Here is a 57,671-nt window from a genome sequence, read left to right as displayed (position 1 = left end):
ATCCATCTCAAGTATTATTTCAAGACCAGCTGACTCCGGTTATGTTACCGGTATGCGATCATTATGCTGGCTCTGAAAAACTGATGCGCAAGTCGATGCAGCTACAGTCAGAACTGGGCCCCTGTTTCGATATCACGTTTGACTGCGAAGATGGTGCCGCCGCCGGCAATGAAGCCGCGCACGCCAGCCTGGTCGCACAACTGATCAACAGTGAAGACAACCGGTTTCAGCGCATAGGCGTCCGCGTTCACGACTTAGATCATACTGCCTTCAGCCAGGACTTACGACTGATACTGCCAGCAGCCGCGAAAAAACTCGCGTATCTGGTCTTACCAAAAGTCAGCTCAGCACGTCAGCTTGCAGAAGCAATCGCTGAAATCAATGATTACGCTGCACAGTCCGGTCGTACTGAATTACTCCCTGTCCATGCATTAATCGAAACGCATGATGCACTGGCGGATGTGATGGCGATTGCCGCCCTGCCGCAAGTGGAGTGTCTGTCTTTCGGCATCATGGATTTTGTATCTTCACACTACGGCGCAATACCGGGTGATGCCATGCGCAGCCCGCTACAGTTCAGCCACCCGCTGATCGTACGCGCCAAGCTGGAAATTGCCGCTGCCTGCCACCGTTATGGCAAGGTCGCTTCCCACAACGTCTGCACTTCGATTTCCGAACCTGCAGCCGCTGGTCAGGATGCAGCACAAGCATTTAACCAGCTGGGCTATACCAGAATGTGGAGCATCCACCCAAGCCAGATTACGCATATTGTCAACGCGATGTCCCCCACCGACACGGAAACGGAACTGGCTTGCGCCATCCTGCTGCAAGCCCGTGCCGCATCCTGGGGGCCGATACAATATGCAGGCCGCTTACATGACCGCGCCAGTTATCGTTACTACTGGACGGTGTTAAAACGGGCACAACTGAGTGCCAAAGAATTGCCTGCTCAGGCACACGTATTACTTGAAGGAGACTCTCAATGAAAGACTTAATGATTCGCGTAGCAGGATTGATGCTCGCAAGCGGACTTGCATGTGCGCCAATCGCTCACGCGACGACAGCTCCTGCAAAAAGCAAAGTGGCAGCAAAACCGGCAAAAGCAGCCAAGGAACCTGCTGCACCGGAAGTCAAAGATGAAGACGATATCGTGCCCGATATTACTGCGCATCGCAGCCTGGAATACAAATGCGAACTGGGTAACAGCCTGACGATGTACACCAACGCTGAAGATCCCGATCACGTTGCCCTGCGCTGGAAAAAGCAACTGTACCGCATGAAGCGCATAGAAACTTCTACCGGCGCCAACCGTTTTGAAAACCGTAAAGCTGGCTTTGTATTTATCGGCATCCCATCCAAAGGTTTGTTGCTGGATTCACGTAAAGGCCAACAACTCGCCAATGAATGCAAAACGACGGATCCGGAACTGGCAGAAACTGCTGCCGCGACACCTGCGGCCGGTGAAATGCAATCCCAGGTGAAATAAGCTGTACCGATTTTGTTTTAAGCCCTGATCAATGGACACTTCAACATCAGCATGATTCAGGGCCTTTCTGTAGTTAGCATGTTTTGATCGTTGATATTTGTAAAAATAAGGAACAGCCATGAGCCAAAATGCGTACCAAGATGCATTCAAAACCCTGAAAGATTTTAAGATTTCAGACACGAAGAAAGGCAAGTTCTTCTCTTTGCCAGCACTGGAAAAATCCCTGGGCGTTAAAATCTCCCGTTTACCAGTTTCTATCCGCGTGGTTCTGGAATCTGTTCTGCGTAACTGCGACGGCAAGAAAGTCACTGAAGAACACGTCAAGCAATTAGCCAACTGGGGTGCAACTGCAGCCCGCGTTGACGAAATTCCTTTCGTTGTTTCCCGCGTTGTTCTGCAGGATTTCACCGGCGTTCCTCTGCTGGCAGATCTGGCAGCGATGCGTAATGTCGCAGCAAAGCAAGGTAAAAACCCAAAAAACATCGAACCACTGGTTCCAGTTGATCTGGTCGTTGACCACTCCGTACAGATCGATCATTTCCGCGAAAAGAAAGCGCTGGATCTGAACATGAAACTGGAATTCTCCCGTAACAATGAACGTTATCAGTTCATGAAATGGGGTATGCAGGCATTCGACACATTCGGCGTGGTTCCTCCAGGCTTCGGTATCGTTCACCAGGTCAATCTGGAATACCTGGCACGTGGCGTACACAAGGTCAAAGACGCGAAGAAAAACGACGTTTACTATCCTGACACACTGGTCGGCACTGACTCCCACACCACCATGATCAACGGTATCGGCGTAGTCGGCTGGGGCGTTGGTGGTATCGAAGCAGAAGCCGGTATGTTGGGGCAGCCGGTGTATTTCCTGACACCTGACGTGGTTGGTGTCAACCTGACCGGCGCACTGCGTGAAGGCGTAACCGCAACCGATCTGGTACTGACTATCACTGAATTGCTGCGTAAAGCAAAAGTCGTTGGTAAGTTCGTTGAATTCTTCGGCGAAGGCACACGCTCCCTGTCCCTGACCGACCGCGCAACCATCGCTAACATGGCACCGGAATACGGCGCGACCATGGGCTTCTTCCCGGTTGACGAAGCAACTATCGATTACTTCAAAGGTACAGGCCGCACCAAGGCAGAAATCGACGCATTCGAAGGCTATTTCAAAGCCCAGAAAATGTTCGGCATCCCGAAAAAAGGCGACATCGACTACACCACAGAACTGTCCTTGGATCTGGCTACAGTAGCACCGTCCCTGGCAGGCCCGAAACGTCCTCAGGACCGTATCGAAATCGGCAATGTGAAATCCACTTTCGCTGATCTGTTCTCTAAACCAGTTGCAGAAAATGGCTTCAACAAAAACGCTGACGATCTGGCTAAAGAGTACACCAATGCAGATGGCATCAAAGTCAAAAACGGCGACGTACTGATTGCTGCGATCACTTCCTGCACCAACACCTCCAATCCTAGCGTCTTGCTGGCAGCGGGTCTGGTCGCGAAGAAGGCAGTGGAAGCTGGCTTGAAAGTACCTACTCATATCAAAACATCGCTGGCTCCTGGCTCCCGCGTGGTAACCAAGTACCTGGAAGCAGCTGGCCTGTTGCCATACCTGGAAAAACTGGGCTTCGGCGTGACCGCTTACGGTTGCACCACCTGTATCGGTAACGCGGGCGATCTGACTCCTGCGATGAACGAAGCGATCGTTGCTAACGATATCGTGGCAGCAGCAGTATTGTCTGGTAACCGCAACTTTGAAGCGCGTATTCACCCGAATATCCGCTCCAACTTCCTGGCATCGCCACCACTGGTTGTTGCTTACGCGATCGCCGGTAATGTCACCAAAGATCTGATGACAGAGCCAGTTGGCCGTGTCAAAGGCAAAGATATCTTCCTGGGCGACATCTGGCCTAGCAGTGAAGAAATCAACAAGCTGATGAAATTCGCGATGAACTCCAAAACGTTCAAAGAGAACTATGCGGATGTCAAAGGCGCACCAGGAAAGCTGTGGGAAAACATCAAAGGCGTGGCAGAAGGCGAAGTCTACAACTGGCCAACATCCACTTACATTGCTGAACCACCATTCTTTGCTGACTTCACGATGGAGCCAAAAGCAGCAGCAAATGGCATTTCCGGCGCGCGTGCACTGGGCGTATTCGGCGACTCCATCACCACTGACCATATTTCCCCAGCTGGCTCAATCAAAGAATCCAGCCCTGCAGGTAAATGGCTCAAAGAAAATGGCGTCCTGAAAGCGGACTTCAACTCCTACGGCTCCCGTCGTGGCAACCATGAGATCATGATGCGTGGCACCTTCGCCAACGTACGTATCAAAAACCTCATGATACCTGCACGTGAAGATGGTTCCCGCGTCGAAGGCGGCGAAACACTGTTCCAGCCAACTGGCGAACAGATGTCGATCTACGACGCAGCGATGAAATACATTGCTGAAGGCACACCAACCATGATCTTCGGCGGCGAAGAATATGGTACTGGCTCTTCCCGTGACTGGGCGGCAAAAGGTACGCAATTGCTGGGCGTGAAAGCAGTTATCGCCAAGTCGTTCGAGCGTATCCACCGCTCTAACCTGGTTGGTATGGGTGTATTGCCTCTGCAATTCCTGGGCAGCGACAGCGTTGACTCCCTGGGCATCACTGGCAATGAAACTTTCGACCTGAAAGGTATAGAAAGCGACATCAAACCACAACAGGAAGTCACACTGGTGATCACCCGTGCTAACGGTGACACGCAGGAAGTGAAAGTCCTGCTGCGCATCGATACACCGATCGAAGTGGACTACTACAAACATGGCGGTATCCTGCCATTCGTCCTGCGTCAATTGCTGTCTGCCTGATCGGCCTCAGCCATCAGTTAAAAAACCTCCGCGCTGCGGAGGTTTTTTTTCGCCACTACCATCAATGCAGCGCAAGGCTCTGACTAAGATGCAACTTAAGTCAGCACTCTAAAGATAAAAAATACGCCCATCAACATGCGCACAAAACGCATGTTTTCAAGATAACTACGCCAAATCCGACAAGCGCATGATCTCTGATAAATATGCTTTTTCAAGTTGCAAGGAAGCTGTAAGGAACTAAGGATAGTCTGGACTCATACGCTTGCAACACGGGTCGTTGCGAGTTAGAGCAATTGACAAACATCCTGATACGGAGACTATTATGTGGAAAATTCTTGTTGGTTTTATCGTTTTTGCAGCTGCTGCTTTGTTTTTGATTTTCAAAGCGGGTGATAAAGTCGATATGCAAGGCGAAGCAGGAGCCCACAATCCTACTGAAGTCCATTCGGCTTCAGCCAGCGCCAGTGCTGAAGCACCAGCGGTAACGGCACCAGCTGCTGCCGCATCCGATGCAACAGCGGCCAGCAAGTAAACGCCTATAACTGCGCCAGGGCCTGCTCCACGTCAGCGATCAGGTCCTGAGTATCTTCCAGCCCGACATAAAAGCGGACTAAATTACCCTTCTCTTTCCAACGATCCCGCATCTGCTCTATGCGATATGGAATACACAGGCTATGCGCGCCACCCCAGCTAAAGCCAATACCAAACAACTTCAGACTGTCGACAAAGCGGTCGGTCTGATCCTCACTGTAACGTGTATCAAACAGCACTGAAAACAAGCCTGCAGCACCATGGAAATCCCGTTTCCAAATATCGTGACCGGGACAAGAAGGTAAGGCGGGATGTAATACTTTGCGAATTTCCGGTCGTGTTTGCAACCAATTGGCCAACTCACGCGCACTGCGGTCATGCGCATCAAAACGTAATTTCATACTGGGTAAATTGCGTAACACCAAATAGACATCATCCATACCGACACCAAAACCCAGCCGCATATGTGTGGTCTGTAGTTTTTGGTACAAGGCATCATCACGCGTCAATACTGCGCCCATCAATACATCTGAACCGCCACTCTGGAATTTGGTCAGCGCCTGCATCACAATATCGACCCCGCGTTCAAACGCAGGAAAAACCAGACCAGCCGACCAGGTGTTATCGAGTGCAACCAGCACGCCACGCGCATGTGCAGCAGCGCAAATCGCTGGCACATCAGGCACCTCCATAGACACAGAACCTGGCGCCTCTACCCAGATCAGGCGCGTGTTATCGCGTATTAAATCTGAAATACCGGCACCGATTAGCGGATCGTAAAATCTGGCCATCACGCCATATTGCTTATGCATCCAGATCCCAAGATCACGATTCGGCCCATAAACATTGTCTGGCATCAGCACGTCATCACCCTGCTTCAGGAAACTGAAATTGACCAGACTGATCGCGGCCAGACCGCTGGGTACCAGGATGCAATGCTTGGCATTTTCAATTTCGGCGAGCTTAGCCTCCAGTGTAAAACTGGTCGGGGTACCATGCAGGCCATAGGTGTACGAATTTTTTTCCTGCCAGCTGCGCGCCCGCATCGCTGCTACGTCTTTAAACAACACCGTGGACGCATGGTGTATGCCGCAGGAAAATGCAGAAAATCCCTGTGGTGCCTGGTAGTCACTATGTAACAGCCGGGTATGGATTCCCAGATGATTTTGATCAAGCATATTAAGCCCCTTGTTTTCATCATTTGTTCGCCGGAGAAGTCCGGACATCCCTGCACCTTACCAGATTAGCAATGACCAACGCCCGTAATTGGACATCAATCTGTCTGATTGCAAAATGGCCTTACTTTTTTAAACCTAGTGTAGGTGATTTCCGCTTAAAATAAGTAAAACTTCGGCTCAAATTCTGGCTCATAGCCTTAGCACTTCTGAGAAAGATAATATTTACATCCTTCGTCCTTAAGCTATTCCCTGATTGACAGCACATTTCATCCCAGCCTTCGTGTATGCATCTTTTTCTTCTGCGAACCTGCACCACCATCTTGCTTGGCATCTGGTTCGCAACCTGCACTGAGAGCGCCTCAGCCATCACGAGAGTGACCTACCCGGCTGGAGAAACTGCAAATGATCCGCGCTATAACGACGTCATCGAAATTTTAATAACAGCGCTGGAAAAAACCCGCAACCGCAATGGTGATTACATTTGTCAGCCCAGTGCCATTGCGATGCCTAAAAAGAGATATCTGATGGAGCTGGCGCAAAACGAAAGAAGAATTAATATCGCATGGAGTCCCAGCACTGAGGCACTGGAACAGGAGTTTTCCCCTATTCGCATACCTTTACGTAAAGGCTTACTCGGTTACCGCATACTCATGATACGCAAAGATCAGCAGGCAAAATTTGATCGCGTACAGAATCTGGCAGACCTGACCGGTTTGAAGTTTGGCCAGGGCGTGGGCTGGGTGGATAATCAAATTTATGATTTCCATCATATACCCGTAGTCCAGGCACAGTATGGGCAATTGTTTAAAATGCTGGAAGCACAGCGCTTTGACGCATTTCCTCGTGGAGTTGGTGAGATCCTTGGGGAGATGGAGCTCAACCGGCATGAGCATCCCAATTTGACAATAGAAAAGAATTTGCTGCTGTATTATCCCTTTCCCTATTATTTTTTCTTTAATCATCAGGATAAAGAACTCAGGGAGCGGATTACTACGGGTTTGAATATCATGCAAAAAGATGGCAGCCTGGACGCCATCTTTCTCAAATATCATAAAGCGGCAATTGACAGTCTGAATCTGAAGAACCGGCGTCTGATCCGCCTAGGTAATCCCACATTGCCGAAAAGTGCCCCATTGAACGACGCCATGCTTTGGTATGTACCTGGCAAATGAGCTGGTCAGTCCCGGTGTAGTATTTGCCAGGGATCTGCGATGCCGCGCGGCGCCTAACGCGCTGCAGACCAACCCGGCATCACACCAGTAAATCGATATGCTGCATACTGCCAAGCTGACCATGCTCTCCCAGCCACAGGCCAGAAGCGCCTAACTTGCCCGCCAGCTTTTGGTCCGGCGTCGTCAGCAGTTTTTCAGTTGCGACCTGACCGAGGTATAAAGCCCCTACTCCTGCCTCCCGCAAACTCGTAAATTGCGACTTTCCTTGCGGACTGGAAGACAGTAAGCCCAACTCAGCAAACGCCGGATCAGCGGCATCTATCCATTGATTATGATCCGCATCAAGCTTAGCCAGTTCCGCGAAGCCATCGCCAGTCGCCGGGCCAAATAACTGCGAGCCCTGACTGATCTCGTCCGAGGGATGCTGACGACGTGCCAAATATGCGCCGTTATTCAGCATAGGTATCGCTCTTTGCTGACCATCATTGAATAAATCCAGATTTAATTTTTGCCCATTCAGGCTGACCGAATTTCCGGAAAAATTCAGCACCAGCGGATCTCGCATACCAGCTTCAGCACGTGTCCGGACTGTTCTGACCAACTCGGTTTCAGTCTGCAAGGCGAAAGAAAACTGGAATTGTATCGTCTGGTGATCTGCGGTCTGCACCTGACCGCTGGCTTCAAATTGCAAACTTGTAGTCTCCCGGATGGCAACCGTTTCTATCCGCTGACGAACACCCGGGGATGCCTGCGAGCCTTGACTGGAGCCGGAGTGTTGCTCCCCTGCCGCCTGCATGGGCTGGAGCAAATTCACTTCTTGCCCAAACATTTCACGCAACAACGCAATCATGGTCTGCAAATGCGGGTCAAGTGCAGAACTGCTCAACGCTGCCGCGCCTGCCTCAGCTTGCGCAAGTTGTTGCGCTGATTCGGAAATCTGAACCGTGGATGCAGCAAAAGTCTGTTGACTTTGCGTAGCCTGTGCACTGAAGCTGGCACCGTTGCGCCCTACCACTACTTCTGTGCGGCTGGAAGACTGGGTGGTGGCGAGCGCCACCTGCGAGGTAAGAATGTGCATCATAAGCTCCAGATGACCACCATGATCTGGAGTTACGGCAATATTGGCGAAAACTGTAAGGAAAACGAGGATATTTTAAAGAAACAGGATTATTGCAAAACAAAATCAGCAATAAAATCAAGCTAAAACTATTTAGCTATCGCTTGCCGAAGCATCCGCGGACTGCGTAGCTTGAGTACAAACTCCATACTTGTATTGCCATCGGCGGACAGCCAGCTTCCTGTCAACTGCCCCCCTTTGAGCTCAGCATCCCATTGCCCGGACACTTCCGTGCCGTCTTGCGATTCTTCCAGACTGATGCGATCACCAGCAAGCTCACCAGCCAGCAGTATGCGTTTAGCTGGCGTCTTACCGCTGGTATTCAGGGTGTAATATCCTTCCAGCCCATCAATTTCATCCTTTTTGGGACGAAGAAAGACATGCACGGCTTGCTTGCCCAGCATGCCGCTAAATTCCACGGCATGCTTGAGTACCGGATGCTGTACGGTAGCGGTGGCCGGAACAGATTCAGCCGCAGCGGCCTGCACTTGCGTCGCGTTTGCAGCAAGGTTGAGGCTTAAACTCAGCGATGCGCAGAAACGGCATACAGACGCCGCTGATACGACATGCTTCATCAAACCGCTTCACCCCATAAATCATGCGCATCTGCAGCAGTAATGCGAACATCGACAAATTCGCCAACCTTCAACTTACGATGTGGTTCAAATGGTGGCTTCACATAGACCACGCCATCAATTTCCGGCGCATCGGCTGCGCTACGACCAATACCGCCGCTACGATCCAGCGCATCGATCAGTACCCGCACGGTCTTACCAACTTTAGCCTGCAAGCGTTGTTTAGAGATTTCTTCCTGCAATTCCATCACGCGACGGCGACGGTCTTCACGTACATCATCTGGCAACTGATCAGCGATTTCATTCGCTGTCGCACCTTCTACAGGGGAGTAAGCAAAACAGCCGAGGCGGTCGATTTGCGCTTCTTTCAGGAAATCCAACAGATATTCAAACTCTTCTTCTGTTTCACCTGGGAAACCGGCGATGAAGGTCGAGCGTATGGTAATTTCAGGACACATCTCACGCCAGGCTTTGATGCGTTCGATATTTTTTTCACCACTGGCCGGACGTTTCATGCGCTTGAGCACATCGGGATGCGCATGTTGCAAAGGGACGTCCAGGTAAGGCAATACATGACCATTATTCATGAATGGAATGATCTGATCCACATGTGGGTAAGGATAAACATAATGCAGGCGCACCCAGGCGTCATATTGTTTAGCCAGTTCACCCAATGCCTCTACCAGTTGGGTCATATGGGTTTTAACCGGCTTGCCATTCCAGAAGCCAGTACGGAATTTCACATCCACGCCATATGCGCTGGTGTCCTGAGAAATTACCAACAGCTCTTTCACGCCCGCCTTGAACAGGTTTTCCGCCTCCAGCATCACGTCAGCAATAGGTCGCGAAACCAGATCGCCACGCATAGAAGGGATAATGCAGAAACTGCAACGGTGGTTACAGCCTTCAGAAATTTTGAGGTATGCAAAATGCTTAGGCGTGAGCTTTACGCCCTGAGCCGGTACCAGATCGATAAAAGGCTCATGCGGTTTAGGCAAATGCTTGTGGACGGCAGCCATCACTTCACCCACAGCGTGAGGACCAGTGACTTCTAACACCTTAGGATGGATAGACTGAATCATGTCCTTGCCATCAGCGTCCTTTTTAGCACCCAGACACCCGGTAACGATGACTTTGCCATTCTCGGCCAGTGCCTCACCGATAGCGTCCAGAGACTCCTGAACCGCAGCATCGATAAAGCCGCAGGTATTCACAATCACGAGATCAGCACCGTCATAGGACTTTGCGGTATCGTAGCCCTCAGCACGTAATTGAGTGAGGATTTGCTCAGAATCGACTAAGGCTTTCGGACAACCCAGACTAACAAAGCCCACTTTAGGGCTGGACGCGGCGTCCTGACGACGGATTTCAGTGATAGACATAAATGCTTTAAAAACAAAAAAGGTACAAGAGCGAATCCGCTATTGTACCTGTTACCGCATTTTTTTACCCGTTCAGACGCTGTTTTTCCTGAAAAATCAGCAGCTTAACCACTGACTCAGGTGTATTATTTTTTATTCTGATCTTCAGGATTAAAAGGAAATGCATTAAACATATTCTTGGCCTGACTCTGCATCTGCTCCTGCATTTGGATGAACAGGTGTTTGCTTTGTTCAATATAGTTACCCATCATGCCCTGCATCATCGGACCCTGAACATTCATGAACTGAGTCCACATTTCCGGGCTAAAAGGCTTACCTTCGTAAATACCTTTGGAATTTTCCGCCAGCTTATTCTGAATATCGATAAAAGCCTGCACGTTCTTTTCCAGATACGATCCCATCATGCCCTGCATAGCATGACCGTAATAACGGATAATCTGCGACAGCACGGCACTGGAGAACATAGGCTGACCACCGGCCTCCTCTTCCAGAATAATCTGCAAGAGTATGCTGCGGGTTAAATCCTCACCGGTTTTTGCATCGACCACTGCAAAATCATCGTTTTCCAATACAAACTGCTTTACATCCACCAAGGTAATGTAGCTACTGGTTTGCGTGTCATACAAACGACGGTTAGGGTATTTCTTGATCAGGTGCTGCGTGGTTTTTTTTGCGCTGTTCATTGAAATCTCAAGTAATAAAACGATTTCCGGACATCTGTTACGAGACCGGATTTGACTCAGCAAGCAGAGTAGTCGCCACATCGCAGCTCACTCTGTTTGTCCCCTAAAATTATGATTCTTATAAAAAATGAATTTTTTAATCAGGCTTATCCTACACCAAAGCGCCGGATCAGCCTGCATGACATATTTTACCGCATTGCAACAATTTACCCGCAAAAATATAGCAGATACTGCGGTGTCACCACAACAACTTAAATGGTGACACCACAAACCGCTTAGCCCATATGCAAGCCACCATTGATGGAGAAGTCTGAGCCGGTCGCATAACCACCTTCGTCAGACGCAATCCAGGCCACGATAGAAGCAATTTCTTCTGGTTCAGCCAGACGTTTAACCGGAATACCGTTAACGATTTTTTCCAGTACGTCCGGGCGAATTGCACGCACCATATCGGTACCAACATAGCCTGGCGATACCGTGTTGACTGTCACTCCTTTGGTTGCCACTTCCTGCGCCAGCGCCATTGAGAAGCCATGAATACCTGCTTTTGCTGTCGAGTAATTGGTTTGACCAAACTGCCCTTTTTGACCATTGACCGAAGAAATATTGATGATACGACCCCAACCGCGATCGACCATGCCCTCGATCACTTGTTTGGTGACATTGAACAGAGAGTTCAGGTTGGTGTCCATCACGGCATCCCAATCCGCTTTACTCATCTTGCGGAACTGACCATCGCGGGTGATACCGGCGTTATTGACCAAAACATCAATCTCACCGATTTCCGCTTTCACCAAATCAAACGCTGCCTTAGTGGAGTCCCAGTCAGATACGTTACCTTCTGACGCATGAATATCAAGGCCTTCAGCACGCATATCAGCCAGCCATTTTTCACGGCGCTGAGAATTCGGTCCGCATCCTGCTACCACAGTAAAACCTTCGCGGCACAGACGACGGCAAATTGAGGTACCGATTCCACCCATACCACCAGTTACATACGCAACACGTTTTGTCATTTTTGTTCTCCTGAATAAATGTAATTCTCAAACAACCACTTAACTAAGCTGCCCTGACTTTGACATAACGTCCCGGCGCTGCCTCAACTGCTTTAAACTGCGTACTGCCGGGCTGAGCCGGAGCTTTGACCATCTTGCCGCCATGTTCAGACAGGAATTCAGACCAGACTGGCCACCAACTTCCGGCATGTTCGGTCGCACCGGCTAACCATGCATCCGAGGCTGTTTGCTGACGATCCTCATTCAGCCAATAGCTGCGTTTCTTTTTAGCAGGAGGATTCACCACACCTGCGATATGACCCGAGGCCCCCAGCACAAACAGGTTGCGCTCGCGGTGTGCCGGATTGAGTAAGGCCAAAGAGGCGAAGGCTGCCTGCCATGGCACGATATGATCGTCCCGCGAACCATAAATAAAGCAAGGTGCATCGATCAGACCCAAATCCACGTGCTCACCAGCGACCTGTAAAGCATTTGGCACTTTCAGCTTATTTTCGAGGTAGGTATTGCGCAGATACCAGCAGAACATCGGGCCTGGCAAGTTGGTACTGTCAGAATTCCAGTACAGCAAATCAAATGGTGGTGGAGCCTCACCTTTCAGGTAATTCGACTGCACATAATTCCAGACCAGATCATTCGCGCGCAGGCTGGAGAAGGTGCTGGCGAGATCACGCCCAGGCAACAGCCCTTTCTTGCCTATAGTCTGCTCACGCATCGCGACCTGCATTTCGTCAACGAAAACATCCAGCACGCCGGTATCTGAAAAGTCCAGCAAGGTAGTCAACAAAGTCAGGCTGCTGGCCGGATGCTCGCCCCGAGCTGCCAAAACGGCAAGCGCAGTCGAGACTATCGTTCCGCCAACGCAAAAACCGAAAGCATTGACCTGAGGCTGCTTGCTGATCGCACACGCGACTTCCAAGGCCTTGATAGCACCCTCTTCGATATAGTCATCCCAAGTGACCTGATCCAGATGTTCATCCGGATTCGCCCAGGACACCAGGAACACGGTATGCCCTTGCTCAACGGCGTAGCGCACCACTGAGTTCTCAGGTTGAAGATCGAGGATGTAAAACTTATTGATGCATGGCGGCACCATCAGCAAAGGACGCTGATGCACAGTCTTGGTCAGCGGGGTGTACTGTATCAACTGAAACAGACGATTCTCAAAGACGACAGTACCTTCCGTGGTCGCCACATTTTTACCCACTTCAAATGCCGACTCATCGGTCTGTGAGATACGCCCTTTCTGCATATCCGCTAACATCTGGCTGATTCCTTTAGCCAGACTCTCGCCTTTGCTTTCTATCAGTTTGGTTTGCGCTTCCGGATTCGTCACCAGGAAATTGGCGGGTGACATGGCATCAATCATTTGCTGCACAGCAAAATTGATTTTCTGTTTAGTCTTAGGATTGGCATCTACGGCCTCGGATAAGGCCAGCAGAAAGCGCGCATTGAGTAAGTAACTGGCCGCACTATAGGAATGCATCGCATGGTTTTGCCAGTCCGCAGCCGAAAAACGCCGGTCGTTTAATGCAGGAAGCTTAGACAGCGTAAAATCTTGCCATAGCTGTCCGAATTCTTGCATATACTGGGTTTGCAACTTGGTGAATAACGCAGGATCTATCTTTGCGCCGGCTTCTTTCAGAACATCCATGACAGGCAGATCTGTCAATGAATTCGCAGGTTTCACCCACTCCTGCCAAGGTTTTTGGTTCGCTAGCTGTGACATCCATTCGGAGTACATAGCTTGAGGATCAAAGGTCTTCATGCGTGACTCCTGATTTTCGGGTAATGTTCGACAAAAAAATTTTTAGCTTCCGGATACAACACAGTGCTCAACATCATTTCTATTGCCTGGATTTACGTCGTTCTTCTGATGGCGATGACGGAGACATCTGTCGTCGCCGGCATCATGACCTTCGTCATGTACTGCGTTGTCCCCCTTTCTATCCTTTTATACCTGATGCGCTCATCACAACGCAAGCACACTAAGGCGCAAAGAATAGCTGCAATGCAGCAAAGAATTTCTGCAGAGCACAAAAAAGATACCGAATTCCATTCTGAGTAACAACACCCCCTTGAGCACTTAAACGATAGAAATAAAACTCCCCATACGTCCAGTGACACCATCGCGCCGGTAAGAATAAAAATGACCGACATCCTCAACCGTGCACCATTGTCCACCAACAACCTGGACAACTCCACATCGGCCTAACTCCAGACGAGCAAGCGCGTAGATGTCTGCCAGATACTTGCGCCCGGCAGCGCCGGAAGAAATTTCAATAAAGCAATGTATAGCATGATCATTTTTAAAAGTAAATGTATCAACTACCTCTTGACCCACCTCAAACATACGTGGACCAATTGCCGGCCCCAACCAGGCTGAAATATCACCCGCCCCTTTCTGCCGCATCGCAGCAACGGTTCTTTCCAATATGCCACTTGCCAGGCCACGCCATCCCGCGTGAGCCGCTGCAACAACCCTACCTGCGCTGTCGCAAAATAAGACTGGCAGGCAGTCTGCAGTCAATACAGCGCAGACTTTCCCCTTAGTCGTTGCAATGACTGCATCAGCCTCCATACCGGGCTGCAATAATTCCGCCTCAGCAACAATAATGCCATGAACTTGTGATAGAAATATGACATCAGATGAAAAATGACCAGAAATACGTTTTCTGTTCTCAAACACATCGTGGAGCTGATCACCAACATGGTCGCCCAGATTGAGCCCATCCCGACCAGCAGAGTCACCATAAACACCCTGACTGACGCCACCATGCCGGGTCGTACTGAATGCCTTGATATGAGCAGGCAATCCTGCCCAGTCAGGAATAATCTGATGATTGCGCAGGATATCCATACTTTTTTACTCCGGCACCGAGATACCAGCCTGCGTCAGCAATGCGGAGAAATCTTCAGCAACTTTGACTTGCCATTCACAGTTTTCTCCCGTAACTGGATGAATCAGGCCCAGTCGGCGTGCCTGCAATGCCTGTCTGGAAAAGAATCTGGCCAGATGCTGCTTTCCATACAAGGGATCACCAACCAGCGCGAAGCCCAGAGACTGCATATGTACCCGAATCTGATGCGTACGACCGGTCTCGAGCTGACATGCAACCAGACTGACTGGAAACTTTTCCAGCATGCCAACGCCTATGCGCTGATAGTGGGTAATCGCTGGTTTGGCGACTATGCTTTTTGAAACCGCCATCTTGATACGGTCACGCGGATGCCTCGCCATCGCGGCATCGACGGTACCTGAAAGATTCGGCGTCCCCCATACCAGCGCGTAGTATTCGCGCTTCACAGTGCGCTCTTGCAATTGACGCACCAGATCAGTATGCGCGATGAGTGTTTTTGCGACCACCATCAAGCCTGAGGTATCTTTATCAAGTCTGTGTACGATACCGGCACGTGGCACGCCCGCCAGTTGCGGCCAGCGATACAGCAAAGCATTGAGCAAAGTACCTGACCAATTCCCGGCGGCAGGATGCACTACCATTCCAGCCGGTTTGTTAATCACGATCAGCGCATCGTCTTCGTACACTACATCCAGATCAATCGCTTCAGGTGTGTATGCGTGCTCATCAGGAGCCGCTTGTGGCTGAATCAGGATTTTTTCGTCGCCCAACATCGTCATCTTGGTTTTACCAGGCTGCCCATCAACACTGACAAAACCGGACTCTATCCACTGCTGGATGCGACTTCTGGAATATTCAGGAACCAGTTTGGAAATGGTCTTGTCCAAGCGTTCGCCACATGCATCTGAAGTCAGCCTGAGTTCTATCGTTTCAGCGACCGCATCCGGCTCAGCAGACAGTTCATCATCATTTTCGAGCTCAATCGCCTCAATAAAAGAGGAATTAAGCGAAGAATCTGTCAAAATGACTGTCGTAGTTTGTTTCACATTTTTTGCCATCGGCTATAATCCGTAAATTGTTTTCCTGCTCATGCACAAATTTATGCACATAAAATCTTTGAAAATGCTGGTTCTGGCGCTCGCCACATCGTTGGCTGTCAGTGGATGTGGTACCTTGGGTGATAAGAGTGACGAGACCAAAACCTGGTCAGCAGCAAAATTATACGCTGAAGCCAAAGATGAAATGGCAAGTGGCTCGTATGAAAAAGCAATTCAGTACTTTGAAAAGCTGGAATCGCGCTTCCCTTTCGGTACTTACGCGCAGCAGGCACAGATGGATACTGCCTACGCTTATTACAAACAAGGCGATCAGGCTCAGGCATTAGCTGCCGTAGAGCGCTTTATCAAACTGCATCCGAATCATGCCAATCTCGATTACATGTACTACCTGCGTGGATTAATTACCTTCAACGATCAGTTAGGCTTACTGAACTTCCTGGCCAATCAGGACATTACAGAACGCGATCCAAAAGCTTCACGCGATTCGTTTGATGCATTTAAACAGTTAGTGACGCAATTCCCGGACAGTAAATACACGCCAGATGCCTTGTCACGCATGAAGTATCTGGTCAATGCCCTCGCACAGTATGATGTGCACGTTGCGCGCTACTACCACCGTCGTGGTGCCTATCTGGCAGCAGCAAACCGCGCTCAATCAGCCATTACAGAGTATCCGGACGCGCCCGCCATCGAGGAAGCGATGTTTATTCTGGTGAAATCCTACGATTCCTTAGGCATGACGGACCTGCGTGACGATGCCAATCGTGTCTTCCTGAAGAACTTTCCACAAAGTGCCTACCTGACCGGGAATGCAAAAAACCGTTCTGCATGGTGGAAATTCTGGTAATTCAACGTCAGGAAATCAAAATAGAAACGGCCAGCAATACAGCTGGCCGTTTTTGTTTCAGCGCCGGACCAAGTAAACGGACCGGCCTGACAGCTTACTCATCACGCTTACGCCGGAACAACATGCGCGATGGGGTAGACTCTTCCTCAATAAAACGATAACCGTCCAGATCAAAGCCGCGTAAAGCGACAGGATCCTGAATACCATGTTCTATGCAATAGCGTGCCATCAAACCACGGGCGCGCTTGGCGAAGAAAGAAATCACTTTATACCGCCCCGACTTCCAGTCCTGAAACACTGGCGTCAGCACTTCTGCCTGCAAAGCCTTATTTTTGATCACTTTAAAATACTCTTCAGACGCGAGATTAAGCACCGTCTTTAGCTTGAGTTGCGAAAGCTGAAGATTGATCTGCTGACTGACACGATCACCCCAGAACGCATACAGATTCCGGCCGCGCAGATTCTGCAGAACAGTCCCCATTTCCAGGCGATAAGGCTGCAATGCATCGAAAGGCCTTAGTACGCCATACAAGCCGGATAAGATTCGAACATGCGATTGCAGATAATCCATGCTCTTTAAAGGCAAGGTGGAGGCAGATAAACCATCATACACATCGCCATTAAATGCAAACGCAGCCTGCTTGATACACTCCCGATCTGGCTGCGCCTGCCAGTCACGGAAGCGTTGCACATTCAACTCTGCGAGTGCAGGAGAAATTGCCATCAACTGCTGCAACTCCAAAGCAGACACTTCACGCATACGCTCAATCAATAATCCGGCCTGATCCAGCAATACCGGCTCTGTCATCGTCGCGACAGGTGCTTTTTTTTCGAAGTCCAGACTCTTTGCAGGCGATAATACGATCAACATAAATTTTATTGAATTAAGAAAATGAGCGACATGATACCTAAGCGCATCGTAATTGACACCAACGTCTGTCTGGACCTGTTTGTATTCCGCGATCCACGCTGGCAGGATTTACTGGATGATTTGGCGTCACGCAGGGTACAGGCAATTGCAAAGCAAGAATGCAAGGATGAATGGCTGGCTGTGTTGCGCTACCCCCACTTACCGATCACTGATGACACGCGTGCATCCGTCCATGCAGCATTTGACCAACACATCCACATCATTGAAGCAGATAACGCACCCCTGATCACACTGCCGGTCTGCAAGGATAAAGATGACCAGAAATTTCTCGAATCTGCACGCGATGGTGCTGCCGGAATCCTGATTACCAAAGACAAAGCCCTACTCAAATTAGCCAAACGCATACGCAAAATGGGGCTGTTTTCTATCGAAACTCCCGAGCAGTATTTGCAAAGCCGGTTGGAAAATCTCAACTGAACTGTATTTATTCAACAAAAGCACGATAATTTTTGTTGCTGTAGGTTACTCTGTCATAAACTCCTGCTACTATGATGTGGAGATTATTTTGCTTGAACGCCATGCTTGTTGAATTCGATAAGGACTAAGAATGACTCCAACCCAATACAAGATCATGGCTACCTCAATTTGCTTTCCTTTTGCCAGAAATTAATACCAGCCCATGATATTTGTGGAAAAATTGCACAAAAGTCACAGCGATTATGGAGAATAAATAAATGACCGACTCAGCAGACGATCTGGAAGCCTTATTTGAAGAAATGGCGAACCAGCGCCAGGACAGCGACGCCGCTCCGGTTACACCAGCTGCCCCGCAGGAAGAAGAAACCGCCGCACCAGCCACACTGCAAGTCAGCGATCAGCCTGCCAAGTTAAATTTGCGCAGTTCTGAAGAAGATGCCAGCCGCCCCATGTTCGACCGCCTGGGCAATGTTGTCAGGATGCTACATGACTCCATGCGTCAGCTTGGCTATGATCGCTCACTGTCTGACGTAGCCATTCAGGTTGCCGATGCCCAGGATCGTCTCGAATATGTAGCAACACTAACCGAGCAGGCGGCTAACAAAGTACTCAATGCGACCGACCTCGGCATGCCAGAACAGGATGAGCTGGCAAAGAAGGCCAAATCCATGGACAAGCGTTGGACCGATCTGTTCGAAGGAAAAATGAGTGTAGAAGAGTTCAAGAGTCTGGCATCCGACTCCAAGGAATTCGCCAACACCGTCCTTGCTTCAACTGACGCAGAAAAAGCGCGCCTGCTCGATATCATGATGGCGCAGGACTTCCAGGATCTGACTGGTCAGCTGATCAAAAAAGTTGTTGCGATTAACAAAGCGGTCGAACGTGAACTGGCGCAGATTCTGCTCGACAACGCACCTTCTGATCTGAAAGAGAAAGCCGTTGAATTGATGGAGGGACCATCTGTTCCTAACGCAGCACTGGAACAGGATGACGTCGACAATCTTCTTGATAGCCTGGGATTCTAATGGATGACATGCTCAAAGAATTTGTTGTTGAGGCGCTCGACCTCGCAACAAATGTAGAAGAACATCTGCTTTCACTCGAGCGCAATCCCGGCGACATGAACACACTGAATGCAGTGTTCCGTTCATTCCACACCATCAAAGGTGGCGCCGGATTCATGAATCTGACCGCAATGGTATCCGCCTGCCATCTGACTGAAAATCTGTTCGATGCTTTGCGCACCGGACAGGCAGCGGTTACACCGGAAGCGATAGAAGCTGCGCTGGAAGCCAGCGGCTTTGTGGCAGATCAGCTCACCGCACTGAATAACGGCACCCCACCGGAACAGCTGTCCACCATGCCCAAAGCCTTGGAGAAAATGCTGACCGATGCCATCGAAGGTGGTGCGAGCAGCAAAAAGGCCGAGCCTGCCAAGCCAGCTCCTGCGGCGCCAGTTGCAGCGGCCGCCCCGGCGGCAGTGGCAGCAACGCCAGCAAGCTCTGCAGTGCCTGCCAGTGCGAATGGTGAACCTGACTGGGAATCTTACTTCCGCGCCGTGACGCCGCCTGGCACCCTGCCTGAAGCAGCAGTCGCCACGCCAGTTGTAGCAAGCGAGACAGTTGCGCCACCCGCTTCCATCAAAGAAGAAGCCGAGGCAATCAAAACGTCGCTGTCGGCAGCAGACATCAAGCAAAACGCACCTGCAAAAGAAGAAAGCATACGTATTGATGCGGTTAAGCTCAACGTTTTGCTCGAAGTCGCAGGCGAATCAGTACAGGCTGCCAATCAGGCTGCCGTCCTGCTGGAAAAATTAGCGCAGTTTAAATTTGATGGTCAGGCAGCGCCTATCATGTCGGCACTGACCGAAACACTGACACGCGCTTCGCGCTACTCAACCGAGTTACAACGCGCAACACTGGCAACACGCATGCAGCCAGTTGGCCGTCTGTTCCAGAAGTTCCCACGTTTGGTGCGCGAACTGGCACGTGACTTAGGCAAAGATGTAGACCTGAACATCACGGGTGCAGAAACCGAAGTTGATCGTGTGGTGGTCGACAGCCTGTATGATCCCCTGGTGCATATGCTGCGTAATGCACTGGATCACGGCATAGAAACATCGGAAGAACGCCTGCGTGCCAACAAGTCGCCACGTGCCACTATCTCCCTGAAAGCCTGGCAAGAAGCCAGCAGCGTCATGATAGAAGTATCGGACGATGGCAAAGGGATGGATGCACAACGCTTGCGTGAAAAAGCGATTTCTAAAGGCCTCATCAACTCTCACGATGCGCGCACTGACGATGAAGCCTTCCAGTTGGTTTTCCTGCCAGGTTTCTCCACCAAGGAAGTCGCTTCCAGCGTTTCCGGGCGCGGCGTGGGCATGGACGTGGTCAAGACTGCGGTTGAACGACATCGTGGTGCAATCCGGATTTCTTCCGAGCTGGGTAAAGGCACCACCTTCCTGATCCGCCTGCCAATTGAATTGTCTATCGTTCCTACCATGCTGGTCAGAACAGACGGTGCATCGCTGGCCTTGCCGATGGCGACGGTACAGCGCGTGGTTGAACTGCCTGAGACTTTTGAAAGTGTGGGTGGGCAACCGGTATTGCGCGACTTGGGACGTCCATTGCCAGTGAAATCGCTGGGACGGATATTGGGCTACACCCCATCGTCTGAGCGGGTAGGTATCGTCATCGCGGCGCCGAATCCTTATATTCTGAGTGTCGATGCGGTGGATGGCACAGCGGATCTGGTGATTAAACCTTTGACCTGTATTTCCACACCAGGCATTACCGGAACTGCACGCTCAGCGGAAGGCGAACTGGTACTCGTGATCAGCCTGTCCTTCCTGATCGATGGTTGCAAAGTGCGCGAAATGATGACCGCCTGATTTATCTGTCAGCGACATCAGCCTGCTCCAGCCCCCTGCTCAGCCAGGGGGCTGTTCATTTCAGGTGAACGCCAGCCAGTTTTTTCTGAGTCTGTCACAATACGCGCTTCACCTCTGCACCAGCCACTATGAGCGCACTCTACCCAAATCAAATGACACGACTCAGCGAACGTTTACAGGACAGTCAGTTCTCGCAACTGGGCGATGCTTTTTTCACGCGACTACAGGCAACGCCACTATCCCAACCCCACTACATCGCGCATAGCAGCCGACTGGCGCAGGAATTGGGTATCGCAGAAGATCTGATGCGAACCGAAGACAGCCTCACCCTGCTCTCCGGTAATCAGACGCCAGCACAGGCACAGCCACTGGCCGCCGTGTATTCCGGACATCAGTTCGGGGTCTGGGCCGGACAACTGGGTGATGGCCGCGCCATCCTGCTGGGAGCGCTATGCGACAGTGCAGGACAAGAAACCGAAATTCAGCTGAAAGGGGCTGGACTGACACCCTACTCGCGCTCAGGCGATGGACGCGCCGTGTTACGGTCTTCGATACGTGAGTTTTTATGTTCAGAAGCGATGGCAGCATTAGGCATACCGACTTCACGCGCACTCTGCCTCACAGGTTCAGCGCAAATGGTCTATCGCGAAACACCAGAAACCAGCGCCGTCGTGACGCGCACTGCAAGCAGCTTTATACGGTTTGGCTCATTTGAACATTTTTATTACCAACGCAAATTTGAAGAGCTGCGACAACTGGCCGACTTCGTCATTCAGCGCTATTTCCCAGCTTGCCTGCAGCATGAGAATCCGTATCAGGCATTATTAATACAAGTGTGTGAGCGTACTGCTGAAATGATCGCCCACTGGCAGGCAGTCGGCTTTATGCATGGCGTCATGAATACCGACAATATGTCGATACTCGGCCTGACACTCGATTACGGGCCCTTCGGATTCATGGAGGCATTCGATGAAAACCATATCTGTAACCATACCGACCAGCAGGGCCGCTACTCCTATCGAAATCAGCCCAGCATAGGTAATTGGAATGTGTACGCGCTGGGGCAGGCTTTACTGCCACTGATAGGCTCGGTTGAACAGACCGAGCAGGCACTCAGTAGTTATCGCCAAAGCTTTGAGCAACACTGGGCCAGACTGAGCAGCGCCAAGTTCGGCCTCGCATCCAGCCAGCCTGAGGATAAAGTCCTGATTGACGACTTCTTCCAGTTATTGCAGGCCAACCATGCCGATATGACCAATAGCTTCAGGGCGCTGAGCCACCTAGATCAGCAGGCCAGCGACGCCGACCACAGCTTGAGCAATCTGTTCATAGACCGCACCGGACTGGCACTTTGGTTGCAGCGCTATCGCCAGCGCCTGGCTGCAGAAACACGGCCAGACACTGCAAGGAAAACTGCTATGCTCGCGACTAATCCTAAGTATGTGCTACGCAATTACCTGGCTCAACAATCAATAGAACGGGCACAACAAGGGGATTTCTCAGAAATCCAGCGCCTGCTGCAGGTATTGCAAACGCCATTTGAAGAACAACCAGCATTTGAGCACTATGCCGCCCTGCCACCCGACTGGGCGGCAGACCTGGAAGTCAGCTGTTCATCCTGAATCGAATGCCTGAACCAAATAACAAGGAGGACTACGATGAAAATCAAAAAAACTGAAGCCGAATGGAAGGCCTTACTCGACCCCATGCAATTTGAGGTCACCCGGCATGCAGCGACGGAACGTGCGTTTACCGGCAAATACTGGGATCACCATGAGGCTGGCATCTATACCTGCGTTTGCTGTCAGACGCCCTTATTCGCATCCGATGCCAAATTTGATTCGGGATGCGGCTGGCCCAGCTATTTCCGCGCTTTGAACCCAGCCAATGTGAGAGAAGAGAAAGACCACTCTTTTGGCATGACGCGCACTGAGATTTTGTGTAACATCTGCGACGCCCATCTGGGTCACGTTTTTCCGGATGGTCCGCCACCGACAGGTTTGCGCTATTGCATTAACTCTGCTTCTTTAACTTTTGATCCGTTACCCTGAGCATTGCATGAAATTTCTTTTTGACGTATTTCCGGTTCTACTTTTTTTTATCGCGTTTAAATGGGGCGAAAGCAACCCGGCCTTGGCGCAGGAATGGGTACAGCATTTCCTGTCTGGCTTTATCGCTGATGGCAAGGCACCAGCAGAAGTTGCTGCAGTCATCTTTGCCACCGCCATCACCTTACTGGCATCCGTTTTGCAAATCAGTTACTTGCTGCTGAAGCGAGTGAAAGTCGATGCGATGCTGTGGGTGTCATTCATCACCATCATGGTGTTCGGCGGTGCGACTATCTACTTTCACAGCGAAACCTTTATCAAGCTCAAACCCACCGTGCTGTACTGGTGTTATGGCGGTGCATTGCTGCTGTCCCAGCTCATTTTCAAAAAGAATCTGATTAAAGCGGCGATGTCTGCGCAGGTGCAGTTACCTGAAACCGTCTGGAGCAGACTGGGTCTGGTCTGGATCGCCTATTTCACGCTGATGGGCTTAGCAAATCTGTTCGTCGCCCAACAATTCAGCACCTCTGCCTGGGCCACATTTAAGCTGGTTTCGCTGGTCGGCATCATGCCTGCCTTTATCATAGGCCAAAGCCTGTTTTTGTCTAAATACATCGAGGATACCGAGGCATGACACGTTTTGAAAAACTCCGTTGCAAACTGACCGAAGCTTTGCAGCCTCTGGAATGTCACTTGCAGGATGATTCTGCTGCCCACGCTGGCCATGCCGGTGCCGCCAGTGGTGGAAGTCATTACAGTGTCAAAATAATTTGTCAGCAATTTGAGGGTTTAAACCGCGTATCCCGTCATCGTCTGGTGTATGATGCCGTTGGCGATATGATGCATACGGAAGTTCACGCGCTGGCGATAGTCGCGCTTGCTCCGTCAGAGATACCGACCTAAGCAGTTCATTTATCAATCCAATTCAATATTTGTTATTTTAGGAACAGACAATGACTTTTAAACCTGCTCATTTGCTGGTAGTACTTCTCGCAACAGCTGTGCCAGCGATGGCTCAAACCCTTGCCACAGTCAATGGCAAAGCAATCCCGGCAGCACGCATCGAAACGGTTGTAAAACAACTTACAGCACAAGGTCAACAGGATTCGCCACAATTGCGCGCAGCCGTCAAAGAACAATTGATCGCACGTGAAGTGTTCCTGCAAGAAGCGGATAAGTCTGGCATCACCAAAAATGCGGATGTCGTGGCGCAGTTAGAAATGTCCCGTCAGGATCTCATCATCCGTGCTCTGATGATAGAGCAACTGAAAAAGAGCCCTATCACTGATGCCGATATCCAGGCCGAATACGACAAAGCAAAAACCCAGGCTGGTGACAAGGAATACCATGTCTATCACATCCTGCTTGACAAAGAAGATGATGCGAAAGCACTCATCTCCAAACTGAAAGCTGGCGCTAAATTTGAAGAACTGGCAAAACAGTCTAAGGATACTGGCTCTGCATCCCGCGGTGGCGATCTGGACTGGGCAGTACCAGCTGGCTTCCCACCTGCTTTCGCACAGGCTCTGAGCGCCATGCAAAAAGGGCAGTTCACAGAAGCACCGGTTAAGACAGATGCTGGCTTCCACATCATCAAAGTTGACGACGTACGCCCAATCAAATTCCCATCCCTGGAAGAATTAAAACAGCAAATCGTCAGCGGTCTGCAACAGCAAAAAGTACAGACTTACCAGCAATCCCTGCTGAAAAAAGCGGTTGTGAAGTAATCTCAGATTATTCAGCAATAAAAAAAGAGGCAGTGATGCCTCTTTTTTTGCTTTCAAAATTGCTTAATCACCGATCAGGGCAAGCATTCAATGCTAGCGCCAATGAACAATGGGCTTAGGTGCAATCCGCTATTAGGGTAGATCTTGACAAACTCTGTTCATGTGATTTACCGCCTTGTATCTCCCTATCATTTCTGCTTTTTTGTTGGGTACCCAAACACCTATTTCTTCAACAAAATCCACCCGACCCAACATGGCTGGCAGTAAGCTCAACACCTGGCGCCAATTGCGTTTGATCGATATTCAAGACCCAGCCATAGTCAGCGCGACGGAGTCGGTACATTGCCATCAAGCTCAATTCTTCTGAGCCAGGCAGACGACGCTCGCCCGGCTGCAAACTGGCGGCCATGAAATCTCCATCATCGCCGCTGAGGCCTATGCCTAAAGCATCACCATATTCATGCAAGAGCGCAGAGAGCAACTCCGTCTTACCATCCGACGCGGCACCGAAATTGGCGAGTAAATCCATCCAATCCGTTTGATAGCTGGTCTCACCGACGGCTAGCTGCTGAGGAACATCTACGCCATCTTTCGAAGAAACTCTAATTATCTTCGGCGAACACAAGCGATCATATTCGCGCTGGGTAGTTTCATCATTTGTGTCATGATCTGGAGCAACATGGAATTTCTCAATCACTTTCACATGCTTCCCAGCGTATTCCACATCAAATATCGCCTTATCCATGCCCGAATAACTTGGGTTGGTAACGTAATATTTGAACCAGTGCCCTGACTCGGTTAAGTGGGAAGCTTTCATCACACCGTATGTGGGCTGTTGCAATATCACTACTTTTCCAACATCATCTATTTTGAATGTTTTTTGCTTTGAAGTTTGGCTGAAATAATGATTTAAGGTGAAGTCTGGCGAAGTAACTCCACCACCATCACCATACGTCCAGTCAGTGCTTATATACCCACATCTACTTAAAACCATCGCGTACTTGCCAGGCGAGGTATTCGCCATCTGGGGAGATGCTCTCTCGTTCAAATTCGCATCCCCCGCGACCTGTAATTGTTGACGATTCCCAGATTCGGAAACAATATCCTGCCGCGTCGGCGGCTTGAGATACATGTGAATATGGTTATCGTGAAATGGGTGCGTGACACTCGTAATACCTAAAGCACGTAAAACAGCACGCATATAGGGGTAGGTGTTCTTCCCGTCCGTACCATTATTCACATAGGAGTCAACAATGCCACCAAATAATGCATCACTAATGATGCTTTTATTCTGATTTGAAATGTGCGATGCCACTTCATCAAGTGAACCATTGCTCTTTTTGGTGACGGCATACATGGATAAATAATCGCGAATCGCAGCACGTTGATTGTTCTCAAGACCTAATTGGGCGCCATCCTCAACGAGACCCAACATCTGCGATAGTGCAAGCGCTTTATCATTATCCCAACCACTTGCAAATGCTGCTGCAACAGATGAAATTTGAGCCTCCAAACCCGCAATCGAGTCGTTATTAGCCATATGCTTCGAGTTAATATATACGTCCGGTCCAATTCCAAGATCCATAGCCATCCCCAAATCACGTGTTTGATGCATAGCAGGCGTTTTGCCTAAATTCGCATCGACTGCGCCACTAAATTTACTACCCGCCGTAGGTATTTCTCCCAAAAAGCGCGCATCCACAAAATCGCGGGCATCAGTTCACCATTCATGCTTGGGCAGTATTACCACCCCCCTCCATTATGAGATCAAATTACTTCAAGAGGACCGCAATTTTTCGACAACGGTGCGCTTGATCAAAAGTAGATTTTCAAAAAGTATCCCTTTAACAGAAACGCTATCTGCAGTCCGCTTACACCATTATCGGGAACATCTGATACGCGATAAGCATGATTTTGCGGCGCATCTCGATGCGTCCTACTTTTGCGGGTTACGGCCTTGCATCAACAAACAAAAAAACCGGGCGTTAACCCGGTTTTTTTTGCTGATTCGACGCGAACATCGAAGTGAACAACAGATCAGCCCACCCACTTACGCGCATTGCGGAACATGCGCATCCATGGTGTGTCCTCGCCCCAGGACTCTGGTGCCCAGGATTGAACTACTGAGCGGAATACGCGCTCAGGATGGGGCATCATCACTGTGAAGCGCCCGTCCAGATTGGTCACCGCAGTAATGCCGGCTGGCGAGCCATTTGGATTGAAAGGATAAGCCTCAGTGGCCTGACCCGCATTATTCACAAAACGCAGAGCGGCGCTTGCCTCGCTCTGCTTGCCTGTCTGTGAAAAGTCAGCAAAGCCCTCACCATGCGCGACTGCGATTGGCGTCTGTGTACCGGCCATACCGGCAAACAGAATCGATTGCGACTCCAGCACTTCCACCATCGCAAAACGGGCTTCAAACTGCTCCGATTTATTACGCGTGAATTTAGGCCATGCCTGCGCACCAGGGATGATGGATTTCAGATTACTCATCATCTGACAGCCATTACAAATACCCAGGCCGAAGGTGTCATTACGGTGGAAGAAGCCGGAGAATTGCTCGGCCATCATTTGGTTAAACAGGATGGTTTTCGCCCAGCCCTCACCCGCACCCAATACGTCACCGTAGGAGAAACCACCGACAGCGATCAGGCCTTTAAAGTCTTGCAGATTGGCGCGACCAGCGATCAGATCACTCATGTGAACGTCGACTGCTTCAAATCCAGCCTTGTGCATCACATAGGCCGTTTCGATGTGCGAATTCACACCCTGCTCGCGCAGGATAGCGACCTTAGGGCGGACACCGGTTGCGATAAACGGAGCAGCAATATCTTCCTGCATATCAAAGCTGATACGTGGCTGCATACCCGGATCATTGACATCCAGAATTCGCGCATATTCAGCGTCAGCACAAGCCGGATTGTCACGCAAACGGGCGATCTGCCAGCTGGTTTTGCTCCAGATCTGATGCAGGCTGCTGCGCTTCGCCGCGTAGATCTGCTTCACATCACGGGTGAATTCTATGCTGTCTCCGGCATTCACTTTGCCGATGATATGGCTGCAGGCACCCAGTTGATGCGCACGCAGCACATCCATTACTTCTGAACGCTGCTCAGTACGAACTTGTATCACTGCACCCAGCTCTTCATTGAACAAAGCGCGCAGGGTCAGTTCATTTCTGCGCTCAGGAATCTGACCGGCCCAGTTTTTCGCATCACCCTGGTCGGCCGCATGGCCGCCGTCCATCGCCAGAATATCCAGATTCACCGACAAACCAGCACGACCCGCGAATGCCATTTCGCACAAGGTGGCATACAAACCACCGTCAGAGCGGTCATGGTAGGCCAGTAATTTTTCTTCACGATTCAGCGTCTGAATCGCCGCAAAGAAAGCTTTCAGATCTTCTGGCTGGTCCAGATCCGGCACTTCATCACCGATGCGTTGCATGACTTGCGCAAAGGCAGACGCGCCCAGACGATTTTTACCACGGCCCAGATCGATCAGAATCAGGCTGGTATCACCTTTATCGAGCTGCAATTGTGGGGTCAGTGAACGACGTACATCGTAGACAGGAGCAAAAGCAGAAATAATCAGCGACACTGGCGAGGTGACTGACTTGGCCACACCGTCATCACTCCAGGTGGTACGCATAGACAGGGAATCTTTACCGACCGGGATGCTGATGCCCAGTGCAGGACAGACATCCATACCTACCGCTTTCACCGTATCAAACAGCGCAGCATCCTGACCTGGCTGACCACAGGCAGCCATCCAGTTAGCCGACAATTTGATATCCGAGATAGCCTGAATCGGTGCAGCAGCGATATTAGTAATCGCCTCACCGACCGCCATACGGCCTGATGCCGGAGCATTGATGACGGCCAGCGGGGTGCGCTCACCCATAGACATTGCTTCGCCCAGATAACCGTCAAAACTCATGGTGGTCACTGCACAGTCAGCCACCGGTACCTGCCAGGGACCGACCATCTGGTCACGCACCGTGGTTGCACCGACGGTACGGTCACCAATGGTAATCAGGAAGGATTTATCGGCCACAGTAGGCAGGCTCAGCACGCGTTCTGCAGCAGTTGCCAACTCGATACCGGTCAGATCTATCGCTTGCAAGGTCTGGGTCTGACGCTCTACCTGACGATGCATCTTAGGCGGTTTGCCGAGCAATACATTCATCGGCATATCGACCGGTGCATTGTCATGCAAAGGATCGATTACCTTTAACTGACGTTCTTCGGTCGCCGTACCAACTACCGCAAACGGGCAGCGCTCACGTTCGCAGAAAGCCTGGAACACAGCCAGCGATTCAGGCGAAATCGCGAGTACATAGCGTTCCTGAGATTCATTACTCCAGATTTCCTTCGGTGCCAGGCCACTCTCTTCCAGCGGCACTTTACGCAAATCAAACAGTGCACCGCGCTTGGCGTCATTGGTGATTTCCGGGAAGGCGTTAGACAAACCACCGGCGCCGACGTCATGGATAGACAGGATAGGATTCTCATCGCCGAGTTGCCAGCAAGAGTTAATCACTTCCTGAGCACGACGCTCCATTTCCGGATTGCCGCGCTGTACCGAGTCAAAATCCAGATCGGCGGTGTTGGTACCGGTTGCCATCGAGGATGCAGCACTGCCACCCATGCCGATACGCATACCTGGGCCACCCAGCTGTATCAGTAAGCTGCCGACTGGCAAATCATTTTTGTGGGTGTGTTTGGCAGAGATATTGCCGATACCACCCGCAATCATGATGGGCTTATGGTAGCCATACACAGTACCCGCAACATTCTGCTCATAGGTACGGAAATAGCCGCCCAGATTCGGGCGTCCAAATTCATTATTGAATGCTGCACCGCCAATAGGGCCGTCTATCATGATCTGCAAAGGTGAAGCAATGCGATCTGGCTTACCATAGAACTCCGTGCTGGCTGTACCGGTATTGCAATCACCTGCGTTTTCCCATGGCTGTACGGAACCGGGGATCGCAAGATTGGATACCGTAAAGCCGCACAAACCTGCTTTAGGCTTAGCACCACGCCCAGTCGCACCTTCATCACGGATTTCACCACCGGCACCGGTGGAGGCACCTGGGAAAGGAGAAATGGCGGTCGGGTGATTGTGGGTTTCCACCTTCATCAGGATATGCGTGAGTTCTTCACTGGCCTGGTAGGTATTATTCTTAGGATAGAAACGGGTGACAGATGCACCCTCGATGATGGAGGAGTTATCGCTGTACGCAACAACGGTGCCTTGCGGGTGTAATTCGTGGGTATTTTTGATCATCTGGAACAAAGACTTGTCTTGCTTTTCGCCGTCTATGGTCCAGTCTGCATTGAAGATTTTGTGGCGGCAATGTTCGCTATTAGCCTGGGCAAACATCATTAACTCAACATCGGTGGGATTACGTTTGGCAGCGGTAAATGCATCCACCAGGTAATCAATTTCATCATCCGACAAAGCCAGACCGAGCTCAGTATTTGCATTGATCAAGGCTTGCTTACCACCACCTAATACGTCGATCGACTCCAACAGTTTTGCATCCAACTCACCGAACAGCATACTCACCTGCTGTAAATCACCGAGTACTGTCTCCGTCATTCTGTCATGTAAGGCTAAGGCAACAGCTTCACGAGTGTGGGCATCGAGTGACTTCGCTTTTCCGAGCAGGCTATGCTTCATATGCACAAAGTAACTGATCCCTCTTTCGATTCGCCGTATTTGCTGCATGCCGCAGTTTCTGGCGATATCAGTTGCTTTACTGGCCCAGGGAGAAATCGTACCTACCCGGGGAATCACAACAAATATTTCACCGGTTTCTGGTCCGGCATAAGGATCACCGTAGGTCAGCAAGGCTTGCAAACGCTCTGTGTCGGCAGTGCTGAGCGTGGCGCTGGCATCGACAAAATGCTGGTAGCGCGCAGTAACGCCGACGATATCAGGCGCTATGCTTTGCAAACGGGAAAGAAGATTGGCGGTACGGAAACTAGACAGGGCATTAGAGCCTGGCAAAATCAACATGGCTGAGAGATAGTTGAGGCAATAGCTCGAGACAGTTCTCTCTCACTATCGCTGGTTGGATGAGAAGACTGAGATTATACTCCTTTGCTCCCCACCCACTCCAGACTACATGTATTTTTATCCGTGGAAATACCTGACTTAATTCGAGAATACCAGGGTCTCCCCTAATTCCTTGGTCTTTGTTAGCTTTTTGGCATAGGGTTTATTTTGAAAATCAGCCAGATCTTCTTTTAACACCAACAATGCAACTTTGCGCTCAGCAAGCAAATCAGCAAAACTCAAATCATCGATCGCCACTGAATTTTTATGGAGTTTATTTCCCCAGTAAAGGTCATTACTGCGGATATCAACGATTCTGACGACACGCTGCAAATAAAAAGGCAGAGAAGATTGCTGCTCAAAAACACGATATAACACGGCTTCATGCTGCGGCAGCGTATGTTGCATCCAGTGTACCAATGCGCGCGTCGACACTTTCCCATCCATACCAGCGGCGACATTCAACAGCAGCGGCAAGCCCAGTACAGGAATCAGCACAAATGTGCTCACACCGGCCTTGGGCCATATCAATGCAATCAACATCACGAGGAAGCTGGCACATAAAAAAATGATCCCGACCCAAGCAGTTAATTCATTTTGTCCCATACCGAAGGCGAGGACTTCCTCGCTGGCAGATGTAGCCTGCCCCCAACCCCAATACGCGACAGCGGCAAACAAAACCATCAGCAAGGCCGAAGGAAACACGATACCTGCCTTGCCGCCATAGCCCTTCTCTTCCAGCCAGAAAGCCATTTGCATCGCCATCAGCGGCATCACTGTCACCAGGTAATAATTGGCTTTCGCACTGGATACCGAGAAAAACAATAAGGGCATCAGCCACCCAGCCAACAGGAAGAGATGCAAACGCTTATCGGCCGGAATGACACGCCGGACAAACAGCAATACCGGTAACAGGAAAGACCAGGGGAAAAGGAAAATCACTACCCGTGGCAAGTAATACCACCACGCCCCGGCATAGTAATCATGCGGCTCGCGCTTACCCAGAAAGCGCAAAACATGTTCGTTAATGAAGTAAAACCAGGCGAAAATCGGTTCCGTCGCCGCTGCAACAATATGCCAGGGCGCAGCCACCAGCAAGAAGACTGCAATTGCGCGCCAGTCCAGCCACAGGCCAATACCAGCCAGGACATCACGGAAGGATGTAGCCCGCAACACCAGATAGACGCCCAGCACGGCCGAAAACAAGATCAGTGCTACAAAGCCTTTTGCCAGCAAAGCCAGCCCCAATGCGACCGCTGCAAGGTATAGATGCTTACGTTTGCGTTTTTCCGTGTACAGATAAGCCGCCATCACTGCAGTCATCAGAAATACCGTCAGCAGCATGTCAAACATCAACACCCTGGCCATGGCAGTCACACCCAGACCACTGACAAAGATGAGTGCGGCCATACGCCCTGCCTGTGGTCGCGCCACTGACTTGGAAAACCATAAAATCAGCCCAACGCAGCCCAGCCCCGACAAGGCTGGCACCAGCCGTATTACCCATTCTGATTGCCCGAAAATTCCCATAAACAGTGCCGTAAGCCAATACAACAAGGGAGGTTTTTCCATATAGGCCAAACCATTCAGATGGGGAATAATCCAATGCCGCCAATCGCCGGAAGCCAGCATTTCACGCGGGATTTCGGCATACAAGCCTTCATTATTATTCAGTACCGGATAGGCCCCGAGCCAGAATCCGAAAAAATAAACCGCAAAGCCCCACACCAGCCACAAGGGCAGCACGGGAACTGATAATGAAGTACTTTTATTCATCCTGACACAATCTGTAATTCAGCAAAAAAAACGGCAAGCCAGATGCTTGCCGTTGCCTGGAGGTAAAAAAAATTTAAGCGGCTGCAGCGACGTTTTTGGCCCAGACCAAGGCGGACAAGTGAGCGGCATTCACATCTTCAGCGGAAATTTTAAGCGATTCCGCCAGAGATCCCACCAACATACTATTGAGTTCACATGCCTCTGCCAATGCCAGATACGGGCCAAACAAACCACCTCTTGAGATCAAGGCTTCCGTTACAACTTCGGGTAATTGAATCGAAGCCATAATCTGATCCATGGGCAAGCCCAGCAAGCGATCAAGCAGAGAAAACATACCGGCAACAAATAAGTTTTCAGCTTCTGCCTTAGGCATTTTCATTTGGCCTAATAATTCAGCGAAACGACCACGTACGATCGCCGTCTCAAGCAATACCGGCGAATAGCCACTGGTACTTGCTGTCGCCAATAACACCGTCAACCAGCGATAGAGTGGACTATAACCTAACATCTGTACCGCGTGCTTCAATGATTGTACTTCAGTGCGCAGACCAAAACCGGCGGAATTGATATAGCGCAGCAATTTATAGGCAAGGGTCGCATCGCGCTTCACGACCAATTCCAACTGTTGGATGTCAGCATTTTTTCTGACCATTTCCATCAATTGCAAAATTGTGGTCTGTGAAGGATTGAGCGCTTTGACTGCGGTATTCGGTTTTGGGGTGAGGTGCAATTTTCCGACAAAACTATCCAGAGAAAGTGCTGAGCAAGCATCAAAATCCTGCCAGCTTGCCACATTCCTTGCCACCATTTTGACGGAAGACTGCTTCAAAGACGCATAGACTTTGGCCTGAGAGGCGAAATTCGCTGCGTTCAGTTTCACTTCGATATGCGTGACAAAGGCAAAAAAACCGCGCTCCAGAGTGGTAATCTCGGCTCCACGCAGGCAAATACCATAGCCCAGGTCACGCAAAGTTTTAACTGCTGCCATATTCGCGCTATCAGCGAAGTGCTTTTTATGCAGGATCAAAACGGTGTTCTTAGGCGGGAAAAGTTTGAGTCCCTCAACTTGCAATAACTGGGGCGCTGCCTCGAGAAAGATCAGGCTGTCATCTAATAAAAAGCCTTTATCATCATCATTGAGATGACCTGCAACGAACTCCAGCAACGCATCGAGACTATCGACATCCGATTCCACAGCTGGATTATTGTTTTGCCAGGAAAACTGAAACCCTATTACTTTTTGTTTAGGATCCAGTAAAGGCTCGCGCACGATGAAGTGAGTTTCGACCATATATACAATTTTCAAAGAAGTTCCGGATTAACAGCTGAATGCCTCGCTTACCAAGCCCAGACGCAGCATTCAAGGCAAGGATGCCGCCACTGCGCAGGACAGTGAATGGCCAGTCTGTCAGACTTCATAAAATCACCGCAAATTATCTTACGGCTGGTTACAAGAAATGATGCCATAACACAACATTATCCACACTAGTGAGCACAAAGCATCAGGCATTTCACACTTTTCAAAAAACTCAGCCCCCCAAAAAAAACGGGCTTTGTTGTCTGCAAGCATACGGACAACAAAGCCTTGTGTCAGGTAGATTTCTGATTCAAGCTTACATGCGGACTCTGCAATGCACGGAGCTGGTATCAGGCTGGTTTTCCGAGTTTTTCAAAAATCTTAGTCAGCTTTTCATCCAGGGTCGCAGCAGTAAAAGGTTTCACCACATAACCATTCGCACCAGCCTGAGCTGCTGCAATAATATTTTCCTTCTTCGCCTCAGCAGTCACCATCAAGACTGGCAATTTGGATAAAGCCGGATCAGCACGAATATGCTGCAACATGGTCAAACCGTCCATGTTAGGCATGTTCCAGTCAGAAATGACGAAATCGAAGTCGCCATTCTTTAATTTAGCCAGACCCATTGCGCCGTCTTCAGCCTCATCCACGTTGGAATAACCCAATTCTTTGAGCAAATTCCTGACGATACGTCGCATGGTAGAAAAGTCGTCGACAACTAAAAATTTGAGATTTTGGTCAGCCATGAATTACTCCAATATTTCTTTAAAGATAGTTGTTAGTATTATCGGTCAAATTACAATTTCTGGGTGCCGAAATTGCAGAAAAGCATAAAAAACGTAGTGAGAACTACACCCTTAATGCCCGGCTGCCATGCGTTGCCAAGTATTGCAGAACTTTAGCAGGCAATTCATTGAGTGGAGCAACTTCATGTGTACCTCCGGCAGCGATTGCCTCTTTTGGCATACCAAATACAACACAGCTCGCTTCATCCTGAGCAAAATTATAGGCGCCTGCATTTTTCATTTCCAACATGCCGGCTGCACCATCTTTGCCCATGCCAGTCAAAATAACACCGACCGCATTCTTACCAGCACAAGTCGCGGCTGAGCGGAACAGCACATCAACCGAAGGACGATGCCGGTTGACAGGCTCCCCCGTATCCAACTGGGTCACATAGTTTGCACCACTCCGCCCCAATAACAGATGAGAATGACCAGGTGCAATATACGCATGGCCTGGCAATACACGTTCGCCGCCACTAGCCTCAGCCACTGAAATTTTACACAAGCCATCCAGTCGCTTTGCAAAAGAACGGGTAAATCCTTCAGGCATATGCTGGGTAATCAGGATACCCGGGCAATCCGAAGGCATCTGCACCAGGAAATTTTTAATCGCCTCCGTCCCACCGGTAGATGCGCCAATGATAATCAGCTTTTCACTACTCGTCAGAGGATTGCGCACTGGCGGCAAACTCTCTTGTGCCACTTTAGCATGATCAGCCACCGCTGCAGCACGACGAATTCTGGCTTTCGACGCCACCCTGATCTTTTCAGTAATCAGATCTGCGTATTCCCGCATACCACTCTGTATGGACAGCTTAGGCTTGGTCACAAAATCCACCGCACCCAACTCTAAGGCACGCATCGTTATCTCTGAACCACGCTCAGTCAGCGAAGAAACCATGATGACGGGCATCGGACGCAAGCGCATCAGCCGTTCCAGAAAGTCCAGGCCATCCATCTTGGGCATTTCCACATCCAGCGTCAGGACATCGGGATTGGTCTGCTTAATGAGCTCTCTTGCAACCAACGGATCAGGCGCCACACCAACCACCTCCATGTCTGGCTGGCTACCGATAATTTCACTCATTACGCTACGAATCAGAGCGGAGTCGTCAACTATCAATACTTTTATTTTCATTCTTCAAACTCCACAACCACACATTTATCACGACCATCCATCATTTCAGAACAAATCAACCTCACCACCAACAGAGGTGGTTTTGAGACGGCTGGCGTAATCCTGTTCACGTTTTCTCAATGTATCGTTATGCTCGACTTTCAGCTTTTTCACAAGTACTTTGCCGGTACGTGGAAAAAAATATACTTTCCTAGGATAAATATCATTCAGATCTTCAGCAATCACACGCATTCTCTCTGCGCGCAGGTAATCCAAAACGAATTTAGCATTTCGCTCACCAACATTGATTGCTGTAAAACCGCGCAAGACATTACCGCCGCCAAAGACCTTTGCCTCCATGTTTTCTCTCTTGGCACCAGCTTTCAGAAGCTCATTAATCAGCACTTCCATCGCATAGGTACCATAGCGCATCGAGGCCGACACCGGATTATCGGCATCACCGCCCGTATCTGGCAACATAAAGTGGTTCATTCCACCCACGCCCGACACCCGGTCACGAATACACGCTGAGACACAGGAGCCCAACACGGTGACAATCAGCATATCCTTGTTGGTGAAATAAAATTCACCCGGCAATATCTTGGCAGCATCACAATCAAATGTGCGGTCATAGTAGACATTGGTTGCAAAATGCTCTTCGCTCAAGCTCATAAACTACCTTTATGCAGGTGACTTACTGATGGCCGGCCGGCAGTCCTGGAATTTGCCAGCTCGTAAACCGTCTTTCCCTTCAACTTCAGCTCATCAGTAACGTATAAAAAGTTTTCTGAATGCCCCGCAAACAACAAGGCATCCGACTTCATCAGCGGTGCAAATTTTTTCAGGATTTTCCCCTGAGTTGGCTTATCAAAGTAAATCATGACATTGCGACAAAAAATCGCGTCAAACTCACCGCTGACCGGCCAGCTATCTGCCAACAAGTTCAATTGCTTAAACGTGATCAGATCACGCAGTTCCTGCCTGACGCGAACCAAACCTTCTTGCGCTCCTTTTCCCTTCAGAAAAAACTTCCTGATTCTTTCCTGAGACATTTTTTCAATACGGTCTGCGTTATAAACACCTTTTGCTGCTGTATTGAGAACATTTGTATCAATATCAGTGGCAATAATCTGCGCTGGCGGACGCATAGTTCCAAATGCCTCACACAAAGTCATTGCTATCGAATAGGGTTCCTCACCGGTAGAACTGGCTGAACACCAGATACTGACCGGTGTTGCACACTTCTTGACGTGCTCTGCAAGGATAGGAAAATGATGCTCCTCCCTGAAAAAAGAAGTCAAATTAGTGGTCAGTGCATTGGTGAACGCTTCCCACTCCTGACTATCGTGATCACCCTCTAGCTTATTCAGATATTCTGTGAATGAAGTCAGGCCCGTCGCACGCAAACGCCTTGCCAACCGGCTGTAGACCATCTCCTGCTTGCTATCTGCCAGAGAAATACCAGCCCGCTTATAGATCAATTCACGTACCCGATCAAAATCCCGCGAATTGAAGTTAAACTCTTTCGAGGACTCTGATTTCACTCTATCGGTCATATTCCGCACCCAGGTAATTAGTCAGGAGCAAACTCAGAACTCCTCCCAGGAGTCATCGTCAGCACTATTTTTTGTTAGTTTTTTGGGTGAATTACCTTCTGCACTCACCTGAGGTATCGCTTTTTTCGCTGGCGCCGGCACTTTTGCCTCGCGCACAACAGGTCTGGCCGACGCGCTGATGGCATTGCCGGTATTCAATTTAAATACACTGACAGCCTGTGCGAGCGAAACTGACTGCTCTTCCATACTCTCAGCTGCGGCGGCAGCCTGCTCAACCAAAGCAGCATTTTGCTGGGTCATTTCATCCATCTGGGTAATGGCAAGATTGACCTGCTCAATACCGGAACTTTGTTCCTGGCTGGCGGCAGTAATTTCACTCATGATGTCCGCAACATGCTGAACACTGGTTACAATCTCGTCCATCGTTTTACCAGCTTCATCGACCAGCTTACTACCCTGATCTACTTTATCGACCGAATCACCAATCAAAGACTTGATTTCCTTGGCAGCGCTGGCACTGCGTTGTGCGAGATTTCTAACCTCTGCAGCAACAACCGCAAAACCACGCCCTTGCTCACCTGCACGCGCGGCTTCAACGGCAGCATTCAATGCCAGAATATTGGTCTGAAAAGCGATACCGTCGATCACACCGATAATATCGACTATCTTGCGTGAGCTGTCCTTAATCGATCCCATCGTTTCGACCACCTGGCCGACTACAGCACCGCCTTTTACCGCCACATTCGTCGCAGATACAACCAGCTGATTCGCCTGGCGTGCATTGTCTGCATTCTGTTTCACCGTGCTGGTCAATTCCTCCATAGAAGAAGCAGTTTCTTCCAGAGAGCTGGCCTGGGACTCTGTACGCTGGGACAAATCGGCATTTCCTGAGGCAATTTCTTGTGCCGCTACTGTGATCGTTTCAGTACCTGTCCTGACCTGTCCGACAGTGGCAGCCAGATTGTCATTCATATTTTTGAGTGCAATCAATAACTGCGCAACTTCGTCACTGCCCTCAACCTCTATCGTGCTTCGTAAATCACCGCTTGCTACAGTTTCTGCGAGCTGCAAAGACTCACTCAATGGCTTAGTAATGCTGGCGGTTAGCATCCACGCAACGAATGCACCGAAGGCGATAGACGCGACCAGGACTACGAACAATAAATATGAAAGTCTGGTTCCAGTGCGCGCTGCAGTCTCAAACTCCGTTTGCGCAGCAACAGTTTGCAGGTCAACCAACTTATTAATTTCCTGTATCGATTTACTACTGAGTGGCTCAAGTACCGAAGTGATGACCTTGACCGCCCCTTCACCATTGAAGGCCAATGCCTGCCCAACAGCATCCTTAAAGGGTTGTTCGATTTCCTTATCTATTCTCGCTACCTCAGCCAGAATTTTCTTTTCATCTTCAGATAAACCAAGACTGACCAGTTTTACTTTTGATTCTTCATACAGTTTTCTTTGCGCCTTGACCTTGCCTTCTTCTTTTTGCATTTCGCCGACATCAGATTGAATGCCGATATTGCGCATCGCGATGCCACCTTCATACACCGAGGTCTTCATTGCATTCGCAAGCAATTGCTTTTGATTTGCAACGCTCAGATTATCTGCCATCTCTTTACGACTTGATGCATTCATCGCATTCACGATCAACATCACAACAGTGATAGCACCAAGAATAAGGGCAAAACCTGCCCCCAAACGTGTACCAATTCTAAGATTACGCAAATTCATCGCAGTCCCCTCGCCATTTAAGATTTTCTAATTTAGACAAGTAAAGATTTAGCTGACGTGATCGACCAACCCCATTTCAGGGCTAGACATCAGTTTATCGATATCAACCAGGATCAACATACGATCCTCCAACGTGCCCAGGCCAATCAAAAAGTCAGTACTAAATGTAGTACCCATCTCCGGAGCAGGTCTTACCTGCCCAGGCATCAGCGTGGTTACATCCGACACGCTGTCAACCACCATACCAACAATTCTGCCCTCGATATTCAGGATAATCACCACAGTAAACTGATCGTAGGACGGTGTGCCAAGATTAAACTTAATGCGCATATCGACTACAGGAACAATGATGCCTCGCAGGTTAATCACACCCTTCAGAAATTCCGGCGCATTAGCGATCCTGGTCACTGCTTCATAACCACGAATTTCCTGTACTTTCAGGATATCTATCCCATACTCCTCATTTCCCAAAGTAAAAGCCAAAAACTCATGACCGGCGATATCGACCGAAGCGCCTTCGTCCGAAGAGTTTGCATCGTTTTGAAATTGAGTTGCTTGAGTCATCATATGTCCTTCAAAAAATCTTTGTAGTCAATTTTAATTATTTACCAGAGCGGAGTAACGCTGGCACATCCAGGATCAAGGCAACACCGCCATCCCCCAGGATGGTTGCACCGGAAATGCCAGGCACTTTCTTATAATTCGATTCGATATTTTTTACGACAACCTGTTGCTGACCGACCAGATCATCGACAAACAAGGCAGCTTTTTTACCATCAACCTCAACAATCACGACGATGCCGTCGGATGGTTCTAAGAATTTTGGTTCAAGCGCAAATTTTTTATGTAGTGCAACCAATTGCAGATACTCGTCCCTGACCTTAATCACTTTTCCTTTACCATTGACTTCTTTCACATCGTCTGGTGCAGGCTGCAGGGACTCGACCACGTAGCCAAGTGGAAGTATGTAAATTTCGTCACCCAGCTTAATCGACATGCCATCCAAAATCGCGAGTGTGAGTGGCAAGGAGATCGTAATCGTGGTACCAAAGCCGCGCGCTGAACGTATATCAACCACCCCGCCCATCGCTGTGATATTGCGCTTGACCACATCCATACCAACGCCGCGACCGGATACGTCTGTCACTACATCCGCCGTGGAGAAGCCTGGCGCAAAAATTAACTGCCACACTTCGGGGTCTGTCATGTTGTCACTGACAGGCAAGCCATTCTGCTTTGCCTTCGCCAGTATCTTTTCTCTATGCAAACCACCACCATCGTCACTGACTTCGATAACGATATTGCCGCCCTGATGCACCGCAGATAAGGACAGGCGGCCGGTTTCGGTTTTACCAGCACTGACACGGGCAGCGGGCATTTCTATGCCATGATCGATACTGTTTCTGACCAGGTGAGTAAGCGGATCAACAATACGCTCTATCAAACCTTTATCTAGTTCAGTGGAAGCACCATAGGTAACAAACTCAACTTTCTTACCCAGCTTATTGGCCAGGTCGCGCACCATACGTGGGAAGCGTGAGAACACGTAGTCCATCGGCATCATGCGAATCGACATGACGGCTTCCTGCAAGTCACGCGTATTCCGCGTCAGGTGGGCAACACTGCTAAGCAGTCGTTCGTTCTCAATCGGATCCAGAAGCTGGGTGCGCTGTTCCAGCATCGCCTGGGTAATTACCAGTTCGCCGATCAGGTTGATCAGTTGATCAACCTTTTCTATCCCAACCCTGATCGTGGTGGATTCCTGGCTGGCAGCCGGTTTTTCGATTTCTTTTTTGGCTGCTATTTTCTTTTCTGAGCTAGGGCTGCTCATGGCGATTACTGGTGGTGTCACTGGCATTGCAGCACTTGTCGCAGCAGTGGTTTCACCTTCGAGCGGCGGAAACATTGCGTCTAATGGTTCAAAAAAACCATAGCCCAGTTCATCCTCACTGAGTTGCACCTCGGCAGCGGGAGCGGCAACCGCCTCTTCCGAAATTTTAAGGCAATCCGGATTTAAGATGAAAGAACAGATAGAAATAATATCGTCTTTGCCTTCATTGGTTTGCAAATGCAATACCATGCCATCCTTGGCGTCAGGCTCACTACTGATTTTCCCTAATAGTCCCAACTCAGACATGAGTGCATTTGCGTCGGCGTCACTTACAACAGGCAACTCTATTCTGAATGCAGAATGAAACGTTGTATTCTGGTGTTCGTCCTCTGCCAGACTCAAGGCTGGTTTTGGTGGCGGTGCTGCAGCATCGTCCTGGGACAAGGATTGCAACAGCATACGGACATCTGCCACCGCATCCTGGTCAACCGGTGAGCCCAAACGATGCCCATCAAGCTGCATCTTGAGCACATCTTTTGCCGACAAAAAAGCATCCACATGTTCGGCGGTTAAGGCCATTTCGCCTTTGCGGATTTTATCTAACAGGGACTCAAGGACATGAGTCACTTCGGTCATGTCGTTCAAACCAAAGGTGGACGCTCCACCCTTAATGGAATGCGCAGCCCGGAAAATGGCATTAAGATCTTCCGGATCTGGCGAAACCACATCGACCGCAAGCAGCAATTTTTCCTTCTCGGCCAAAAGCTCTTCTGCTTCATCAAAGAAGACCTGGAAAAACTGACTCATGTCAATCGTCATTATTACACTCCGAGATTTACATTAATGCGAAACAAGCCATGGCTTAGCCAATCACTTTTTTCACAACTTCTGTTAGCTTCTGCGGGTCGAAAGGCTTGACCAGCCAGCCATTGGCACCGGCGGCACGACCCTTTGCTTTCATATCATCACTCGACTCGGTGGTGAGCATCAGAATAGGCACTCTTTGATATGTAGCAAGTCCCCGTAAAGATTTAATCAAAGTCAAGCCGTCCATGCGTGGCATATTCTGGTCAGTCAGCACCAGATCAACGACTTGATTTCGGGCTTTTTCCAGCCCGTCCTGTCCATCTACGGCTTCAATTACCTGATAGCCAGCAGCCTTGAGGCTGAATGCAACCATTTGTCTTAACGATCCGGAATCGTCAACAGCTAAAATTGTCTTGGCCATAATTACTCCATCTACGAATGAAAGGCCCAATAGCTTGGGTTTCGCACAAAATTAAAATAATTCAATATCACCGCTATCCAGATGCTTCTGGTGAACTGCCTTCCTTAACAAACTCTGCAAATCTGCGCTCTGCTTATCAAGTCTTTGCGTTGTTTCCTTGAGCAGGGATTCCAGATCCTCATTCTCAGACTCAGTGGAAATATCATCACCAACCACACCCAGGGTCACCAACACTTCACGCAAGCCTTCACAGCGCTGCATCGTTCTGGATATAAGCTGACTGGTCAGATCCTGAAACTGCAGGCAGGTCACAGCAGAATTGATATGTGAGGCAATTTCACTCTGTATCAGCTTGAGACGGTCTACACTTTCATTAGTCACCGCACCTGAGTTAATGATCAGATTGATTTCATCCTGCTCTTTGATTACCGCAGAGTGCAGAGACATGAAACTGATACCCAGTTTTTCTATTGCCTCACCCAGTAACAAAGCCGTCTGGGCGAGGTCCGTTTCCACCTCGGATAAATGGGCACTGCTGTGATCAGAGACACCTGACAGCAGCTGTTTTACCTGGGGACCGAGCATTTTCTCTTTGGACATCTTGAGCATCCCGTATGCGTAAAATAAACAAGCGATGCAAACTTAAAGGTTACTTTGTACCTTTTACTGTCACTTCTGCTTTTGAATCTGATTGACTGGTTACTTCGACTGAGCCACCATCCTGAGATGCCGACTCCTCTGCTTTTTTATTCATCACGATGATGCTGATTCTTCGATTAACCGGATTGTAGGCATCCTGCTTATCAAACAATACTGATGAGGACAGCCCTACTACGCGCAGCACCTTAGACTCGTCCATACCACCGTAAATCAATTCGCGGCGCGATGCATTAGCGCGATCCGCTGACAGTTCCCAGTTGCTATACCCCTTTTCACCTAAGCCATAGGGCGTTGCGTCGGTGTGACCGGATAAACTGATGCGATTCGGCACCTCATTGAGCGCCTTACCAATCTCATGCAAAATTTCACGTGTATAGGGTTGCAGATCCGCCCTGGCCAACGCAAACATGGGTCGGTTCTGCTCGTCCACCATCTGAATACGCAAACCTTCGGTCGTAATGTCCAGCAACAACTGTTTTTTATACTGCTTTAAGGTTGGGTTCGATTCAATCACGGCCTCAATTTTTCCTTTGAGATTCTTCAGGCGCTCAGCCTCTTCTTTTGCGAGCGCTGCTTCCGCTGCCTGCAGGTTGTAAGTTTTCTTAGGTGAATCAATATCACCTTTACGGTTCTGGCCTTCTCTCAAACTGAGATCCTTACCACCACCTTTGATCACACTCGAGCTGTCACCACTACCATCCCCGCCAGCCATCGCAACTTTCAATGGGGTCTGAAAATATTCAGCAATACCCTGCAGATTTCCTTTTGCCGTTGACCCAAGTAACCACATCAACAGAAAAAAAGCCATCATTGCCGTTACAAAATCGGCGTAGGCGATTTTCCACGCACCACCATGATGACCACCGCCAGCTTTCTTAATACGCTTGACGATAATTGGCCTGAGTTCCTCATTTGCCATCACACTACCCCAGAAGACTTTTTATTATTTTGATTTAGACTGCTTAATATGTTCTTCCAGCTCACTAAAGGTTGGTCTTTCGGTTGAATAAAGCACTTTACGACCAAATTCGACAGCCAACGCTGGCGCATACCCGTTCAGACTGGCAAGTAAAGTAACCTTAATGCACTGAAAGGTTTTCGAGGCTTCATCATTTTGTTGCTCCATCAAACCTGCCAGAGGACCAACGAAACCATAGGCAAGCAAAATACCTAAAAATGTCCCCACCAAAGCGTGAGCAATCAGAATCCCGAGCTCGGCGGGCGGAATACCAACTGACTCCATCGTATGCACCACCCCCATCACCGCAGCAACAATACCGAATGCCGGCAAGCCATCACCTAACTTCGCGATAAAGTGGGCCGGAACAGCAGCTTCATGGTGATGCGTTTCGAGTTCGTTATCCATCAGGTTTTCGATCTGAAAAGCGTCCATATTTCCGGATACCATCAGCCGCAGATAATCACAGATAAACTCCATCAGATGATGATCATGAACGATCAAACCATACTTACTGAACAAAGGACTGTCGTCAGGCTTCTCGATATCACCCTCAATGGACATCAAGCCTTCTTTTCGCACCTTGGTCAGTACATCAAACATCATGGTCATCAATTCCATGTACAGCGCCTTGGTGTACTTAGAGCCTTTGAACACAGAAGGAAGGGCCTTGAGAGTCGACTTAAGACTCTTGGCATTATTACCAACCAGCGACGCACCGACTGCAGCACCACCAATCATTAACAATTCAAGTGGCTGAAACAATACGGCCAAGTGGCCGCCTGACATGACGAAGCCGCCAAACACCGACCCCATTACAACTAAATAGCCAACGATGACTAACACAGAACATTACTCCCTGAAGGAAAATCAAAGCATAAATCACTTACGTTTATCATATCAGTCCAACCCAGAGGAAGCATGAAAAAACGCGGGAATTTCTTGCGAAAAACTAAAAAATTTCCAGAAACCAACAGCAAGAAACTAAAATTCACATTTTCCAGCCGTATAAATAAATTTCCTCGTATCCACACTGTATTGCAAAATCCGGCTTTCTTCCATGAACAACAAACTCATAACTGATAAATATTGTTCCAGGCAACATTTCCTGCTGCACTTTTCCCCACAGGTCTGACATCACCACTGGCGACAAATAGGCATACACCACATCAAAAGCAGCCAAGTCGATTTCTTCATAATTCCCAAAGTGAATGCGAACATTTGTCTCGCGCCTTAACTTCGCTCTGCACCAGCTAACGATGAAGGGGAACAAAGCCAGCTCAATTCCGGCATATCTAAATCGCGGAAATTTTTCAGCTAAACCAAAAAGCACTCCGCCAAAACCAGACCCCACATCCAGCACGGCCAGTGATTTTTCAGGACTCAGTTGTTGCGCCAGCATTTCCACTGCGCGTTCAGGTGAGGGATAGTAAGGTACCCGACTAAACAAAGTCGCGCCACAGATGGCAAACAAAAGCAAGAAGAGAATAAGATAGAGCTGGGGATTCAACTGCAAAGACGTGGCCAAGCAAACGAGCCAGGGGAATAACGCCTCAATAACGCACCACCACCAGTCCAAGCGCAGAATACAGGCTGCCAGCGACGCCGCGCAAGAAAGTGCAATAACAAAATAAAGGGGGTAAATCGGGACATTCAGCGTGCGATGTATCAGATTTACTGAAACCAGCACAAGGAAGAAACAAATCAGCTGAATCAACAGTGCGACCAGCGTCACCGGAATGACAGGCCGACGATCCGGAGTGAGCTTGAACAAGTCAAATAAAAAACGAAACTTAAGCAACCCACCTCCAAATTAAACTCAGGCAACCATCGCCATCTCCGCATCTTTCGCTTTTTTTGTTTTGCCAGCACGGGATGGGACGTGACACAGACCACAGCGATACTGATCATGCAAATCAAGTGAGTGAGCAACGAAATGACCACCACATTCACTACAACGGGCAAATGTTAACATTTTTCCCTCAAAAAATCGAACCAAAGTCCAGGCACGCGTCAACGATAGCAAAGCATCATCAGGGTTGATGCAGCCGACCTGCTCCAGGTAAAGCTTGTAGGACTTAACAACGGCCTCGATGCCGGTGATTTCAGCGTGTTCATTGAGGTACTTGTAGATATTCATGAACAGTGACGAATGGATATTCGGCTGCCAGGTCACAAACCAGTCTGTCGAAAAAGGCAGCATCCCCTTAGGAGGAGAAACACCCTTCAGCTCCTTGTAAATCTTCAATAAGCGCTCGCGAGACAAAGAAGTTTCCGACTCAAGCAATTGCAAGCGTGCACCCAACTTAACCAGTTCTATTGCCAACTGAATCTCATTAGCTTCATTTACAACACTTTTGATCGCCATGTTCGCCTCACCCTTTGTTTTTAAAAAAGAAATTAATGAATCTCTTCAACTGGCTGACCAGCCATCAGAATGGCTGCATGGGAGTGTGCCAAAGCACGTTCTTTGTTGTAATTGGTCAACATGCAGAGAATCGCGCTATCTTCGAAACGGAAACGGGCAAGCATCATATTAGAGCCAGCCAACTTCAGTATCTGAGAGTTATTCAAACCTTCAATTAAATCTGCAATTTCTTTACCTATTCCCAAACGGAAAATTGCAGTCGCTTTATCAGCACGTATCATTTGCTGAGCAAGCATCAAGTAGCTTAAGTTTGCATCGCGAATTTCCGCCATCATATCGTTCTGTGTCATTTCCGCACCCTCCAGTCCATTTTTCGAGACAAGTTCATTGCCGTTGAGACACATTGTGCTTGGACGAAAAAAACCGAGGTATAGGCAAAAGTAGATATTTACGGACAGAATATGACAAATGCGCGCATAGGAAATTAACCTACGCACGTAAGACATTCTCTATTTCGTTTAAAACAGAGAAAAATTGAATTTTTTAACTACTAGCAAGAAAACAGAAAATAACCCTGATAAAACAAAGACTTAGCTTAAATTAGACAGTTTTTTCTTTTCTCTTATTACTATTAACGGCACTAAAAACCAGAACTTTAGGGTTAATCGCAAAAATTTTTAAATATTTTTTCCTACAATTTGATAACGGCAGGGAATAAAAAAACTTTAGGGCAACTGTCGTTTTTTTGATGGAAATTTTGCGAGAGTGACGAAATTTGGTTCGAAAATAAAAAAATCGCAACTGAACTTAGCTCAGTTGCGATTTTTAAATATGGCCATTTGAAGCTTTTTTCCTGAGGCACTTAAAAGGTCTTGAGGCACTTCCATAGTACTTACGACAACATTATCCCGTCCATAAAGGCGAAAAACTAATGGTACAGACGGTCTTTATTGCAAGCGCCACAAACAATCCTGCTTGCCTTGCTTATCTAGACCTGCCAACAATTTTTCATGCTCATCTAATTCGGCCGCGTCAGCTGCAATGCACACCATGTCGTCGGTCTCAAGTGCTTCGACTGGCAAATCAACAACTACTTGCACAACATCTTCTTCTATGTCGATAGCAAAACTGTTTTGCCCACGTGACATTGCCAGAAAAACATCGGCCAGTAACTCCGCATCCAGCAAAGCGCCATGCAGCTTTCGATGCGAGTTCGAAATGTCATAGCGGTCACACAAAGCATCGAGAGAGTTTCGCTTCCCTGGGTGCAATTCCTTCGCCTGAACCAGGGTATCAGTGACATGGCTGACATGATCAGCAAAATTTCCCAGACCGATTCTGGCGAACTCTGCATTTAAAAATGCGACGTCGAATGGCGCATTATGAATAACGACTTCCGCGCCACGGATGTATTCGCAAAACTCTTGCGAAATCTCCGCGAATTTAGGCTTATCCGATAAAAACTCAGTCGTAAGTCCATGCACTGCGAGCGCACCTTCTTCTGAATCGCGCTCAGGATTAATATACTGGTGAAAATTATTACCAGTAAGTTTGCGATTAATTAACTCAACGCAACCAATCTCGATAATACGGTTGCCATCACGCGGACTAAGGCCCGTGGTTTCGGTATCAAGGACAATTTGCCTTAATTGTTGTTCCATACGTTTTTCCCTGATTCATCAAAGACCCAATGCAGACTTATCTTTGCAGTTGAACTCTGATCAAAAAACTTTGCATTCATACCTACCTGAGCGGCATACACTAAGTCCGCCCCAGCAGAGACAAATGGTAATTCACTCCTGACCCAAAAAGGTATATTCAAAGACTGGAAATGACTTTTCATATCACGCGTGGGCCTGTCAATTGCCAGTTTCATGCGCTCTCCTCCTCTGCGCAGATGTAAAGCCAATGGTTGCTGAGACAACCATTCGGACGCAATTCCCTGTTCTGCAGCTTTAAAATGCAATACGCCACCATAGGCCGGAAATGCCAAACAGGATTCACCTTTCCAGGTGAAGCTGACCTCATCCAAACCAGACAAGCTACCCTCGACTTGCCGCAGGTAGACCGCGGCCCGGTAGCGGTGCAGCACATGTTCGCCGCAATGAATTTCTATACGCGCATCCGTTTTTGCATAAAAAAGCTGCTTAAACATTTCCTGCAGTCTTGCCGTCGAAGGCAGACGCACACCTTGCTGACTTAACCAATGCCTGAAAACATGGGCTGCCCGGCTTTCGCCCAGCGCCACCAGCCTGGGAACCAGCAACTGGCCGTCTTGCGTACAGTGCATCAGGTCCGAGGCTGCCATTTCCTCAATCAAATCCCGTGCTGCACTGACATGCCTGGCACCACGCGACATTCGTGCAGCAAAGCCAGGGTAAATTTCTTCAAGCACAGGCATCACTCTGTGTCTTAACGCATTTCTGCGGTAACGCACATCCGCATTTGACTCATCTTCTACGAAGGCAAGCGCATGCAGGCGCTGGAATTGCTCTAACTCCTCACGACTGGCCTCAAGCAAAGGGCGGACAATCAACAAAGCCGGATCGCCCAGCAACCCGGGCGCAACATTAGACAAATCCATACCCGACAGTCCTGCCAGCCCAGAGCCGCGCAACATTTGCATCAGTATCGTTTCCGCCTGATCATCCTGGTGATGTGCGGTCATCAAATGACTCACACGATGAGTGATGCAAAGCTGACCAAGCGCGGCATATCTTTCCTTGCGCGCCCCAGCCTCAAGCCCTAGTCCGGAAGTCAAATCCACATTAACTCTGATGGCATGAAAAGCAATTCCCAGTTCGCCACACCTAGCCTCACAATGCGTAAGCCAATCGTCTGCATTCGGACTTAATCCATGATGAACATGGAAGGCATAGAGAGGAATTTGGTGCTGGCGACTATACGCATGGGCCAGGCTTAACAATACGGAGGAATCCAGACCGCCGCTATAAGCGACGGCCAGGCTGAGCGCTTGATTAGCACTGCTTTTCTGAAGACAAGAACCTAGGACATCCGAAAATTTGCGTCTGAGCGCAATTTCATTCTTGTCAGATTTCATTCAGTAACTTTAGTTTCCTTAAACTTACCATAACTCATGAGCTTCTCATGACGGGCAGATAACAAATCTTTGGTTTTCACGCCCTGGAACTGGCGCAGGGTATCCGCCAGAGCACGCTTGACCAGTGCGCACATTTGCTTAGGATCACGGTGTGCACCACCCAAAGGTTCATTGATAATTTTATCGATCAGACCCATCGCTTTCAAACGGTGTGCCGTCAGGCCCAGTGCTTCAGCAGCATCGGAGGCACGGTCAGAAGTCTTCCATAATATGGACGCACAACCCTCAGGAGAAATCACCGAGTAGGTTGCATATTGCAGCATCAGCACGGCGTCACCGACTGCGAGTGCCAGCGCACCACCGGAACCACCTTCACCAATAATCGTTGTGATCAGAGGTACTTTCAGCTCAGCCATCACATACAGATTGTGGCCAATCGCCTCGGACTGACCACGCTCTTCCGCATCAATCCCAGGCCATGCACCAGTCGTATCAACGAAAGTAAATACCGGGATATCGAATTTTTCGGCCAGCTTCATGAGGCGCATGGCTTTACGATAGCCTTCAGGCTTAGGCATACCAAAATTGCGCAAAGCACGTTCTTTAGTGTCGCGACCCTTTTGATGTCCCATCACCATACAGGCCTGACCGTTGAAGCGTGCCAGACCACCAACGATGGACTGGTCGTCAGCAAAACTGCGGTCGCCATGCAATTCATGAAAATCAGTAAATATCTGATTGATATAGTCCATCGTATATGGACGCTGCGGGTGACGGGATATCTGAGAAACCTGCCAGGGAGTCAACTTAGCATAGATGTCTTTGGTCAACATCTGACTTTTCTTAGACAATCTGTCGATTTCTTCCGAAATATCTACAGCAGAATCATCTTGAACGAATCGCAGCTCTTCAATTTTTGTTTCGAGTTCTGCAATGGATTGCTCAAAACTCAGGAATGTCGTTTTAGTCATCGTGCCTCCTTCAATCTACACGAGTTAAAAATGCGAAGAAACATCTGCATATATCACTACTACCAAGCATGACGCACGTACAAATTGCGCGGCAAATTCAGCAATCAGGACAAGAAAAAGGCGGATGAATCTTAATATACTTGCTACTTAAAAGAGACTGAAGAACCAGAATCCAGTAAGACGGACAAGATTAAATATCAAAAACAGGCTATCTGTCCAGCTTAGAATACTTCCTCGGAATGAGATTCTGCTATCTACCCTCTTCTGCATGCATTTCACGGGATTTTAAAATTTACCACGTTCCGCACGTGTTCAATTTATTAATTCCAGAAACACCCAATGCCGGCTACTTCTTTGATAAGATGTGATTTTGTGTGCTACCGTTTAGCATTACAGCCTTTGCGTTCAGACTACTAAAATGATTACAAGCCAGAACACTATGCGTCATCTACTGAAAAGCCTTTTTGTCACATCATCCCTTGTCTTGGCATTTGCCTCTTCTTCCGCCAGCGCCGATGAGGCCGCTGACATCGGTAAGTTACTGCGTGCCGGGCAGACCTCGGAAGCCTTGCAAAAAGTCGATGCAGCATTGGCCAGCAAACCCAAAGATGCGCAGATGCGCTTCCTGCGCGGCCTGATATTGACAGAGATGAATAAGTCAGCTGAGGCGATTACTGTATTCACTAAACTCACCGATGATTATCCTGAGTTACCTGAGCCCTACAATAATCTCGCCGTACTCTACGCAGCAACCGGTCAATATGACAAAGCGCGTGCTGCCCTGGAGATGGCCATACGCACCAATCCAACCTATGGCACTGCGCATGAAAATCTGGGCGATGTGTATGCCAAACTGGCCAGTCAGTCCTACGACAAGGCACTGCAACTGGACTCTGGTAACGCAACTGCCAAGCTAAAACTGACCTTAGTGAAAAATTTGGTTGGCAATACCACAGGTGGCACCAATCCTAGAAACAACCCGGCTCCGGCAACTACTGTGACAGCTGCCGCGCAGGCTAAACCTAGTCATGTTGTCGCAAAAGCCGATCCTGAACCGGCTAAGGCAGAAAACACTCCCGCCAAAGCTAAACCTGCTGTCGCTGCAGCGCCTGCTCAGGACAAGGATGAAGATGATGTCATGCGCGCCGTGGAAAAATGGGCGAAAGCATGGAGTAACCAGGAAACTGACAGTTATTTAGCCCACTATGCCAAAGACTTCCAGACCCCCAAAGGCGAAAGTCGCAAAGCCTGGGCTGAAGAGCGTCGCAGCAGAATTGAAGGCAAAGGTCGCATCAACGTCAAATTAGAAAGTGCTAAGGTCAGTGTTGACGGCAATTCTGCCACTGTCAAATTCCGCCAAATTTATACCTCAGACCGGCTGACCGCGAATAGCCGCAAAGTGCTTGTCATGACTAAACAAGATGGCAAGTGGCTGATCAAGCAGGAGCGCGCAGGTAGCTGATGTTTTCTGCAGTACTGAAAAATGCTTTACTTAGTAAGAGAGTAAAGCTGCGCCCTGTCGCTTCCTTTTTCTTAGTCTCACTTGTTTTGCTAACTGGCATGCATGAGGCGCATGCTGCTCGTCGCACAAAATCAGACACGATAGAACCGCCTTCCGGAGTAAGCTTACCCAACCCGGATCTGTTACTGATTGAAACTATGCGGGCGCTCTCCAACAATCAGCTCACGCTCGCTCAACAGAAAATTGATGAGCTGGTTGTGGCCTATCCGCACTTTCAATTGGCGCATCTGATACGCGGTGATTTGCTGTTGATGCATACCCGCCCGCTGCAAGGCTTTGGCAGCGCGGCCAATAGCCAGCCAGAAAAGCTCAAGGAATTGCGTGATGAGGCTGCGGCCCGTATCCGTGCTTACCAGCAGCGCCCGGCACCAGATGCGATTCCCAGGGTATTAGTTCAACTCAAGGAAGACCAGAAGCAGGCCTTAGTGGTCGATGCAAAACGCTCCCGTCTCTATGTATATGATAATCAGTCAGGTTTGCCTAAGCTGGTCAGCGACCATTACATCAGCCAGGGAAAGTTCGGTATCAATAAATTCAAAGAAGGTGATCAGAAAACACCTATCGGCGTTTATTACATCACCAGCAGATTATCTGGCAGTAAGCTGCCTGACTTTTATGGACCAGGCGCACTGCCACTGAATTATCCTAACGAATGGGACAAGGTGAATGGCAGAGGTGGCAGTGGCATCTGGCTGCATGGAATGCCTTCTGCTAACTTCAGCCGCCCGCCACTCGCTTCTGACGGCTGCGTTGTATTGACCAACCCGGATTTTCTGCGCATCGCGGCTAGCATAGACATAGGCAGAACCCCGGTCATCATTTCCGAACAACTGGAATTCATCTCAGCACAGCAATGGCAGCAAGAACGGCAATCAGCCAATAAACTGCTGGAAGATTGGCGGCTGGATTTGGAAAGCCAGAATGCGAACCGGATATTTGCCAATTACTCGCGCAATTTCAAATCGGTCCAAGGCGAAGATTTAAATGCCTGGTTTGCCAAACAACGACCATCCTGGGAAGGCTGGACCGCACCGATAGTCCGCTTAAAGGACATTACCCACTTCCGCTATCCGGGTAAAGATGAGATGCTGGTCTCTACTTTTACTATGGAACTGAGTTCCGGCAAGTCAAAGATGAGTAGCAGGAAGCGTCAATATTGGATCAAAGAATCCAATAAATGGCGCATCATTTACGAAACAAATGTCTGATGTACAGGAGATAAGCATGAAACAGCTTTATAAAAAAATCAGTTTGGTGTTTGCAGTCACTGCCGCACTCAGCGCGCCAGCTGCATTTGCGGAAAATTTACCCAAAGTCGCCTTTAAAACCAATATGGGCGAAATCGTGGTTGAGCTTTATCCGGACGCAGCACCGGTCACGGTTGATAATTTCCTTAAATATGTCAAAGCTGGCCAATACAAAGGAACGATTTTTCACCGCGTGATCAATAACTTTATGATACAAGGTGGCGGCTACGATAAAAATTTCAAAGAAAAGCCTACCCGCAAACCCATCCCACTGGAGGCTCGCGCTGCGCTGGAAAAGGGCTTGAAAAATGATGTGGGCACCATCGCAATGGCGCGCACTGAAGATCCAAACTCAGCCACGGCGCAGTTTTATATCAATGTCAAAGACAATGACTTCCTGAATCATCAGATTCTGCCCGACGGTGATCCGGTTGAATTCCTGTACCGTGGCAACAACACAGTTGCACCGAGAGCCAAGGCATTACTGGCCACGGCAGGCTACACACCATTCGGTAAAGTTATCAAAGGCATGGATGTCGTGGAAAAAATCAAAGCCGTAGAAACCGGTGATTCCCACATGATGCAAAATGTCCCGAAAAAAGACATCATCATAGAATCCGCTACTGTAATAAAATAACTTTCTTTTCATCACCTAATTAATCAACCGATCAATCACGCGATTGATCACCCGATTAACCACCAGATTATTTACCCAACTAAGGACAATTATGGCCGTTCTTCTGACTACGAACCATGGCAACATCACGATCGAACTCGATGCTGAAAAAGCACCGAAAACTGTTGCCAACTTCCTCTCCTACGTTGAATCCGGTCACTATGCCGGCACGATTTTCCATCGCGTGATTGACGGCTTTATGATACAAGGCGGCGGTTTTGAGCCTGGCATGAAGCAAAAAGACACCCAGGCGCCTATCGAAAATGAAGCAAACAACGGCTTGAAAAATGCCTTGTACACGATTGCAATGGCACGTACCAGTGCACCGCACTCTGCATCCGCTCAGTTCTTCATCAACACCAGCAACAATTCCTTCCTCGACTACCCAGGCCAGGATGGCTGGGGCTACTGTGTATTCGGCAAAGTAACTGAAGGTACTGAAGTCGTCGACAAAATCAAAGCCGTTAAAACTACGCGTTCCGGCATGTTTGCCGATGTGCCAGTTGAAGATGTCGTGATCCAAAAAGCAGAAATCATCTGATCAATGACAGCCGGATCCAAAGCATCAGGAGACGGAACACCAGCAACGCAACCAGATCTGGTTGCGTTGTTTGTTTCTGACGTACATCTGACTCCTGCGCTGCCACAAACGACTGCGAGCTTACTGCAGTTATTCACCCACAGAACCAGATTTGCCAAACAGGTCTATCTGTTGGGTGATATGTTTGAATACTGGGTCGGCGACGATGACCTGAGTGATCCCTATCATCTGGCGGTCGCTGATGCGCTCAAAGCCTTGACTGTAGCGGGTATCCAGGTTTTTTGGATAGCAGGTAACCGTGATTTTTTACTGGGTGACGCTTTCGCTGCGTATACCGGCATGCAATTGCTTAGCGATCCTTGCGAAGTACACATCGCGGGTCAGCACATCATTCTGACCCATGGCGATGCACTGTGCACTGATGACCTCGCCTACATGCAGTTTAGGAGTATGGTGCGCCAGCCAGCCTGGCAAGCACAATTTCTGAGTCAGCCGCTGGAGCAAAGAAAACAGATAGTGCAAGGCATGCGCGCGCAAAGCCGTATGCAGCAGGCTGAAAAAACCTCAGAAATTATGGACGTCAATTTAGGCGCGGTTGATGCCCTGTTCGCACAATTTAAGGCTCCGACACTGATCCATGGTCATACCCATCGCCCCGCCTTACATAGCGACGGGCTACGTCAACGTATCGTGCTACCGGACTGGGATTGCGACAACGATCAGGCTCGCGGTGGCTGGCTGGAAATCGATGCGGCAGGTGTCTTTACGCGCTGTACGCTGGACAAGCTGCCAAAATAAAGCCGAATCAGACGATACGGCCAGCCTGTATCGTCAGTATGCGGTCGCAGCGCGCAGCCATCGCCATATCATGAGTCACCAGTATCAGCGTAGAACCGCGCTCTTGATTCAGCCTGAACATAAGCTGCATAATGGCTTCCCCGGTTTGCGTATCCAGACTGCCGGTCGGTTCATCCGCAAACAATAACGCGGGTTCTGTCACAAATGCGCGTGCCAGCGCGACTCGCTGCTGCTCACCACCGGACAGATATTTAGGATAATGGCGCAAACGCTCTCCAAGTCCCACCTGCTTCAGCATCTGCTCCGCTTTACTACGCGCATCTTTATCGCCACGCAATTCCAGGGGGAGCATCACATTTTCCAAGGCATTCAAATGCATCAGCAACTGAAAAGACTGGAACACGAAACCCACATGCTCCTTACGAAACTTGGCGCGCTGATCCTCAGTCAGTGCAAACAAATCCACGCCCTGCAATGCCAGCTTACCGGAAGTCGGCAAGTCCAGCCCGGCCAGTATGCCGAGCAAAGTTGACTTACCTGAGCCAGAAGCGCCAACGATAGCAAGCGTCTCACCCGCTTGCACTGTAAAATCGATACCCTGAAGTATAGAAAGCTTGCCGGTCGCATCTTCCACCTCTTTGCGGAGCTGAACGACCTCAAGAGCCAATTGCCCGCCTTTGTTTATCGTATTAGGACTATTCATGCTGTCTATTGCCTGGAAATTAAATTGTAGATCGGTGTGCAGACTGATCATTGTAAGCCTGCTCATGCTGACTGGCACTGCGCATTCTGCCGCAAAAACCATCCTGGTGCTGGGCGATAGTATCTCAGCCGAATATGGGCTGGTACGCGGCCAGGGCTGGGTCAAACTGCTGGAGAATAAACTGGAGACCAACGGCCATACTTTCAAGGTCTTCAACGCCAGCATCAGCGGCGAAACCACCATAGGCGGCAAAAGCAGAATTCAGGATTTACTCAGCAAACACCAGCCACAGATTGTGATCATAGAATTAGGCGGCAATGATGCCCTGCGCGGCTTATCACTGCAAGCAAGCAGGGAAAATCTGCTGTACATCGTCACTAGCGCAAAAAAGGCCAACGCCAAAGTGCTGTTGACCGGCATCCAGATTCCACCGAATTACGGACCTGACTACAGTAAAAGTTTTGCTGCCATGTTCAAATCCATCAGCAAGGACGAAAAAGTACCACTGGTCCCATTTATATTTGAAGGATTTGCAGATCAGCCTGCTATGTTTCAGGCCGACCGCATACACCCGACTGCACAGGCACAGCCCATCATGCTAGGCAATGTATGGCCGCTTCTTTCCCCCTTACTCAAATAAGCACCCATGAAATATCCAGAACTCATCCAGTTCAATGACATCGCCGCGGATCTAAGTCAGTTCGATTGCATCATCGATGCGCGCAGTGAATCTGAATTTGCCGAGGACCATCTGCCCGGTGCCATCAACTGCCCTGTGCTGGATGATGTGCAGCGTATTCAGGTTGGCACTATGTATAAACAAGTTGGCTCCTTTGAAGCAAAGCGGCTGGGTGCAGCACTGGTCGCGGCCAACATCGCACAGTATTTGCAAACCCTGTTTCAGGATAAGCCACGCGAATGGCGGCCTTTGATTTACTGCTGGCGCGGTGGCAATCGCAGCGGCTCTATGGCCCATATTTTTTCTAAGATAGGCTGGCCGGTCGCTCAACTACAAGGTGGCTATAAGGCCTACCGGCAGCATGTAAACGAACACCTGCCCACTCTGGCACAAGCGATAAATTGGCATGTGATTTGTGGCACCACCGGCAGTGGAAAAAGCCGCATGCTGACTGCACTCTGCAAGGAAGGCGCACAGGTGCTGGACCTGGAACAACTCGCCTGCCATAAGGGATCGGTACTGGGTCTGACACCAGGTACGCAGCAACCATCACAAAAACAATTTGAAAGCCACATCTGGTCTGCACTCACACAATTTGATCCGTCCAAACGCGTCTATGTCGAAGCTGAAAGCAAAAAAGTAGGCAATTTACGGGTGCCGGAACAACTGATGGAAGCCATGCGTGCTGCGCCCTGTACGACACTGGAGCTAGATATGCCGCATCGGGTCAGTCTGCTCAAAGAGGAATATGCGCATTTCCAGTCTCAGCCTGAGCGGCTCATCGAACAACTAGGCTATTTATCCCAATTGCATGGCAATGACAAAATCAATGCATGGAAGCAGTTGGTCAGAAGTGAACAACTCGACGCACTGGTACTCAGTCTGTTACGTGAACACTATGATCCTGCCTATCTGAAATCCATCAATAGCAACTTTAAACAGTTCGCAAGCGCGCAGACCGTCCGCCTGCATGATCTGACACCCGAGGCTATGCAAGAGACGACAAGACTGATACTCAGCCAATAGGCGATTCTCCATCCATCTCTTTCCACTCGCTCCTCAATGAGCATGCCAGGTACCTATCCCTTGGTACCAGGCGCGCCTCGCAAATCAACGTTTCCTTAATTGCAAACAATTGTCAGTTAGCGCGCAGCGCTGCGCTGCCAGCTTAGAAACTCAATTAATATACAAAAGTCATTAATTTATTGACAATTAGCAATTGTCGCTTAATGACAGGCATTCATTTCTGTTTCCCATCCAGGAGCCCCATCATGCCCCAACGCTTCCACCACCCGCGTGCGCTCAGCATTTCCGGTCCGGCGGTGAC

General features: G+C 49.3%; 54 protein-coding genes (1 of these 54 running past the window's edge). 22 read left to right on the top strand and 32 right to left on the bottom strand.

Annotated elements, in window-relative coordinates:
- The 4 genes from H8K43_RS17900 to H8K43_RS17885 all read left to right on the top strand — a co-directional run.
- Nucleotides 1-986, top strand: the 3' portion of a protein-coding gene (locus H8K43_RS17900) for an HpcH/HpaI aldolase/citrate lyase family protein (RefSeq protein WP_186905119.1). It extends 4 nt beyond the left edge of the window; 986 of the gene's 990 nt are visible here — the last part of the coding sequence; its start codon lies off the left edge, out of view; it ends in the stop codon at nt 984-986.
- A complete protein-coding gene (locus tag H8K43_RS17895; RefSeq protein WP_186905118.1) occupies nt 983-1,486 on the top strand; it encodes a hypothetical protein in 504 nt (167 codons plus the stop codon). Before H8K43_RS17900 ends, H8K43_RS17895 begins: the two co-directional genes overlap by 4 nt.
- Nucleotides 1,487-1,604: 118 nt before the next feature.
- Nucleotides 1,605-4,340 carry an aconitate hydratase AcnA gene (gene acnA / locus H8K43_RS17890; protein ID WP_186905117.1) on the top strand — a complete coding sequence of 912 codons (2,736 nt, stop codon included), beginning with the start codon at nt 1,605-1,607 and terminating at the stop codon, nt 4,338-4,340.
- Between the two features lie 322 nt (nt 4,341-4,662).
- On the top strand, nt 4,663-4,872 hold the full coding sequence (locus H8K43_RS17885) for a hypothetical protein (RefSeq protein ID WP_186905116.1): 210 nt from the start codon (nt 4,663-4,665) through the stop codon (nt 4,870-4,872).
- A gap of 4 nt (nt 4,873-4,876) precedes the next feature.
- Here H8K43_RS17885 and H8K43_RS17880 read toward each other — a convergent pair whose 3' ends face one another.
- On the bottom strand, nt 4,877-6,049 hold the full coding sequence (locus H8K43_RS17880; protein ID WP_186905115.1) for a cystathionine beta-lyase: 1,173 nt from the start codon (nt 6,047-6,049) through the stop codon (nt 4,877-4,879).
- Nucleotides 6,050-6,333: 284 nt separating this feature from the next.
- Between H8K43_RS17880 and H8K43_RS17875 the strand changes: the two genes are divergently transcribed.
- A complete protein-coding gene (locus H8K43_RS17875; protein WP_186905114.1) occupies nt 6,334-7,221 on the top strand; it encodes a type 2 periplasmic-binding domain-containing protein in 888 nt (295 codons plus the stop codon).
- Between the two features lie 79 nt (nt 7,222-7,300).
- Here the strand turns inward: H8K43_RS17875 and H8K43_RS17870 are convergent, their stop codons facing one another.
- The 6 genes from H8K43_RS17870 to phaC all read right to left on the bottom strand — a co-directional run bounded on the left by H8K43_RS17870 (nt 7,301) and on the right by phaC (nt 13,759).
- Entirely contained in the window at nt 7,301-8,302 is a 1,002-nt protein-coding gene (locus H8K43_RS17870; protein WP_186905113.1) for a hypothetical protein, read from the bottom strand.
- Between the two features lie 125 nt (nt 8,303-8,427).
- Nucleotides 8,428-8,913 carry a hypothetical protein gene (locus H8K43_RS17865; RefSeq protein ID WP_186905112.1) on the bottom strand — a complete coding sequence of 162 codons (486 nt, stop codon included), beginning with the start codon at nt 8,911-8,913 and terminating at the stop codon, nt 8,428-8,430.
- On the bottom strand, nt 8,913-10,295 hold the full coding sequence (gene rimO / locus H8K43_RS17860; protein WP_186905111.1) for a 30S ribosomal protein S12 methylthiotransferase RimO: 1,383 nt from the start codon (nt 10,293-10,295) through the stop codon (nt 8,913-8,915). Before rimO ends, H8K43_RS17865 begins: the two co-directional genes overlap by 1 nt.
- Before the next feature lie 125 nt (nt 10,296-10,420).
- Nucleotides 10,421-10,978 (bottom strand): polyhydroxyalkanoate synthesis repressor PhaR, encoded by a 558-nt coding sequence (gene phaR / locus H8K43_RS17855; protein WP_162020867.1) that lies wholly within the window; start codon nt 10,976-10,978, stop codon nt 10,421-10,423.
- A 275-nt stretch (nt 10,979-11,253) separates the two neighbouring features.
- Nucleotides 11,254-11,994, bottom strand: coding sequence for a 3-ketoacyl-ACP reductase (locus H8K43_RS17850; protein ID WP_162020868.1), 741 nt, complete (start codon nt 11,992-11,994; stop codon nt 11,254-11,256).
- A gap of 43 nt (nt 11,995-12,037) precedes the next feature.
- Nucleotides 12,038-13,759, bottom strand: a complete 1,722-nt coding sequence (phaC, locus tag H8K43_RS17845; RefSeq protein ID WP_186905110.1) for a class I poly(R)-hydroxyalkanoic acid synthase — start codon at nt 13,757-13,759, stop codon at nt 12,038-12,040.
- A gap of 63 nt (nt 13,760-13,822) precedes the next feature.
- Here phaC and H8K43_RS17840 point away from each other — a divergent pair, with 63 nt between their 5' ends.
- On the top strand, nt 13,823-14,059 hold the full coding sequence (locus H8K43_RS17840) for a hypothetical protein (RefSeq protein ID WP_329604541.1): 237 nt from the start codon (nt 13,823-13,825) through the stop codon (nt 14,057-14,059).
- Between the two features lie 18 nt (nt 14,060-14,077).
- Here H8K43_RS17840 and pgeF read toward each other — a convergent pair whose 3' ends face one another.
- Both pgeF and H8K43_RS17830 read right to left on the bottom strand, forming a co-directional pair.
- Entirely contained in the window at nt 14,078-14,851 is a 774-nt protein-coding gene (gene pgeF / locus H8K43_RS17835) for a peptidoglycan editing factor PgeF (protein WP_186905109.1), read from the bottom strand.
- A gap of 6 nt (nt 14,852-14,857) precedes the next feature.
- Nucleotides 14,858-15,910 (bottom strand): RluA family pseudouridine synthase, encoded by a 1,053-nt coding sequence (locus H8K43_RS17830; protein ID WP_186905108.1) that lies wholly within the window; start codon nt 15,908-15,910, stop codon nt 14,858-14,860.
- A gap of 43 nt (nt 15,911-15,953) precedes the next feature.
- Between H8K43_RS17830 and H8K43_RS17825 the strand changes: the two genes are divergently transcribed.
- Nucleotides 15,954-16,757 (top strand): outer membrane protein assembly factor BamD, encoded by an 804-nt coding sequence (locus tag H8K43_RS17825; protein ID WP_230404090.1) that lies wholly within the window; start codon nt 15,954-15,956, stop codon nt 16,755-16,757.
- A gap of 94 nt (nt 16,758-16,851) precedes the next feature.
- Here H8K43_RS17825 and yaaA read toward each other — a convergent pair whose 3' ends face one another.
- Entirely contained in the window at nt 16,852-17,628 is a 777-nt protein-coding gene (yaaA, locus tag H8K43_RS17820) for a peroxide stress protein YaaA (RefSeq protein ID WP_186905106.1), read from the bottom strand.
- Nucleotides 17,629-17,649: 21 nt separating this feature from the next.
- Between yaaA and H8K43_RS17815 the strand changes: the two genes are divergently transcribed.
- The 8 genes from H8K43_RS17815 to H8K43_RS17780 all read left to right on the top strand — a co-directional run bounded on the left by H8K43_RS17815 (nt 17,650) and on the right by H8K43_RS17780 (nt 24,770).
- Nucleotides 17,650-18,105, top strand: coding sequence for a putative toxin-antitoxin system toxin component, PIN family (locus tag H8K43_RS17815; RefSeq protein WP_329604540.1), 456 nt, complete (start codon nt 17,650-17,652; stop codon nt 18,103-18,105).
- A 257-nt stretch (nt 18,106-18,362) separates the two neighbouring features.
- Nucleotides 18,363-19,130, top strand: coding sequence for a protein phosphatase CheZ (locus H8K43_RS17810; protein ID WP_186905105.1), 768 nt, complete (start codon nt 18,363-18,365; stop codon nt 19,128-19,130).
- Nucleotides 19,130-20,995 carry a chemotaxis protein CheA gene (locus H8K43_RS17805; protein ID WP_186905104.1) on the top strand — a complete coding sequence of 622 codons (1,866 nt, stop codon included), beginning with the start codon at nt 19,130-19,132 and terminating at the stop codon, nt 20,993-20,995. The genes H8K43_RS17810 and H8K43_RS17805 overlap by 1 nt, the downstream gene beginning before the upstream one ends.
- Nucleotides 20,996-21,123: 128 nt before the next feature.
- Nucleotides 21,124-22,617: a protein adenylyltransferase SelO gene (locus H8K43_RS17800; protein WP_186905103.1), complete on the top strand. Its 1,494-nt coding sequence runs from the start codon at nt 21,124-21,126 to the stop codon at nt 22,615-22,617.
- A gap of 36 nt (nt 22,618-22,653) precedes the next feature.
- Nucleotides 22,654-23,046, top strand: a complete 393-nt coding sequence (gene msrB, locus H8K43_RS17795; RefSeq protein ID WP_162020877.1) for a peptide-methionine (R)-S-oxide reductase MsrB — start codon at nt 22,654-22,656, stop codon at nt 23,044-23,046.
- A 7-nt stretch (nt 23,047-23,053) separates the two neighbouring features.
- Nucleotides 23,054-23,677: a septation protein A gene (locus H8K43_RS17790; RefSeq protein WP_186905102.1), complete on the top strand. Its 624-nt coding sequence runs from the start codon at nt 23,054-23,056 to the stop codon at nt 23,675-23,677.
- Complete coding sequence (locus H8K43_RS17785) at nt 23,674-23,946, top strand: BolA family protein (protein ID WP_186905101.1); 273 nt, start codon at nt 23,674-23,676, stop codon at nt 23,944-23,946. The genes H8K43_RS17790 and H8K43_RS17785 overlap by 4 nt, the downstream gene beginning before the upstream one ends.
- Before the next feature lie 50 nt (nt 23,947-23,996).
- Nucleotides 23,997-24,770 carry a peptidylprolyl isomerase gene (locus H8K43_RS17780; RefSeq protein ID WP_186905100.1) on the top strand — a complete coding sequence of 258 codons (774 nt, stop codon included), beginning with the start codon at nt 23,997-23,999 and terminating at the stop codon, nt 24,768-24,770.
- Nucleotides 24,771-24,999: 229 nt separating this feature from the next.
- Here the strand turns inward: H8K43_RS17780 and H8K43_RS17775 are convergent, their stop codons facing one another.
- The 21 genes from H8K43_RS17775 to H8K43_RS17675 all read right to left on the bottom strand — a co-directional run bounded on the left by H8K43_RS17775 (nt 25,000) and on the right by H8K43_RS17675 (nt 50,178).
- A complete protein-coding gene (locus H8K43_RS17775) occupies nt 25,000-26,472 on the bottom strand; it encodes a hypothetical protein (RefSeq protein WP_186905099.1) in 1,473 nt (490 codons plus the stop codon).
- A gap of 335 nt (nt 26,473-26,807) precedes the next feature.
- On the bottom strand, nt 26,808-30,797 hold the full coding sequence (gene purL, locus H8K43_RS17770; protein WP_186905098.1) for a phosphoribosylformylglycinamidine synthase: 3,990 nt from the start codon (nt 30,795-30,797) through the stop codon (nt 26,808-26,810).
- 138 nt (nt 30,798-30,935) lie between these two features.
- Complete coding sequence (locus H8K43_RS17765) at nt 30,936-32,612, bottom strand: glycosyltransferase family 39 protein (RefSeq protein ID WP_186905097.1); 1,677 nt, start codon at nt 32,610-32,612, stop codon at nt 30,936-30,938.
- A 73-nt stretch (nt 32,613-32,685) separates the two neighbouring features.
- A complete protein-coding gene (locus H8K43_RS17760; protein WP_329604539.1) occupies nt 32,686-33,918 on the bottom strand; it encodes an EAL and HDOD domain-containing protein in 1,233 nt (410 codons plus the stop codon).
- A gap of 341 nt (nt 33,919-34,259) precedes the next feature.
- On the bottom strand, nt 34,260-34,655 hold the full coding sequence (gene cheY / locus H8K43_RS17755; protein WP_162020884.1) for a chemotaxis response regulator CheY: 396 nt from the start codon (nt 34,653-34,655) through the stop codon (nt 34,260-34,262).
- Between the two features lie 103 nt (nt 34,656-34,758).
- A complete protein-coding gene (locus tag H8K43_RS17750; protein ID WP_186905096.1) occupies nt 34,759-35,832 on the bottom strand; it encodes a protein-glutamate methylesterase/protein-glutamine glutaminase in 1,074 nt (357 codons plus the stop codon).
- A 45-nt stretch (nt 35,833-35,877) separates the two neighbouring features.
- On the bottom strand, nt 35,878-36,483 hold the full coding sequence (gene cheD, locus H8K43_RS17745) for a chemoreceptor glutamine deamidase CheD (protein WP_186880480.1): 606 nt from the start codon (nt 36,481-36,483) through the stop codon (nt 35,878-35,880).
- Nucleotides 36,480-37,367, bottom strand: a complete 888-nt coding sequence (locus H8K43_RS17740) for a CheR family methyltransferase (protein WP_186905095.1) — start codon at nt 37,365-37,367, stop codon at nt 36,480-36,482. Before H8K43_RS17740 ends, cheD begins: the two co-directional genes overlap by 4 nt.
- Before the next feature lie 33 nt (nt 37,368-37,400).
- Nucleotides 37,401-39,101, bottom strand: coding sequence for a methyl-accepting chemotaxis protein (locus H8K43_RS17735; protein ID WP_186905094.1), 1,701 nt, complete (start codon nt 39,099-39,101; stop codon nt 37,401-37,403).
- Nucleotides 39,102-39,149: 48 nt separating this feature from the next.
- Nucleotides 39,150-39,665 carry a chemotaxis protein CheW gene (locus tag H8K43_RS17730; protein WP_186905130.1) on the bottom strand — a complete coding sequence of 172 codons (516 nt, stop codon included), beginning with the start codon at nt 39,663-39,665 and terminating at the stop codon, nt 39,150-39,152.
- Between the two features lie 37 nt (nt 39,666-39,702).
- On the bottom strand, nt 39,703-41,751 hold the full coding sequence (gene cheA / locus H8K43_RS17725) for a chemotaxis protein CheA (RefSeq protein ID WP_186905093.1): 2,049 nt from the start codon (nt 41,749-41,751) through the stop codon (nt 39,703-39,705).
- 43 nt (nt 41,752-41,794) lie between these two features.
- Nucleotides 41,795-42,160 carry a response regulator gene (locus H8K43_RS17720; protein WP_162020889.1) on the bottom strand — a complete coding sequence of 122 codons (366 nt, stop codon included), beginning with the start codon at nt 42,158-42,160 and terminating at the stop codon, nt 41,795-41,797.
- 51 nt (nt 42,161-42,211) lie between these two features.
- Complete coding sequence (locus tag H8K43_RS17715; protein WP_162020890.1) at nt 42,212-42,760, bottom strand: chemotaxis protein; 549 nt, start codon at nt 42,758-42,760, stop codon at nt 42,212-42,214.
- 49 nt (nt 42,761-42,809) lie between these two features.
- Entirely contained in the window at nt 42,810-43,739 is a 930-nt protein-coding gene (motB, locus tag H8K43_RS17710) for a flagellar motor protein MotB (protein ID WP_186905092.1), read from the bottom strand.
- Between the two features lie 24 nt (nt 43,740-43,763).
- Nucleotides 43,764-44,624, bottom strand: a complete 861-nt coding sequence (gene motA / locus H8K43_RS17705; RefSeq protein WP_186905091.1) for a flagellar motor stator protein MotA — start codon at nt 44,622-44,624, stop codon at nt 43,764-43,766.
- A gap of 145 nt (nt 44,625-44,769) precedes the next feature.
- Nucleotides 44,770-45,579 (bottom strand): class I SAM-dependent methyltransferase, encoded by an 810-nt coding sequence (locus tag H8K43_RS17700; RefSeq protein ID WP_186905090.1) that lies wholly within the window; start codon nt 45,577-45,579, stop codon nt 44,770-44,772.
- An 18-nt stretch (nt 45,580-45,597) separates the two neighbouring features.
- Nucleotides 45,598-46,146, bottom strand: a complete 549-nt coding sequence (gene flhC / locus H8K43_RS17695; protein ID WP_186905089.1) for a flagellar transcriptional regulator FlhC — start codon at nt 46,144-46,146, stop codon at nt 45,598-45,600.
- A gap of 32 nt (nt 46,147-46,178) precedes the next feature.
- Complete coding sequence (flhD, locus tag H8K43_RS17690; protein WP_162020895.1) at nt 46,179-46,496, bottom strand: flagellar transcriptional regulator FlhD; 318 nt, start codon at nt 46,494-46,496, stop codon at nt 46,179-46,181.
- A gap of 597 nt (nt 46,497-47,093) precedes the next feature.
- Entirely contained in the window at nt 47,094-47,807 is a 714-nt protein-coding gene (dnaQ, locus tag H8K43_RS17685) for a DNA polymerase III subunit epsilon (protein ID WP_186905088.1), read from the bottom strand.
- Entirely contained in the window at nt 47,792-49,111 is a 1,320-nt protein-coding gene (gene tilS, locus H8K43_RS17680; protein WP_408058562.1) for a tRNA lysidine(34) synthetase TilS, read from the bottom strand. Before tilS ends, dnaQ begins: the two co-directional genes overlap by 16 nt.
- A 92-nt stretch (nt 49,112-49,203) precedes the next feature.
- Nucleotides 49,204-50,178 (bottom strand): acetyl-CoA carboxylase carboxyltransferase subunit alpha, encoded by a 975-nt coding sequence (locus tag H8K43_RS17675; RefSeq protein ID WP_162020899.1) that lies wholly within the window; start codon nt 50,176-50,178, stop codon nt 49,204-49,206.
- A 439-nt stretch (nt 50,179-50,617) separates the two neighbouring features.
- Between H8K43_RS17675 and H8K43_RS17670 the strand changes: the two genes are divergently transcribed.
- From H8K43_RS17670 to H8K43_RS17650, 5 genes are all read left to right on the top strand, one after another.
- The gene (locus H8K43_RS17670; RefSeq protein ID WP_408058560.1) at nt 50,618-51,640 is read left to right on the top strand and encodes a YybH family protein; all 1,023 of its coding nucleotides are present in this window, start codon (nt 50,618-50,620) and stop codon (nt 51,638-51,640) included.
- A 197-nt stretch (nt 51,641-51,837) separates the two neighbouring features.
- A complete protein-coding gene (locus H8K43_RS17665) occupies nt 51,838-52,908 on the top strand; it encodes a L,D-transpeptidase family protein (protein ID WP_186905085.1) in 1,071 nt (356 codons plus the stop codon).
- 16 nt (nt 52,909-52,924) lie between these two features.
- Complete coding sequence (locus tag H8K43_RS17660) at nt 52,925-53,584, top strand: peptidylprolyl isomerase (RefSeq protein ID WP_186905084.1); 660 nt, start codon at nt 52,925-52,927, stop codon at nt 53,582-53,584.
- 91 nt (nt 53,585-53,675) lie between these two features.
- Nucleotides 53,676-54,164 (top strand): peptidylprolyl isomerase, encoded by a 489-nt coding sequence (locus H8K43_RS17655; RefSeq protein ID WP_162020904.1) that lies wholly within the window; start codon nt 53,676-53,678, stop codon nt 54,162-54,164.
- Between the two features lie 3 nt (nt 54,165-54,167).
- Nucleotides 54,168-54,962, top strand: a complete 795-nt coding sequence (locus tag H8K43_RS17650) for a UDP-2,3-diacylglucosamine diphosphatase (RefSeq protein ID WP_186905083.1) — start codon at nt 54,168-54,170, stop codon at nt 54,960-54,962.
- Between the two features lie 7 nt (nt 54,963-54,969).
- Here H8K43_RS17650 and H8K43_RS17645 read toward each other — a convergent pair whose 3' ends face one another.
- A complete protein-coding gene (locus H8K43_RS17645) occupies nt 54,970-55,665 on the bottom strand; it encodes an ABC transporter ATP-binding protein (protein ID WP_186905082.1) in 696 nt (231 codons plus the stop codon).
- Nucleotides 55,666-55,729: 64 nt separating this feature from the next.
- On the opposite strand from H8K43_RS17645, the gene H8K43_RS17640 reads away from it, so the two are divergent.
- The gene (locus H8K43_RS17640; RefSeq protein ID WP_230404087.1) at nt 55,730-56,305 is read left to right on the top strand and encodes an arylesterase; all 576 of its coding nucleotides are present in this window, start codon (nt 55,730-55,732) and stop codon (nt 56,303-56,305) included.
- A gap of 6 nt (nt 56,306-56,311) precedes the next feature.
- A complete protein-coding gene (gene mnmH / locus H8K43_RS17635) occupies nt 56,312-57,370 on the top strand; it encodes a tRNA 2-selenouridine(34) synthase MnmH (protein ID WP_186905080.1) in 1,059 nt (352 codons plus the stop codon).
- Nucleotides 57,371-57,671 lie beyond the last annotated feature (301 nt).

Source organism: Cognatundibacterium curvum, assembly GCF_014284235.1.
GTDB lineage: Bacteria > Pseudomonadota > Gammaproteobacteria > Burkholderiales > Burkholderiaceae_D > Undibacterium > Undibacterium curvum.
Note: the sequence above shows the minus strand (reverse complement) of the source record. Positions and strands in the feature narration are given on the sequence as shown.

Coding starts and splice junctions, on each gene's coding strand:
- H8K43_RS17655 (WP_162020904.1), top strand. CDS start 53,676: ATGGCCGTTCTTCTGACTACGAACCATGGCAACATCACGATCGAACTC.
- dnaQ (WP_186905088.1), bottom strand. CDS start 47,807: ATGGAACAACAATTAAGGCAAATTGTCCTTGATACCGAAACCACGGGC.
- H8K43_RS17825 (WP_230404090.1), top strand. CDS start 15,954: ATGCACATAAAATCTTTGAAAATGCTGGTTCTGGCGCTCGCCACATCG.
- H8K43_RS17830 (WP_186905108.1), bottom strand. CDS start 15,910: ATGGCAAAAAATGTGAAACAAACTACGACAGTCATTTTGACAGATTCT.
- H8K43_RS17715 (WP_162020890.1), bottom strand. CDS start 42,760: ATGTCCAAAGAGAAAATGCTCGGTCCCCAGGTAAAACAGCTGCTGTCA.
- H8K43_RS17785 (WP_186905101.1), top strand. CDS start 23,674: ATGACACGTTTTGAAAAACTCCGTTGCAAACTGACCGAAGCTTTGCAG.
- H8K43_RS17790 (WP_186905102.1), top strand. CDS start 23,054: ATGAAATTTCTTTTTGACGTATTTCCGGTTCTACTTTTTTTTATCGCG.
- H8K43_RS17750 (WP_186905096.1), bottom strand. CDS start 35,832: ATGAAAATAAAAGTATTGATAGTTGACGACTCCGCTCTGATTCGTAGC.
- H8K43_RS17895 (WP_186905118.1), top strand. CDS start 983: ATGAAAGACTTAATGATTCGCGTAGCAGGATTGATGCTCGCAAGCGGA.
- H8K43_RS17815 (WP_329604540.1), top strand. CDS start 17,650: ATGAGCGACATGATACCTAAGCGCATCGTAATTGACACCAACGTCTGT.
- pgeF (WP_186905109.1), bottom strand. CDS start 14,851: ATGGATATCCTGCGCAATCATCAGATTATTCCTGACTGGGCAGGATTG.
- H8K43_RS17765 (WP_186905097.1), bottom strand. CDS start 32,612: ATGAATAAAAGTACTTCATTATCAGTTCCCGTGCTGCCCTTGTGGCTG.
- mnmH (WP_186905080.1), top strand. CDS start 56,312: ATGAAATATCCAGAACTCATCCAGTTCAATGACATCGCCGCGGATCTA.
- acnA (WP_186905117.1), top strand. CDS start 1,605: ATGAGCCAAAATGCGTACCAAGATGCATTCAAAACCCTGAAAGATTTT.
- rimO (WP_186905111.1), bottom strand. CDS start 10,295: ATGTCTATCACTGAAATCCGTCGTCAGGACGCCGCGTCCAGCCCTAAA.
- msrB (WP_162020877.1), top strand. CDS start 22,654: ATGAAAATCAAAAAAACTGAAGCCGAATGGAAGGCCTTACTCGACCCC.
- H8K43_RS17810 (WP_186905105.1), top strand. CDS start 18,363: ATGACCGACTCAGCAGACGATCTGGAAGCCTTATTTGAAGAAATGGCG.
- phaR (WP_162020867.1), bottom strand. CDS start 10,978: ATGAACAGCGCAAAAAAAACCACGCAGCACCTGATCAAGAAATACCCT.
- H8K43_RS17805 (WP_186905104.1), top strand. CDS start 19,130: ATGGATGACATGCTCAAAGAATTTGTTGTTGAGGCGCTCGACCTCGCA.
- flhD (WP_162020895.1), bottom strand. CDS start 46,496: ATGACACAGAACGATATGATGGCGGAAATTCGCGATGCAAACTTAAGC.
- H8K43_RS17730 (WP_186905130.1), bottom strand. CDS start 39,665: ATGACTCAAGCAACTCAATTTCAAAACGATGCAAACTCTTCGGACGAA.
- H8K43_RS17645 (WP_186905082.1), bottom strand. CDS start 55,665: ATGAATAGTCCTAATACGATAAACAAAGGCGGGCAATTGGCTCTTGAG.
- purL (WP_186905098.1), bottom strand. CDS start 30,797: ATGTTGATTTTGCCAGGCTCTAATGCCCTGTCTAGTTTCCGTACCGCC.
- H8K43_RS17880 (WP_186905115.1), bottom strand. CDS start 6,049: ATGCTTGATCAAAATCATCTGGGAATCCATACCCGGCTGTTACATAGT.
- H8K43_RS17800 (WP_186905103.1), top strand. CDS start 21,124: ATGAGCGCACTCTACCCAAATCAAATGACACGACTCAGCGAACGTTTA.
- H8K43_RS17735 (WP_186905094.1), bottom strand. CDS start 39,101: ATGAATTTGCGTAATCTTAGAATTGGTACACGTTTGGGGGCAGGTTTT.
- H8K43_RS17650 (WP_186905083.1), top strand. CDS start 54,168: ATGACAGCCGGATCCAAAGCATCAGGAGACGGAACACCAGCAACGCAA.
- H8K43_RS17850 (WP_162020868.1), bottom strand. CDS start 11,994: ATGACAAAACGTGTTGCGTATGTAACTGGTGGTATGGGTGGAATCGGT.
- H8K43_RS17670 (WP_408058560.1), top strand. CDS start 50,618: ATGCGTCATCTACTGAAAAGCCTTTTTGTCACATCATCCCTTGTCTTG.
- cheY (WP_162020884.1), bottom strand. CDS start 34,655: ATGGCTGACCAAAATCTCAAATTTTTAGTTGTCGACGACTTTTCTACC.
- H8K43_RS17885 (WP_186905116.1), top strand. CDS start 4,663: ATGTGGAAAATTCTTGTTGGTTTTATCGTTTTTGCAGCTGCTGCTTTG.
- H8K43_RS17675 (WP_162020899.1), bottom strand. CDS start 50,178: ATGACTAAAACGACATTCCTGAGTTTTGAGCAATCCATTGCAGAACTC.
- cheA (WP_186905093.1), bottom strand. CDS start 41,751: ATGACGATTGACATGAGTCAGTTTTTCCAGGTCTTCTTTGATGAAGCA.
- H8K43_RS17875 (WP_186905114.1), top strand. CDS start 6,334: ATGCATCTTTTTCTTCTGCGAACCTGCACCACCATCTTGCTTGGCATC.
- H8K43_RS17740 (WP_186905095.1), bottom strand. CDS start 37,367: ATGACCGATAGAGTGAAATCAGAGTCCTCGAAAGAGTTTAACTTCAAT.
- phaC (WP_186905110.1), bottom strand. CDS start 13,759: ATGAAGACCTTTGATCCTCAAGCTATGTACTCCGAATGGATGTCACAG.
- H8K43_RS17660 (WP_186905084.1), top strand. CDS start 52,925: ATGAAACAGCTTTATAAAAAAATCAGTTTGGTGTTTGCAGTCACTGCC.
- H8K43_RS17640 (WP_230404087.1), top strand. CDS start 55,730: ATGCTGACTGGCACTGCGCATTCTGCCGCAAAAACCATCCTGGTGCTG.
- H8K43_RS17720 (WP_162020889.1), bottom strand. CDS start 42,160: ATGGCCAAGACAATTTTAGCTGTTGACGATTCCGGATCGTTAAGACAA.
- H8K43_RS17780 (WP_186905100.1), top strand. CDS start 23,997: ATGACTTTTAAACCTGCTCATTTGCTGGTAGTACTTCTCGCAACAGCT.
- cheD (WP_186880480.1), bottom strand. CDS start 36,483: ATGAGCTTGAGCGAAGAGCATTTTGCAACCAATGTCTACTATGACCGC.
- yaaA (WP_186905106.1), bottom strand. CDS start 17,628: ATGTTGATCGTATTATCGCCTGCAAAGAGTCTGGACTTCGAAAAAAAA.
- flhC (WP_186905089.1), bottom strand. CDS start 46,146: ATGGCGATCAAAAGTGTTGTAAATGAAGCTAATGAGATTCAGTTGGCA.
- H8K43_RS17665 (WP_186905085.1), top strand. CDS start 51,838: ATGCGGGCGCTCTCCAACAATCAGCTCACGCTCGCTCAACAGAAAATT.
- motB (WP_186905092.1), bottom strand. CDS start 43,739: ATGGCAAATGAGGAACTCAGGCCAATTATCGTCAAGCGTATTAAGAAA.
- H8K43_RS17870 (WP_186905113.1), bottom strand. CDS start 8,302: ATGATGCACATTCTTACCTCGCAGGTGGCGCTCGCCACCACCCAGTCT.
- H8K43_RS17865 (WP_186905112.1), bottom strand. CDS start 8,913: ATGAAGCATGTCGTATCAGCGGCGTCTGTATGCCGTTTCTGCGCATCG.